A 57671-nucleotide genomic window follows, 5' to 3' on the forward strand; every position below is an offset into this window, starting at 1 on the left:
GCGCTGGGCAGCAGGCTGAAGGGCAGCACCTTCGCCAGCGCCGCCAGGAGCAGGATGCCGCCCGGCGCGGCGAAGATGGCCAGCGCGGGGATGGCCTTCGCCACGTCGATGAGCTGGGCGCGCATGCGCTGCCGCTCGTCGGCGGTGAGCGTCTGGCGCCGCGCCGCCTTGGTGAGCAGCACCGCCAGGTCGCCCGTCTCGCGCGCCTCCTGCATGAGCCGGTGGTAGTTCTTCTCCAGCGTCTCCTGCATGCCGCCCATGAGCTCCTCGCCCATGGCGCCCGCCGCGTCCGACACGGTGAAGACATCCACCAGCGAGCGGTGCCGCGCGTAGAACTCCGCCATCTCCAATTCCAGACGCCGCAGCTCCGCGTGCGGCACGTGCAGCGCGCCCGCCAGCGTGTCGATGAAGGCCCGCTCCCGCCGCGTGCGCCGGCCGTCCACGAGCGCCGCCAGCAGCGTCTGCTCCAGCAGCAGGTGGCGCATGTCCACGCTGCGCACGCGGCGCACCACGTCCCGCACGTCGCGCTTGCGCTCGAAGGACTGGCGCACCGCGGCCTTCACCTCACCCTCCAGCGCGTGCGGCAGCTTCAGTCCCTCCACCTGCCGGAGGATGGCGCGGCGCGCGGGCTGGCTGGGTTCGCGGTCCACGCACGCGAGCGCCGTGAGCACGTCCACCAGCAGCGCCTTCTGCCGCGCCGCGAAGTCCCGCCGCCGCTCCGCTCCCGCGCGCGACAGGCGCCCGCTGGCGAACAGGTCGATGGCCTGCCGGCAGAACAGCTGCGCGTCCGCGTACTGCGCGCCGTTGTGCAGCACCAGCCCGTACACGGGGTCCCCGGCCAGCGACGGCGCCCGCTTGTCGAGCGCGTCCTCCACCCGGCCCACCATCCGCCGGGGCACCGGCAGCCCCGCCGCGAGCCGCGCGTCCAGCGCCAGGGCCAGGTCCAGCTCGCCCGCCAGCACCGCGAAGAGCACCAGCAGCTGCTCCACCCGGGGGCCCTGCGGCGCGTCCATCACCCGCGCCAGGTCCAGCGCCATGCGCGCCAGCGTGCGCACCACGGCGTGGAACAGCTCGTCCTCCAGGGCGCGCGCCGGGACGTCCGCGGGCTCACCGCCATCCACCGGCGACGGCAGCGGCACGGGCGTGCCGTAGACGAGCCCCGAGGCCCGCAGCGTGCGGCGCAGGAAGGCACGCCCCCGGGCACGGCCCGAGGAAGCGTCCAGGAGCGGGGGCGACGGGACGGGCGTGGGAGCCTGGGCATGCGCCGCGACCACGTCCGCCAGGAGCGTGGCCAACCAGGTCCCCCTTCCGAAAACCAGCACCGACACCGGTACACCCCTCGAACGCGCGCGGCCGGACCCCGCCGGAAGCGCACGAGGCGGGGAATAACCCAGTCGCCTCCGGGATGCCACCCGGCCCCAGGCCAGCGCGGGCGTCGTGCAACGGATGCTGATGGCTGGTGGAAAAAACAGCGCGCCCGTCCACCAGGAGCGGACGGGCGCGCGTCAACGCGAGCGGTCAGGAAGGCCTACAGCGCGGTGGCCTTGCCGGGCTCCAGGGAGACCACCTTGGCGGTGCCCTTGGACTTCTTCAGCTCGGAGGTGAGCGCGTCCGGGGTGCCGGCGAGCGCGGGGAAGGTGCCGTAGTGCATGGGCACCACGGACTTCACCTTCAGCAGCCGGGCGGCGACGGCGGCCTGCGCCGGGTCCATGGTGAAGTGACCGCCGATGGGGAGCATGGCCACGGTGGGCTTGAACTGCTCCGCGATGAGGGCCATGGACTGGAAGGCCCCGGTGTCACCGCCGTGGTACAGCGTGGGGCCGTTGGCGATTTCAATGACGAAGCCCATGGGCGCGCCCGCGTACTGCGACGGGGACTTGGGGTCCGCCTGGTAGCTGCTGGAGTGCACCGCCTCCACGAAGTGGATGGTGGCGTCCTTCACGGTGAACGTCCCGCCCACGTTGCCGCCCATGCCCTGCGCCTCCGGCAGGCCGAGCAGCGACACCAGCTCGAAGGAGCCGTACACCTTGGCGCTGGTCTTCTGGGCCAGGGCCTTCGTCTCACCCACGTGGTCGAAGTGGCCGTGGGACACGAGGATGGCGTCCACCGCCTCCGGCCAGGTCGCGCCCTGCGGCGCCTTGGGGTTGGTGAGCCACGGGTCGATGGCGAGGGTCGCGCCGCCCGGCGTCTTCACCACGAAGGCGGCGTGGCCCCACCACGTCACCTCCGTCTTGCCCGTCGTGGCCGCCGGCTTGCCCGCTGCCGGGGCCTTGGCCGCCGCCTTGGCGTCGGCCTTGGGGGAAGCCGGCGTGGCCTGCGCGAAGGCCGCGCCCGCGACGCCCAGCACCGCGCCCACCACCACTGCCTTCAGGTTGTTGCCCATCGTTGTCCGCTCCAGGAAGAGGGAAAGAGACGACATGCCACCGTGCCGCCTTCGAGGCGCCGCACGGCCGGGGCGCGACATACCACCCCGCCAGGGAGGCGGAAGGGGGCTGGCGTGTCCGGTTGCCATGGGAAGGACACATGCCTTCATCCACCCACGGCGGGGGATTGTGGCCCCGGGGAGGAAGCAGCGCGCTACGCTCGATGGCCGCGTGGACCATCGATTCCAAGTCAGCCTCCGTGGGGTCATCGACCTCCTGTCCCACCACCTGTACAGCTCGCCCGGGGTCTACGTGCGGGAGCTGCTCCAGAACGCCACGGACGCCCTCCGCGCCCGCCAGCAGTTGGAGCCCCAGGCAACGGGCGCCGTCGGGCTGGAGCTGCGGGAGAAGCAGGACGGCGGGCCGCCCACGCTGCTCTTCACGGACGAGGGCGTGGGGCTGACGGAGGAGGAGATCCACCGCTTCCTGGCCACCATTGGCGAGTCCTCCAAGCGCGAGCAGCTGGAGGCGCGCCGCAACGACTTCATCGGGCAGTTCGGCATCGGCCTCTTGTCGTGCTTCATGGTGTGCGACGAGCTGCTGGTGGTGACGCGCTCAGCGAAAGGGGACGGGCGGACGCTGGAGTGGCGGGGCCGGCACGACGGCACCTACGACGTGCGCGTCTCCGAGCACCCGCTGGACGCCCCCGGCACGCACGTCTACCTGGTGGCCCGCGCGGACATGACGGAGTGGTTCACCCCGGAGCGCGTGCGCCAGCTGGCGAAGCACTATGGCGGTCTGCTGCCCTTCCCCGTGCGGCTCACGGTGGACGGGAAGACGGAGACGCTCAACCCGGACGGCCCGCCCTGGCGCCGCTTCTACGAGACGCCCGGGGACCGGCGGCAGGCGCTGCTCGCGTACGGGCGCGAGGTGTTCGGCACGGACTTCCTGGATGTGATTCCGCTGCGCTCGGAGGCGGGGGACGTGGACGGCGTGGCGTATGTGTTGCCGGCGTCGCCGCACTTCAATGCCAGACAGAAGCACCGCGTGTACCTGAAGCAGATGCTCCTGTCGGAGAGCGCGGAGAACCTGCTGCCGGAGTGGGCGTTCTTCGTGAAGTGCGTGGTGAACGCGAACGGGCTGAGGCCCACCGCGAGCCGCGAGTCCTTCTACGAGGACGCGGTGCTGGCGAAGGCGCGCGAGGCGCTGGGGCAGTCCCTGCGCCAGTACCTGATGGACCTGGCGCGCGAGGAGCCCAAGGCGCTGCAGCGGCTGATTGCGCTGCATGGGCTGTCGGTGAAGGGGCTGGCGCTGGACGACGATGACTTCTACCGGCTGGTCATCCACTGGCTGCCTTTCGAAACCTCGCTCGGGGTGATGACGCTGGCGGACTACCGGCGGTCGTGGCCGGTGGTGCGCTACACGCCGACGCTGGACGCGTTCCGGCAGGTGGCGCGGGTGGCGGGGGCGCAGGGGTTGTGCGTGCTGAACGCGGCGTACACGCACGACACGGCGCTGCTGGAGAAGCTGCCGCACGTGGTGCCGGAGGCGCAGGTGGCGCCGTTCTCGTCGGCGGACCTGCCGCAGAGCTTCGAGGAGCTGACGCTGGACGAGCGCGAAGCCGTCTATCCGCTGCTGCGTCTGGCGGAAGGCGTGCTGGCGCCGTTCCGCTGCGCCGTGGAGGTGAAGAAATTCTTCCCGGCGGAGGTGCCCACGCTCTACAGCTCGGACGCGGAAGGGGCGTTCCGGCGGGACGCGGAGCGGGCGCGGGAGGAGTCGGACGACCTGTACGCGGGCGTGCTGGACGGGGTGATGGCGGGCACGGGCGGCCAGGAGCGGGCGCTGCTCTGCCTCAACCTGCACAACCCGGTGGTGCGGAGGCTGGCGGCGGTGGAGGGGCGGGAACTGCTGAAGCTGTCGCTGGAGATGCTCTACGTGCAGGCGCTGCTCTTGGGACAGCACCCGTTGAACGCGCAGGAGATGGCGCTGCTGAACCACGGGCTCCTGGGGCTCATCTCGGCGAGGCTGGACGAGGGTGGCGGGGGCGGTTCGTCGGGCCCGGGCTCGCGGGGGATGCACTGATGGCGGACTGGCGCCAGCAGGTGGAGGCGTTGCGCGCGCAGGCGGGCGAGCTGCCCGAGGGCGACGCGAAGGTGCGCGCGCTGGAGGAGGCGGTGCGGCTGGTGGACGTGCACGGCGACGTGCCGCTGGGGTACGAGCTGCGGGACGCGCTCATCGACGCGGCGACGTTCGGGGGTTATCCGGACAAGGCGCTGGTGGCGTTCGCGTGGTGCCGGGGGCAGCAGAAGAAGGACCCGCAGCGGTTCGACCCGGAGGACATGCTCTGGAAGCAGAAGTGGGTGGTGGGGCGGCTGGACGAGTTCCCGCACATCAGCCGCAAGCAGATCGCCGACGCGCTGGATGACGTGGACCAGAGCTTCGCGAAGCTGGACGCGGGCAGGCGCGCTGCGCTGAAGCTGCGCTACCAGATGGCCCGGGACATGGGGGACACGGCGGAGGCGGAGCGCCTGTGGGAGGCGTGGCTGGTGGCGCCCAGGGACCACCTGACGGACTGCCGCGTCTGCGAGCTGGACGACGAGCTGGACCACCACGTGGACAAGGGCGAGTGGGAGCAGGCCATCCAGAAGGCGAAGCCCATCCTGGACGGGCGTCAGTCCTGCGCGGAGATCCCGCACCTGACGTTGGGCACGCTGCTGTATCCGTTCTTCAAGCTGGAGCGGATGGACGAAGCCAGGGCCTGCCACGTGCGCGGCTACGCGATGGTGGCGAAGAACCGCGAGTTCCTCTCCACGGTGGGAGAGCACCTGGAGTTCCTGGCGCTGACCGGCAATCTGTCGCGAGGCCTGACGCTGCTGGAGAAGCACCTGGGCTGGGCGCTGGAGCACGCCAGCCACCGGGACCGATTCACCTTCTACACGGCGTCCTCCTTCCTGCTGGGCCAGGTGGTGAAGGACGGCCGCGACGAAGTGAGCCTGCGATTGCCGCGCGCGTTCCCGCTGCACGCGGTGGACGGAGGCTACGGGACAGGAGCCCTGAAGGACTGGCTGGACTCCCAGGCACGGGACATCGCGGCACGGTTCGACGCGCGGAATGGGACGAAGCGCTTCACGGGACTGCTGGCGCGCAATGAAATCCTGGCGAAGGAAGCGCGGCTGTTCCCGTTGGATTGAGCTGGACCGATGACGGTCTCTCCAAAATACAAAGTGCTCATCGCCCTGGCGGCAGGCATTGCGCTGGGCAGGTTTCTCCTGCCAATCCTGGAGGGCCGTGTCTACCACGGCATCCAGATCCGCCAGGACAAGTCCAGCGGATGCGCCCTGTTCATCTCCGACAACAAGGAGATATTGGGGCATCACGTTCAACAGGGTGAAGGGGCGGATTTCGTAGACTGCGGGAAGGCCAAGGAAGTAGCGCCTGGAACCTGGATCGTGTGTGACTGCTCCAGGTTTCCTGCCAACTGAATATCCAACCTCAACCACCCACTCAAGCGCGCCGACCTGGCGCACCAGAGGGCATGGTCAAGTCCCTAGCAGCCGCTGAAGGGCCACCCGGAGAATCGGCAGGTAATGCGCTGAAACCTCCACATGGAATCCACCGTCGACTCCAAGCGCACTCGATGCCTGCTCATCGAGCGAGACTTCGATTGAGTTTTCACCGGCCATCCATCTTGTCACGCCGCCATGGTGACAAGCCCCACTCTCTGTACACAGGCAGTAGGTATCCATCCCGCTTGCTCGATCTTGGTCGTCGAACGAGAGGGCTTTCTGGATCTCAAGGCGAATGCCAGTCCCGTCGTGCCGCTCTGAGAGAACAACTGCATACGTGTTGATGTCTTGCATCTCTTCGACACTCACTGCAGCCGCATGGAATCGCCGCATATCCCCCTCCTCCCGCGGCCCAACAATCGCAACATGTCACTCCTTCGGCGCTCTTGGGCGCGCCTCATAGAGTGCGATGTAATGCTCAACAGGATAGGCCGAGCCAGTTACATGGATATCACCGGTCACCCTGTCTACAATCAAGGGCGCATTCCCTCCTACCGCGAAAGCCGGGTCTCCCGTTTCCACGTACCGCTTCGAGGAATAGAAGAAAACCCATCCAAACTCACGCTCGATCGTGCGTTCCTCGAGCACGACCAACTCCACCCCAGCTCGAACGCTCGCCCTACTCACATAGGCGTCCACCAGGACACGCGCCTCATTGCGATTCATTTTCTCAGTACCCGCTGAGTGGGAATCCAAGATCCTTGAGGGCCTTGAAGTAAGGCATGGAGCGCATCTCAGGGCATTTGAGGACCGCCTCCTGGAACTCCCTGGGCGGCACGTATTCGTGCGCATCGATGTAGTGGACGATCATCGCCGGAGCGACGAAGACCTTCGTCTCCCCGGGGATGAAGACGTTCTCCGTCCCGATGGCCCCCGACGCACCGCCGTAGGAGCTGCCCGCGAGCCTCCCCGCGAACTGGCAAAGCGAGCACAGGTGGACGCCCGCGGACACCACCGGAGGCTGCCAGGGCTTCGCACACAGGCGGAGCAGCGCCCTGAAGAATTTCTCGTCCACGGCGCCCCGGGGATACGCGTTCCCCTTTTCGAGCCAGCCCACCGCTAGCGACGACTGCTCCCACAGGCGCATGTAGCTGCAAGGAGCCAGGTCTTGAAAGTGAGCCATGGGGCTCAGCGCTTCAGCTTCGAGAACGGATTGTTGAACGGCTCCGGCTTCTTCGGCTGTGCCGGAGCCTGATTCACCGGCTTCTGCGCGGGCCGCTGCTGTTGCGGCGGCGGGGCACTCGGACGCGCTGCTTGCGCGGGCTTCCCCGACGGCTGCGGCGCCCCGCCTTCCAGCACCGCCCTCACCGACAACGCCAGACGCTTGCGCGCCAGGTCGACGGAGAGGACCTTCACCGTCAGCCGGTCGCCCACCTTCGCGACCTCCGACGGATCCTTGATGAAGCGCGCGGCGAGCTGCGACACGTGCACCAGGCCGTCCTGATGCACGCCCACGTCCACGAACGCTCCAAACGCTGTCACGTTCGTCACCACGCCCTGCAACACCATCCCCTCCTTCACGTCCTCCAGCGAGCGCAGGTCATCGCGCGTCGCGTGCGCCGTGAAGTCACCTCGCGGGTCGCGGCTCGGCTTCTCCAGCTCCGCCAGGATGTCCTTCAGCGTCAGCTCTCCCAGCTCCGGCCCCAGGTAGCGCTTTGCTTCAATCTGACGCACCAGCGCCGCGTTCCCCACCAGCGACGCGACATCCACGCCCAGGTCCTTCGCCATCCGCTCCACCACCGTGTAGCGCTCCGGGTGCACCGCGCTCGAATCCAGCGGCTCCGGCCCTCGCACGCGCAGGAAGCCCGCGGCCTGCTCGAACGTCTTCGGCCCCAGGCCGCTGACTTTCAGCAGCTCCCGCCGCGTGGTGAAGCGCCCCTTCGCCGCCCGGTGCGCCACCAGCTTCTTCGCCAGCGATGGCCCCACTCCGGACACGTGCTCCAACAACTGCGGCGACGCCGTGTTCACGTCCACGCCCACCGCGTTCACGCACGAGTCCACGACCTCGCCCAGCTTCTTCTTGAGCAGGCCCTGGTCCACGTCGTGCTGGTACTGCCCCACCCCGATGCTCTTCGGGTCGATCTTCACCAGCTCCGCCAGCGGGTCCTGCAAGCGCCGGCCAATCGACACCGCCCCGCGCAGCGACACGTCCAGCTCCGGGAACTCCTCCCGCGCCACCTCCGACGCCGAGTAAATGGACGCGCCCTGCTCGCTCACCGACACCACGGGCACCTGCACGCCCATCGCCTTCAGCGTGTCCCGCGTGAAGAGCTCCGCCTCGCGGCTGCCCGTGCCATTGCCCACGGCGATGAGCTCCGGCTTGTGCTTGCGCACCACCGCCTCCAGCAGCTTCGCCGCGCGCGCCCGCTCGTCCGCGCTCCGCTCCGAGTAGAGCGTCGTCGTCTCCACCACCGTCCCCGTCGCGTCCAGCATCACCAGCTTGATGCCCGTGCGCAGCCCCGGATCCAACGCCAGCACCGCCCGAGCCCCGGCAGGCGCCGCCAGCAGCAGGTGCCGCAGGTTCTCTCCAAACACCCCGATGGCGCCCTTGTCCGCGCGCTCCTTCAGCTCCGCGCGCAGCTCCGACTCCAGCGACGGCCCCATCAGCCGGTCCCACCCGTCCTCCACCGCCGCGCGCAACTCCCCCGCGAACAGCGACTGCGGCCGCGTCACCACGCGCGCGCTGAAGAGCCCCTTCACCTCGTCATCCGGCAGCCCCAGCTTCACCTTCAGCACGCCCTCCTCCTCGCCGCGCAACAGCGCCAGCACGCGGTGGGACGGGGCCTGCGACAGCGGCTCCTCGTGGCCGTAGTAGTTCTCGAACTTGGTCGTCTCACCCTTCTTCGCGGGCACCACGTCCGAGCGCAGCGTGCCCCGCTTCGTGCACAGGTCGCGGGCCTCGCGGCGCAGCTTCGCGTCCTCCGCCACCCGCTCCGCGCAGATGTCGCGCGCGCCCGCCAGCGCCTGCGCCACGTCCGCCACGCCCTTGTCCGCGTTCACGTAGGGCTTCACGCGCGCGTCCAGGTTCTCCCCGCGCTGGCCCTCCTGCTTCCACACCAGGTCCGCCAGCGGCTCCAGCCCCTTCTCCCGGGCGATGGCCGCGCGCGTGCGGCGCTTGGGCTTGTACGGCAGGTACAGGTCCTCCAGCTCCGCGCGCGTGCGTGCCGCGTCGAGCGCCTTCTTCAGCTCCGGCGTCAGCTTCCCCTGCTCCTCGATGCTGCGCAGGATGGTGTCGCGCCGCCCGTCCAGCTCCGCCCGCTCCGTGGCCCGGTCCAGGATGGCCTGGATTTGGACCTCGTCCAGGCCTCCCGTGGCCTCCTTGCGGTAGCGCGCGATGAAGGGGACCGTGCCTCCCTCTTCGTGCAGTGCGAGGGTCCGGTCCACCTGCTCCGGCTTGATGCCCAGCTCCTGGGCCAACGCGGCGGCATAGACGTGCATGGCGCCCGTCTATACCCCGGTCCGCCCGCGCCTCCCAGAGACGCGCTGCTTGCCTACTGGCGCACCAGCCGGATGGCGTCCAACGCCACGTTGTAGCCCGTGCTCGCCGCGTTCTTCCCAACAGTCGTGAACGTGAACACCTGGGGCTCCAGGTCCGTGAACGTCACCGTCCCCAGCTCTGCTTCCGCGAACTGCGTGGTGGCGGAGTACTCGTCCCGCGTCCCGCCCACCGCCACCCCGTTCACGTCCAGGCGGTACTGCCCCCGCCCGCTGTTGCGCTTGGTCCGCACCCGCACCGCGAACGTGCCCACCGTGCGAGGATAGAGCGTGTACGTCACCTTCGCGCCCACCGCGTTCGTGTTGTGGTAGCGGATGCCGCCCAGCTCCGGACCGGACTCCACGCCGGTGGACGACGCGTCCGGGGTGCTCGTCGGCTTCAGGTTCTCCGCCTGGTACACCAGCGCCCTCGCGTCGTGCTCCACCGCGCGCCCCAGCCGCTTCTGCGTCTGGTCCACGTACAGCGACTGCGGCACCAGCTCGTTCCCGGACTGCGTCACCTCCGCGAAGTCCGCCGGAGCCGTCTTCGTCGTCACGGACACGTCCACGCCCGTCGCGCTGCCGCGCATCCCAATCACATACCCCTGCCCGTACTGCTGCGAGCGCACCACGCTGGAGCCTCCGTACGCCGGCGCCTTTGCCCCGTTCGTGTTCCAGAACACGCTCTCCGTCGTCGTCACGCCGTGGCTCGTCGTGCCGTAGGGCGAGCGGTCCGCCGCCTCGAAGCGCTCCTGGTACAGCGTCGTGTTGTCCACCAGGTTCGCCGCGCTCAGGTGCATGTGGAAGTCAGACACCTTCTCGCCGTTGGACACGCGGTTGTTGAACAGCACGTTGCCGGTGGTGTGCATGGAGCGGAAGTCGAAGTTGTGCCGCCCGCCGTACGCCACGCTGTCCTTGAACAGGCTGTCGCTGCCACGAATGGAGAACAGGTACCCGTTTCCGCCCCCGCCCTTGTACTGGGGCTTGTTGATTTCACACGCCTCCACCGTGATGTTGCGCGCGTAGTTCAGGTCGATGCCGTTGGACGTCACGTGCACGTCCTGCGTGTTGGACGCAGGCCGGTAGGAACTGACGCCGCGCACCCAGCCGTCCACCACGTGGTTCATCAGGAGCGCCGTGGACTCGTGCACCTGGTACCCGCCCGTGCCCTGCACCGAGTAGTCCTCCTCCGCCATGCCCGGCGTGGGGTTCTCCCGCATGCCGATGGCCAGGTGCTCCACGCCCACCTCCGACAGGTGCGCGGGCACGCGGTACACCCGCGCGTTGTCGCGCATCAGCAGCCCCTGGCGCAGCGGGATGTCCAGCGTCAGCGTCCGCGTGGCCGCGTCCACCGCCACCACCTGCCGGTAGAACGCGGGCCCGGGCAGCGACGTCCACGTCGTGCCCATGTTGAGCTCGCCGCTGCGCGCCGCCGTCAGGTCCGCGCGCACCACCAGCCAGGTGCCCACGGTGTAGCCCGTCACGCTCGCCACCTGGATGCGCGTCGCCTGGTTGGGCGCGTCCTGCGTGAGCGCCGTCGCCGCGGTCGAAGCGGACGTCCAGGACACCGTCGTGTCGCGCGGGCCCACCTGCACCACGCGCTTGCTGCGCATGTCCGTCGCGGAGTTGTAGAGGAACGTCGCCGTCGCACCCTGCCCTCGCAGCACCACGTTGCTGTGATGGATGAGCAGCGCGTACGGCTTGCCCGAGGGCGGCGCCACCCGGTACGTGCCCCGGGGCAGGTACACCACCCCGCCGCCCGCCACCGCCCCGGCGTCGTCAATCGCCTGCTGCAGCACCGCCGTCACGTCCGCCCCGCCCGTGTTGTCCGCGAAGTACGGCGCCTGCGTCACGTCCAGCACCCGGTCCATCCGCACCGGCGGCTCCGCCTGCCGCATCCGGTAGCCCGCGTAGGAGAAGTCATGCAGGAACCGCGACGGCGTGCCCGGCTGCGAGTACCCCGGCGTCCACGTCGACGGATACAGCACGCTGCGCCAGGGCGCCGCGTCGGCCACCCCCACGGCGGCAATCAGCCCCGCCCCCAGCAGTCCCTGCCATCCCTTGCGCGCGCCCACGGTGTGCTCCTTCCCGGTGTCGGGTCCGGCCTCCCTGCAATGGAAGACCCATCCAAGGAAATCAGCACAAACGAGTAAAAACCAGAAGCCCCTCTGTATACAAAAAGGCCGCGAGGGGAGTGCCCCACGCGGCCCTTCGCTTCACTTCATGGCCGTCCGGCTCAGGCCGGCTGGATGTCGCTGTTCTTCACGCGGAAGGTGTGCGTGGTGAACTTCGCCTCCAGCTCGCTGTCCGCGCGCTTGGAGTAGTCCTTGGCCACCTCGGCGGCGGGGATGAGGTGGAAGGTGGCCAGCGTCTCATCCGCCTTCACCTCCACCATCACGAAGCCGTGCGAGTCCGCGTCCGCGAAGCGCATGCCCGGGTTGGACCGGGTGAGCGTCTGCTCCATCTCCGTGACGGCGTGCTGGTACACCGGCGCCCCCGTCGCGTAGCCCGCGCCAATCAGCGCCAGGCTGGCCAGGCTCTTGATGGAGCCGGAGGTGATGCCCGGCGCGGTCAGCATGGGCACGCCCTCCTCCACCGACGCGAACGACGCGTGGATGTCCCCGGAGATGAACAGCGTGTTCTGCACGCCCTGCGCCTTGAGCGTGTTGAGCATCACCTTCTTCTTCGTGGGGAAGCCGTCCCACTGGTCCACGCTGAAGTAGAAGCGCTGGCGCAGCGTCGGGTCGCTGATGTCCGCCTGCTGCCGGAAGTCCCAGATGAGCGCCGACAGCGACGTGGAGCTCACCACCATCTTCCAGGTGTTCTGCGCCGTGGCGAGCGTCTCCTGGAACCACTTCTCCTGCGCGGGGCCGAACACGTCCTCGCTCTTGCCCCCGGTCTGCTGGTACTTCACCGCCGCGAACAGGTCGAAGGTGTCCTTCACCACCACGTAGCGCGAGCCCTGGATGTTGAAGAGCGCCGCCTTGCCCATGTGCGCGTACGCCAGGCCCCGGGGCATGTCCGCCGTGGGCGTGATCTGCAGCGCCTTGTTCACCGCTGCCAGCACCTGGTTCACGTAGTAGAGCGCCAGCGGGCCCGCCACCCACTTCGCCGCCTTCACCGCGGCCTCCGCGTCCGTCAGGCCCGCGGCCTTCGCCTGGCTCACGTACACGCCCTGGAGCACCTTCTTCTGGGCCGCGTACGCCGCGTCGTCGATGTTCACGTACGCGAACGTGTCCGTCCGGAACGTGGCCTTCACCGCTTCCGGCTGGTCCTGGAGCGCCGCGCTCAGCAGCGGGTGCTCCAGCGCCACGGTGCCCGGATACCCGTCCTCCGGGATGAGGTGGTCCGGCCGGTAGCTGCGGTAGTCCGTCACCAGCAGCTTCAGGTGCCGGCCGTACTCGAAGTCACGGTAGATGCGCGAGTTGGGGAAGCGCGGCTCCTGGGCCACGTCGATGGCGCCTTCGGGCGACTGCACCGTGTCCAGCGGGATGTACTCCAGGAAGGCCTGCTCCGCGTTGAGCTTGCGGTTCTCCTGCGTCTCGTCCCGCTTGCCGTCCTCGTACGTGGCCACGTCCTGCCAGCAGTCGTCGGAGAACTCGTGGTCGTCCCAGACGATGATGAACGGGTAGCGCTCGTGCACCGCCTGCAGCTGCTTGTCCGTGCGGACGTTCTTGTAAAGGTCGCGGTAGTTGGACAGCGAGTTCGCCGCGAGGAACGCGGTGACGCCCGAGCCCTGCGGCAGGGCCTCTTCCGGCGCGCTGAAGCGCACGGCCCGGCCGCCGTCGCCGGACTGGAAGGACGTGTCGCCCGTCGTCTCGTAGACGTAGTCGCCCAGGAACACGACGAAGTCCAGGTCCGCGTCCAGCTGCAGCAGCCGCTGCCAGGCGTTGTAGTAGCGGCCAATGAAGTCCTGGCAGCTGGCGAAGACGAACTTCACCGGCACGTCATCCCCCGCCGCCGGCGCGGTGCGCGTGCGCCCCACGCGCGTGGTGTGCCGCTGGCCGTCCTTCTCGTAGCTGAAGCGGTAGTAGTACGTCGTGCGCGGGGACAGCCCCGTGACCTTCACCTTCACCGCGTGGTCGTGCTCCGCGAGCGCCCGCAGGTCCGTCTTCTCCACCACCAGCGTCTTGAAGTCCTCCGCCGGGGAGACCTCCAGCCGCAGGGGCAGGTCCTCACCGGCGCGGGCCGTGTCCTCCACGCGCACCCACAACACCACGCTGTCCGGGCGCGGGTCCCCCGACGCCAGCGACTGCGGGAAGTAGGGCGAGCCAGCCGAGCCCTCCGGCGTCTCGGCGTCGTCGTCGGAGCAGCCAAAGGTCGTCGTCGCCGCGACAGCAACCACGGCTTGCAGGAACGTGCGGCGTTTGAAGGGGTTGAACAAGGCGATGGACTCCAGCGGGAAGCGGGGGTGAAGGCGCTTCCAGAGCGCGCAGTCTAGAGGCGCTCCTCCCTCCACACGAAACATCCCGGCGACAGCCCGGTGATGACGGTGCGCGTCACGCGCCCAATCCCTCTCACGGTGAAGAAAAAGGGGCCGGCCCCATCGCTGGGAACCGGCCCCCTTCCGCTTCACCCGCCGCGCCGCTCCCCCCGGAGGTACGCGGCGGGCCCATGCTCACGAGCCGTGCGGGACTACTTCACGGCCTTCACGCGCGGGCGCTTCTCGCCTTCCGCGGGCTCGCTGGCTTCCGCCGCCGGAGCCGCCGCGGCCGCGGGCTTGCCGATGCCGTACTTCTCCAGCACCAGGCCCTCGACCTCCTTGTAGGTCTCCGGGTGCTCGCGCAGGTACTCCTTCGCGTTCTCCCGGCCCTGGCCGATGCGCTCTCCCTTGAAGGAGAACCAGCTGCCGCTCTTCTCGATGATGTTCTCGTTGGAGGCGAGGTCGATGAGGTCGCCCTCCTTCGAGATGCCCGCGCCGTACATGATGTCGAACTCGACTTCCTTGAACGGCGGCGCCACCTTGTTCTTCACGACCTTCACGCGGGTGCGGCTGCCCACCACGTTCTCGCCGTTCTTGATGGCGCCCACGCGGCGGATGTCCATGCGCTGCGACGCGTAGAACTTCAGCGCGTTGCCGCCCGTCGTGGTCTCCGGGTTGCCGAACATCACGCCAATCTTCATGCGGATCTGGTTGATGAAGATGACGCAGGTCTGGCTCTTGGAGATGGTGCCCGTGAGCTTGCGCAGGGCCTGGCTCATGAGGCGCGCCTGCACGCCCATGTGCGCGTCACCCATCTCACCCTCGAGTTCCGCCTTCGGCACGAGCGCGGCCACCGAGTCCACCACCAGCACGTCGATGGCGCCGGAGCGCACGAGCATCTCCGCGATTTCGAGGCCCTGCTCACCGGTGTCCGGCTGGGACAGGAGCAGGTCGTCGGTGCGCACGCCCAGCTTGCGCGCGTAGCCCACGTCCATCGCGTGCTCGGCGTCGATGTAGCCGCACACGCCGCCCTTCTTCTGGGCCTCGGCGACGATGTGGAGGCACAGCGTCGTCTTGCCGGAGGACTCCGGCCCGAAGATTTCGATGATGCGTCCGCGCGGCACGCCGCCCACGCCCAGGGCGATGTCGAGCGAAGTGGACCCCGTCGAAATGGCCTGGACGTCCTTCATCATGGGCTCGTCGTTGCCGAGCCGCATGATGGACCCCTTGCCGAACTGGCGCTCCACCGCGGCCAGCGCCAACTCGATCGCCTTTTCCTTCTCCTGATTCACGGCCATTTCTCGTCGCTCCTTGGAAGAGTGGACCACCCCGGTCCACCTGAACGCGCTTTTAGTACGCGATGGGTAGACCCTAGTCCACCCCTCTGACATCCGTTTCGGGTCCTGGCGGTCAGCTCTTGCGCAGGGCAGCCAGGAAGGCGGCCACCAGCCCGCCCAATCCAGCGGCCCAACCCGCCGGAACGTCCGGCACCAGCACCATCCCCAACCCGACCCCGGACACCACGGTCAGCAGCGCCAGGGCTCCGCGATACAGGGGAGAGCCCACGGCGGCAACCGTCAGCAGGGTCAGGGACAGCAGGGTCAAAAGCCCCTGCAGGATGAGCAGCCCGCCAGGCACGACGGCGCCCGTGAGCCCCAGCACCACCTGGAGGGCCAGCGCGCCCAGCCCCACCGCCAGCGCCGGGAAGGGGCCCCCCGGAGGAGGCGACAGCCGGGTGCCCGGGACGGGGGCGTTCTTCAGGTGCTCCAGGTCCTCCGGGCGCACCTCCAGCGCGTAGGGGAAGCCCAGCGCCAGCAGCGACTCCACCGCCGTGGCGCGGCAGGAGCGCCCGTCCGCGTCCACCAGCCCGTCCAGGTTGCCCCCCTCCAGCAGCCGGTGGAAGGCGTCCGCCTCCGGCCGTCCCCCGCCCTGCGCCGCCATCTCCTCCAGGAGCTGGTTGAGGTTCCAGGCCAGCCGCTGCCGCTCCTCGCCCTCCGCGCGCCGGGCCTGCTGCGCCAGCAGGTACATGGGCAGCGGCGAGTCCGTGGGCGGGGTGGGCGTGCCGCCCTGCGCCGGAGGCTCCCAGGCCGCCAGGTCCGACGGAGCCTCCACCTCCCCTCCAGGGTGGGGGGCGGGTGTGCGCGAACGTGGGCGGAAAGCATCGGACACGGTGGCGAAACTGTAACCGGGGCGCGGCGTGGGGTTCAAAGTGGGTGCGGCCCGCAACTTCCAAAGGGCAACGGGCCCCGCGCCGGGGGTGGCGGAAAAGAAGAAGCCCGGGCCCCCGTGAAGGGAGTCCGGGCTCTTTCAGAGCTTCAGGCGCGAAGGCCGTGAAGCGCTACTCGACGGTCACGCTCTTGGCCAGGTTGCGGGGCTGGTCCACGTCGTTCCCGCGCATCTCCGCCACGTGGTACGCGAGCAACTGGAGCGGGATGGTGGCCACCACCGGCGCGAGCAGCGCGCAGGCGGCGGGGATGCGGATGACGTGGTCGGCCAGGCTGTCCGCCTGGTTGTCGTCCTCGTCGAGGATGGCGATGACCTTGCCGCCGCGCGCGCGGACCTCCTCGATGTTGCCGATGATCTTCTCGTAGGCGATGTGCGGCTGCTTCGGCGCGATGACCACGACGGGCATCTTCTCGTCGATGAGCGCGATGGGGCCGTGCTTCATCTCACCGCCCGCGTAGCCCTCCGCGTGGATGTAGGAAATCTCCTTCAGCTTGAGCGCGCCCTCCAGCGCCACCGGGTGCATGGGGCCGCGGCCGAGGAAGAGGAAGTCCTGCGCGTTCATGAACTCGCGCGCGACGCGCTTCACCTGCGGCTCGCACTTGAGGACGTCCTCGATCATCTTCGGCACCTGGGTCAGGTGCGTCAGGTGCTCCTGCGCACCCTCCACGGACAGCGTGCCGCGCATGCGGCCCAGCTTCACCGCCAGCAGGTACAGCGTCACGAGCTGCGTGGTGAACGCCTTCGTGGACGCGACGCCAATCTCCGGGCCCGCGTTCGTGAGGACGTGCAGGTTCGCCTCGCGCGTCATCGCGCTGCCGATGACGTTGCAGATGGCCATGGTGTGCGCGCCCAGCCGCTTCGCTTCCTTGAAGGCCGCGAGCGTGTCCGCCGTCTCACCGGACTGGCTGATGGCGATGACCAGGTGGCTCTTCTCCACGATGGGGTCGCGGTAGCGGAACTCGCTGGCGAGCTCCACTTCCACCGGCAGGCGCGCCAGCGATTCAATCATGTGCTTGCCGGCCACGCCCGAGTGCCAGGACGTGCCGCAGGCCAGGATGGTGACCTTGGTGAAGGACTGGACCTGCTCCTGCGTGAGGTTCCAGGTCTCGAAGTGGACGTCGCCCTCGGTGAGGAGCATCCGGCCGCGCAGCGTGTCCGCGATGGCGCGGGGCTGCTCGTGGATCTCCTTGTGCATGAAGTGCTTGTAGCCGCCCTTCTCCGCCATCATCGGCGTCCAGTCGATGCGGCGCGTGGGGCGGTTCACCAGCTTCCCGTCGCGGTTGAAGATGTCGACCTTGGCGGCGGTGACGACGGCGAGGTCACCCTCCTCCATGTAGACGAAGTCACGCGTGTGCTCGAGCAGCGCCGGCACGTCGCTGGCGATGAAGTTCTGGCCCTGGCCCAGACCCAGCACCATGGGCGACGCGTCCTTCGTGCACACGATGCGGCCCGGGTCGTTGGAGCAGACCACCACGAGGCCGTAGGTGCCCTTCACCTGCTTGATGGCCGCGCGCACGGCGTCCGGCAGGTCCACGCCGCGCTCCACCTCCGCGGAGATGAGGTGCGCGAACACTTCCGAGTCCGTCTCCGACGAGAAGACGTGGCCGCGCGCGCGCAGCTCCGCCTTGAGCGCCAGGTGGTTCTCGATGATGCCGTTGTGCACCACCGCCACGTTCTTGTACGTGTGCGGGTGGGCGTTCTCGTCGGAGGGACGGCCGTGCGTCGCCCAGCGCGTGTGGCCGATGCCGGTGGTGCCCTTCGGCAGGTCCTGCACCACGCGGTTCTCCAGGTTGCGCAGCTTGCCCGTGGCGCGCACCACGTTGAGCTGGTTGCCACCCACCACCGCGACACCCGCGGAGTCATAGCCCCGGTACTCGAGCTTCTTCAGACCCGACACCAGGATGGGAGCAGATTCCTTGTCACCGACGTAGCCAACAATCCCGCACATGTTCTTCCTGCCTCTTTCTCGTCCCGCGGCCGCCGGAGCAAACCACGGGAATCCCGTTCACGCCCAACACGCCCAACCCCGCCCCGCCGACCGAACAGCAGGCGAGCACTCTTGCTAACCAGCCTTCACCTTCGTCTGCCGTGCCTTCTTGGCCGCCACCCAACCCTCCTTCACCACCTGTGGCGCACGGGACACAGCGAGGCTCCCAGGAGGCACATTTTTCGTCACCGTGGTGCCCGCGCCGACATACCCGCCGTCCCCCACCTTCACCGGCGCCACCAGCTGGCTGTCCGAGCCGATGAACACGCCATCGCCCAGTTCAGTCAGGTGCTTGTTCACCCCGTCATAGTTACAGGTGATGGTGCCCGCGCCGATGTTGCAGCCCGCGCCGATGTTCGCGTCGCCCAGGTAAGTCAGGTGGTTGGCCTTGCTGCCCTTGCCGATGCGGGCCTTCTTCGTCTCCACGAAGTTCCCCAGATGCACTTCCTCTGCCAACTCCGTGGCGGGGCGCAGCCGGGAGAACGGGCCGATGATGCACCGCTCACCCACACGCGCCTCCTCCAGCACGGAGTAGGGCTTGATGTGGGTGCCATCCGCCACGTGGGAGGCCGTGAGCACGCTGCCCTGGCCGATGATGACGCCCTTCCCGATGACGGTGCCGGCCATCAGCGACACGCTGGGGCCTACTTCCGTATCGGTGCCGATGGTGATGCCCTCTTCGATGTACGCGGTGGCCGGATCCTGGATGGACACGCCCGCGCGCATGTGGACTTCGTTGATGCGCTGCTGGAGGACGCGGGCGCGCGCCGCCAGCTCCACCTTGTCGTTCACGCCCGCGGTCTCCGTGGCGTCCGCGTCCACCGCGCCCACGGGGCCCACCTTGGCGGCCATCTCCACCAGGTCGGTGAGGTAGTACTCGCCCTGCGCGTTGACGGGTTTGATCTCCGCCAGCGCCTTCCAGAGGAAGGCCGCGTCCACGGAGTAGATGCCCGCGTTGCACTCCTTCACCGCGCGCTGCTCCGGGGTGCAGTCCTTGTGCTCCACGATACGGGAGACCTTGCCACCCTCGCGGATGACGCGGCCGTAGCCGGTGGGGTCCTCCAGCGTGGTGGACACCAGCGCCAGCACCCCGCCCGCCGCGTCGTGCGCGGACAGGAGCGCCTGGAGCGTCTCCTTGCGCAGGAGCGGCACGTCTCCGTAGAGGATGAGCACGCGGCCGTCATGGCCCTTGAGCGCGTCCTCTGCCGCCTTCACCGCGTCCGCCGTGCCGCGCTGCTCCTTCTGGAGCGCGAAGCGCAGGGGCGCGTCCGGGAAGTGGGCGCGGATGGACTTCTCCACCTCCGCGGCCTGATGTCCCACCACCGGCACCACGTGCGTGGCGCCCAGTTCCAGGGCCCGCTTCAAGGGATACGCGCAGAGGGGACGGCCGAGGATGGGGTGAAGGACCTTGGCCTTCTCCGACTTCATCCGCGTGCCCTTGCCCGCGCACAGCACAACCGCCGCCAGAGCTGTCATATGCGGCGGAGAATTAGGGAGCGCCGATCAACTCGTCAACCGCGTCCGGGCGTCAAACCTGATCGCGGAGCTTCCGGAGGGGGCCGGGCGCTGACTGCTACACACAACGTGTTGCATTGGACCGTGATGCCGAAGCGCGGCTTGTAGAACGTCGTCAGCCGCGCCGGAGTGGAGGCCGCGGTCGGAACGGACGCCGGGCTTTCCACGGGGTTCGGAGGACTCATAAGCACCGCCCGTTGCTGCACATGGCTCAAGAGTGCCCCGGCTCCGCTCACAATCCAAGGAAAAAAATGTTGTCTTGTTGAAACCCTGGTCCGGGCGCGGTGCATGGTGCATTAGGGAACGGCTGGAAATCACAAGGAAAGGCGTCCACAGGTGGTGAAAGCACACATGGGAGCCGTGGAACGACAGACGTTCCGCGCGCTGGGACTCGCGGTGTTGCTGGTGGCGACTCAGGCGGGTGCGGCACGTCCCTACCGGGGAGGTGCGGTGGCCACGGCGTATCCGCCCGCGAGCGAGGCCGCGCTCCAGATGCTGGAGAAGGGCGGCAACGCGGTGGACGCGGCGGTGGCGGCGGCCTTCGTGGCGGCGGTGGTGGGTCCGTATCACTCCGGTGTGGGCGGCGGCGGGTTCGCGCTGGTGCACGACGCGAAGTCGGGCGGCACACAGGTGCTGGACTTCCGGGAGGTGGCTCCGAAGGGCGCCTCGCGCGACATGTATGTGCGGGACGGCGCGCTGGTGCCGGGGCTGTCCACGGACGGCGCGCTGAGCGTGGCGGTGCCGGGCGCGGTGGCGGGCTACCTGGAGCTCTTGTCGAAGCACGGCAAGCTCAAGCCCGCGGTGGTGCTGGCCCCCGCCATCCGGCTGGCGAAGCAGGGCTTCTGGGTGACGCCCAAGTACCAGCAGATGGCCACGGGCCGGGCGGAGTGCCTGCGCCAGGACCCGGAGGCCGCGCGCATCTTCCTCACGCCCAACGCCCAGGGCACGCCGGACGTGCCGCCGCTGGGGCATCTCATCAAGCAGCCGGACCTGGCGCGCACGCTGGAGCGCGTGGCGAAGGGCGGCGCGAAGGCCTTCTATTCGGGCCCGGTGGCGCAGGCGCTGGTGAAGACGGTGAAGGACGCGGGCGGGCTGCTCACGCAGGAGGACCTGACGGCGTACACGACGCGCAGCCCCGCGCCGCTGGAGACCACCTACCGGGGCCACCGCATCCTCACCATGCCCCCGCCCAGCGCGGGCGGGCTGGCGGTGGTGCAGGTGCTGGGCATGCTCCAGCAGTTGCGGCCGCAGGGCGTGCCCTACCGCGATCCGGAGTCGCTGCACCTCTACGTGGAGGCCGTGCGGCGCGCGTACGTGGACCGCGCGAAGTACCTGGGCGACCCGGCCTTCGTGCAGGTGCCGCTGGAGCGGCTGACGTCCCCCGGCCACATCGCGGACCTGGCGGGCGGCATCGACGCGAAGAAGGCCACGCCCAGCGCGTCGCTGCTGGCGCCGGTGACGGGCGGGCCGGCCTCCACGCTGCGCAAGGACGCGGGGCCGCTCACGCCGGAGCCGGAGAAGAAGAACACCACGCACATCTCCGTCATCGACAAGGACGGCAACGCAGTGGCCATGACGACCACGGTCAACTACAGCTTCGGCTCGTGCCTCGTGGCGAAGGGCACCGGCGTGCTGCTCAATGATCAGATGGACGACTTCGCCGCGCAGCCGGGCGTGCCCAACGCGTACGGGCTCGTCACCGGGGAGCCCAACGCCATCCAGGCCGGCAAGGTGCCCCTGTCCTCCATGTCGCCCACGCTGGTGTTCGCGAAGGAGGATCCGAAGCGGGTGATGCTGGCGGTGGGCAGCCCCGGCGGCTCCACCATCCCCACCACCGTCATCCAGGCCATCAGCAACGTGGTGGACCACGGCATGGACGTGGCGCGCGCGGTGGGCACGGGCCGGCTGCACCACCAGTACCTCCCGGACGAGCTGTGGGTGGACAAGTGGGGCCTGGAGCCGGCGACGCTGTCCACGCTGGAGGCGAAGGGCCACAAGATTCGCCGGGTGGACGGCTGGGGCGACGCGGAGGCCGTCTACAGCGACCCGCGCACGAACCTGCGCTATTCCTCCAGTGACCCGCGCAACGAGGGCGCCGCGACGGGCCAGGACTGAAAGCCGAAGGAGAACGACTGCCCGTGGCCGAGCCGATCCCGCTGTTCGATGCGCACCTCCACCCGGAGGCCCTGACCGACCAGGACCTGGAGTCCATGCGCTTCTTCGGCGTGGAGCGGGCCCTGGTGGTGGCGCATCACTTCCCGGAGCCCACGGCCAAGGGGCTGCGCCAGCACTTCGACCAACTGGTGGAGAAGCAGCTGCCCCGGCTGGAGCGGCTGGGCATCCGCGCCTGGGCCGCCCTGGGCGTGCACCCGCGCTGCATCCCGCGCCGGGGGCTGTCGGAGGTGTTGAGCCACCTGCCGGACTACTTCGAGGGCGGCCGGGTGGTGGCCCTGGGGGAGACGGGCCTGCACGGGGGCGGCGAGGAGGAGGAAGAGGCCTTCCTGGAGCAGCTCGCCCTGGCCCGCCAGCTCAAGCTGCGCGTGGTGGTGCACACGCCGCTCAAGGACAAGGAGCGCCACACGCGGCGCATCCTCACGCTCCTGCGCCAGTCCGGCCTGGCGCCGTCGCGCGCGCTGGTGGACCACGCCAACGCGCGCACCGTGCGGACCATCCTGGAGGTGGGCCACTGGGCAGGGCTCACCCTGCACCCGGAGGCCCTCCAGGCGGACCGGGCGGTGGCCCTGGTGCGGAGGCTGGGCAGCGAGCGCCTGGTGCTGGACTCGGACGCGGGCGACGGCGCCGGCGACATCCTGGGGCTCGCGCGCACGGCGAACCTCCTGGGCAAGGCGAAGCTGTCCGAGCGCATCGTCCGGCGGGTCACCCGGGACAACGCCGCCCGCTTCTTCCAGATCCACGACTGAGCGCGGCATCCACCCGCCGTGCGGGTGGAGCGCGGTGCGTTGAAAAGTGGACGCCCCGCGGGCCCTGTCAGCGCTGTAAATGCGACGGGCCCCACGCAGTGAAGCGCGGAGCCCGTGGCTTTACAGCTTTCGTCCCCGGAAAGGGGGCCTAGTTCACCGACACGGAGACCTGGGTCTCCGGGTGCAGGGTGAGGCCCTGCGCGTCCGGCGCCAGCCGCACCTGCACGGGCACGCCCTGGGAGCGGTACTCCGCGAGGGAATCCGCCGCCTCGTCGAGCAGCTGCTGGTAGCGCTCCTCGAGCTCCACCGCGATCAGGAGCATGGTCTCACCGGCGTCCGTCACGCCCGGCCGGTACACCTGGCACCGCTGGAACCGCGCCCAGCGACCGTTCTGCATCTTCACAAGCTCGCCGTCGTAAGCCATGCGCAGCACCTCTTGAGTGAAATCCGACGGACGCAATGTAGAGGCGAACGCCCCGGCTGTCATCCCCCCGTTTGAAAATTCGTAAACCCTTCGGAATTCCAGGCAGTTGCCAGGACTCCAGGGCATGCCCAGGGGCGCTCCGGCGGCCGGACCGGCGCAAAATGTAAACTGGCGCACTGTCAACGCGGTTAACCTGTACCGGGGTCCGATGCCGCGTCGCGCTGTCAACACTCCGTGAACCGGGCGGGCGGGGAGGGGCAGCCAGGGGACGGGGGCGGGACTGACGCGTGGCAGCCGGGTGGGGCATCCCTTAGATTCCAGCGGATGAAGTTGCCCCTGCCGTTCCGTCGCGACCGTCCCATCATTCCGTCCGCCAACGCGCAGGATCACGCGGAGCGGTTGATCGCCGAGTCCCTGCGCATGCTCGGCCAGGTGTGTTCCAAGGTCGCGGACGCCATCGAGGCGCAGCGGCTGGAGCGCCACGGTTACGCGCACAACAGCTACCTGCGGCGCCTGGACGACGAGGAGGACGCGAAGAAGCCCTCCGGGCCGGGCAGCACCGGCGGATGACGGCTCCCCGGGAGCCGCACGGGCACGACGACGCGCCCGTGCCGTGCCTGGCGTCCTCGCCGTCACCCACCTGGCGGGAGCTGGGCATCCAGATGCCCATGCCCGCGCTGGCGGACGAGGAAGGGCCCCGCGTGGACCCCGGCCTGCCGCCCGTCGTGGACGCGCACGTGCACCTGTTCCCCGACCGCGTCTTCGAGGCGGTGTGGCGCTGGTTCGACCGCCACGGCTGGCCCATCCGCTACAAGCTGCACACACCCCAGGTGGTGTCCTTCCTGCTGTCCCGGGGCGTCGAGCGCGTGGTCGCCCTGCACTACGCCCACAAGCCGGGCATGGCGCGCGCCCTCAACGCCTACGTGGCGGAGGTGGCGAAGGCCGAGCCCCGCGTCATCGGGCTTGGCACCGTGTACCCGGGCGAGCCCGACGCCGTCGCCATCCTGGAGGAGGCCTTCGCCCTGGGCCTGAAGGGCGTGAAGCTGCACTGTCACGTGCAGGCCTTCTCCCCGGACGCGCCCCAGCTGCACGAGCTCTACGCGGCGTGCGCGCGGGCGGGGAAGCCGCTCGTGATGCACTCGGGGCGGGAGCCGTCCAGTCCCCAGTACCCGGTGGATCCGCACCAGCTCTGTAGCGCCGAGCGCGTGGAGCGCGTGCTGAAGGATCATCCCACGCTGAAGCTGTGCGTGCCGCACCTGGGAGCGGACGAGTTCGACGCGTACGCGCACCTGCTGGAGCGGTACGACACGCTCTGGCTGGACACCACCATGGCGGTGGGCGGCTACTTCCCCGTGCCCCTGCCCCGCCAGGCGCTGGAGGCGCGGCCCGGGCGCATCCTCTACGGGACGGACTTCCCCAACATCCCCTATGCGTGGGACCGGGAGCTGCGGGCGCTGGCGGGGCTGGGGCTGGACGAGGCCGCGCTCGCGGGCGTGCTGGGCGGCAACACGCTGTCCCTCTACGGCGAGTGTTGAAAAGAAACGAAGGCCCTTCCGCAATGGAAGGGGCATTCCCATCTTCGACCCCATAGAATCGCGGTCCCCAAGCAGACGCCGCCACTCCAGAGGCTCAAGCCCATGTCGAACTTCATCCTGGTCGTCGACGACGACGCGAGTCACCGCACGCTCATCTGCGATGCCCTCCAGGAGATGGGCTATGCCACCATCGAGGCCAAGAACGGCCGCGAGGCGCTGGATCTTCTGGAGGACGACATCCCGGGCGCCGTGCTGCTGGACCTGCGCATGCCCGTCATGAGCGGCTGGGGCCTGCTGGACGCGCTCAAGAAGATGCCGCGGGCGCGCAACCTGCCCATCATCATCATCTCCGGCTACGGCTTCGAGTGGGAGGCGGAGCTGGTGGGCGCCGCCGGCTACATCTCCAAGCCGGTGGACCTGGACAAGGTGCGCACCACCGTGCAGCAGATCGTCGGGCCGCCGGAGGTGGCCATGGTGCACTGAGTCGGGAAGCGCCTGTCAGGCCGCACCATCCGTCAACCCGAGGATTGTGGGCGGCCCCCGGGGGCATGGTGTGATGGCGTCCTTCATGACGCCCCCCTCCTCCGCAGAACCGGCCGAGCTGGCCATCGACGCTCGCGGCCTCGTCAAGCGCTTCGGCACCTTCACCGCGCTGGACGGCCTGGAGCTTCAGATTCCCCGGGGCGCCTTCTACGCGTTCCTCGGCCCCAACGGCGCCGGCAAGTCCACCTCCATCGCGCTGCTCACCGGCGTGTACGGGCCGGACCAGGGCAGCATCCGCATGCTCGGCGTGGACGCCGTGGCGAAGCCGCTGGAGGTGAAGCAGCGTGTGGGCGTGGTGCCGGAGGAGCTGAGCCTCTTCGAGCGCCTCACCGGCCGGCAGTACCTCACCTTCTGCGCGCGCATGTACGGGCTGGATGGCGCGGAGGCCGCGTCGCGCGCGGTGGAGCTCCTGGAGCTGACGGAGCTCACGTACAAGGCCGGCGCGCTGGTGGCGGAGTACTCCAAGGGCATGCGGCGCAGGCTCGCGATCGCCGCGGCGCTCATCCACGCGCCGGAGCTGGTGCTGCTGGATGAGCCCTTCGAGGGCATCGACGTGCTCGCCGCGGGCGTCATCCGGGAGCTGTTGCGCGAGCTGTCCCGCCGGGGCGTGACGCTGCTGCTCACCACGCACGTGCTGGAGATCGCCGAGCGGCTGGCCACGCACGCGGGCGTCATCCGGGGCGGGCGCATGTTGGATCAGGGCCCGGTGGACCAGCTCCGCCAGCGCCACGGCGTCTCCACGCTGGAGGCGGTGTTCGAAAAGCTGATCGCCGTGCCGGCCGCGCGCAACGCGAAGCTGTCGTTCTACGGCGAGCCCGCCGCGAGCGTGGTGCCGCTGCGCCGGGAGTCCGCGTGAGCGCCGCGCGTCCGAAGGTCCCCGGCTTCTTCCAGCACCTCCTGCTGCTCTGGGGTCTGCGCCTGCACCTGGGCCTCAACCAGGGCCCGGGGAAGAGCCGCCTGCTCGCGGTGGCGGCGTTCCTGGGCTCCAGCGCGCCGGGCGTGCTGCTGGGCCTGAGCTTCTTCAAGCTGATGCGGCTGCCGCTCATCGTCCACAGCAACGTGTGGCCGTACTTCATCCTCAACCTGCTGTGCTTCGTCACCGCCGCCACCTGGGTGACGTGGCCGCTGTTGTCCGCGGGCGTGGATGACCACTCGGAGCTGTCGCGCTACGCCGCGTTCCCCATCTCGCCGTTCCGGCTGCTGATGGGCTCCACGGTGGCCAGCCTCTTCGAGCCGCGCGCGCTGGTGTTCTACGCGCCGCTCACCGGCGCGGCGGTGGGCTATGCGTCGCGCCACCGGCTGGCGTCGCCGTGGCTGGCGGCGGTGCTCTACGTGCTGTTCGCGCTCTTCTGCGCGGCGTGGAGCCGGGTGGGCCTCTACACGGTCATCAACGTGCTGCGGGAGAAGCACAGCGCGCGCATCATGGGCGGCGGCATGGTGGCCTTCCTCGTGGCCGCGTCGTTCATCCCGCCCATCGACACGTCGTGGCTCACCAGCGTGGGCGAGGCGGGCGTGGGCGCGCTGGACATGAGCCTCATCATCAACGCGGCGGTGGCGCTCAGCCAGGTGCCCCCGGGCTTCTTCGGGGACGGCCTGGGGCAGCTCGCGCACGGGCGCGTGGGCATCGCGATGCTGGAGGCGTTCGGGCTGCTGTTCTTCACCGCCATGGGCATGGGCGTGGCGTACGCGCTCCTGATGCGCTTCCACCGGCAGGCGGGAGGCCGCTCCGGCGGTGACCGGGGCGACGGCAAGGACAGCGACCCGTTCGCCACCACGAAGTCGCGCTTCGACACCCTCCTGCGGCGCGAGGTGCTGGACCTGTGGCGCAACCCGCGCGCGCGGCTGCTGGCGGCGGTGCCCTTCATCCTGGCCATCCTGCTGAAGCTGCTCTCCGGCCGGGACCTGTTCGTGTACCTGCTGGGCAACAGCGCGGATGCGTGGGTGATGGGCGGCATGAGCATCTACGGCGCGGTGGTCATCGCGTCCACGTTCTCCCAGAACACGTTCGCGTATGACGGGCACGGCTTCGCGGTGTTCCTGGCGGCGCCCATGAGTCTGGCGGACGTGCTGCGCGCGAAGAACCGCGTGCAGGGCGTGGCGGCGCTGGGGATGGCGGTGCTGGTGGGCGCGTTCTACCGGGTGTACTTCGGCTCGGGCACGCTCGTGGACTTCCTGTGCGCCATGGCCGCGGTGGCGGCGGTGCTGCCCATGCTGCTGGCCGCGGGCAACTTCCTGTCGCTGTACTTCCCGGTGAAGTTCCACGCGAGCCTCAAGCGCCGCGACCGCATCCCCCTCACCGCGTCCATGCTGGGCATCCTCGCGGCCAGCGTGGGCTGCATGCCGTTTGGCCATGCACTGCGGGCGGCGGGGAAGGACGGACCGGGCTGGCAGTCCGTGGCCTTCATCGCCGCCTTCGCGGTGCTCAACTTCGGCGTCTACCTGGCGACGCGCCCCCTGGCGATGCGCCTGCTGGAGCAGCGCCGGGAGATCGTCCTGCGGGCGGTGACGCGCGAGTAGGCTTCAGTACGCGACGCCGAACTTCGCGGCCTGGGCCTTCACGCTCTTCATCACGTTGGCGTCGAACGCGTCCTCCTTGGTGGACGCGTTCTTCGACAGCCACTGGTCGCGCTCGGTGGCCAGCTTCGCGACCTTCTCCTCCAGCACCTTGCGCTCGGCGGCGAGCTGCTTCACCTTCGCGGCCTGCTCCTCCTTCTTGAGGCCCTTGAGCTCCTGGGGCAGCTCCTCGTCCTTGAGGGTGTCGAGCGCGGCCGGCTTCTCCAAAAGGTCCACCGCGCCGCCGACGGCCACGGGCGCGCTGCTCACCGCCGCAGCGCTGGGAGCGCTCTTGCCCGCGCCCCGGCTCGACTTCATGTAGCTGATGCGGTCCGCGACGGCCTCCGCGGCCATGCCCTTGGTGGCCTCCGAGCGGGCGAGGTTCATTTCGCGCGCCTCCTTGCGGCCGCCGTAGAGCGTCTTCGACGCCAGCTCCGCGTTCACGCGCGACAGCTCCGCGTCATAGGGCGTGGCCACCGCCACCATGCCGCCCGACGCGTCGATGGAGTCGAACGTCCCGTCCGTCAGCTTCGCCACGTAGCGCCAGGACTCCTCGGTGCTCGTGTCCGCGCCGCAGCGCACGGTGTTCACCACGATGTGGCGCTCCTTCGCGCGCTTGGACCACAGCTTGAAGTCCCAGGCGGCCTCGCGCTCGGCGGGGGGCGCGTCGCCCACCAGGAAGATGACCTTCATCACCTCGCGGTTCTGGCTCCACTTGAGCAGCGACACGGCCTCCCCCAGGCCGCGCCCCACGTGCTCCGGGAAGTCCCCGCCTCCGTTCGCGTCCAGCTTGCGCAGCTCCGCGAACATGGAGTCCATGTCGTCGCTCAGCTCGAAGCGCTTCGTCACATAGGCGTCCCCGTTGTCACGGTAGGCCACCAGCGCGACCTTCAGGTGCGGCGTGGGCTTGCCCTTCGCGATGCGCGACGCGATGGAGAAGATCTTCTGCTTCGCGCCCTCCAGCAGGCCGCCCATGGACCCCGTCGTGTCCAGCACGAAGGCCACCTCGATCTCGGGCTGGGCTCCCTGCGGCTGCACCTGCGCGTCCTGGACCTGCGAACCCTGGGCCTGGGCCGGCGTGCCCTGCCCCGCGGGCGCGGGGGTGGGCTTCGCGGGCTCGGCCTTCGTGGCGGGAAACTCCCGGGGGGCGAGCGGCGGCTTCACGGGCGGACGGGAGGGATAGGGCGTGACGGGATAGGTGGGCGTGACGGCCCAGGCGGAGGTGGCGGACAGACCGGTGGCGAGCGCGGCCGTCAGGACGGCCCGCGAGAGGGGCTTCAGGTTCATGGGTGGGCTCCGGAACGGCGGTTCGCGCGGCGGGTTTCCCGCGCCGCCTGCTCCTGTAACGGACAGGCCCGCCGGAAGATCTACGCCCCCGGTTGCGGCCTCCGGAAACGGGCGTTACGCCCGGGTCCGTGCGCGTCTTCCACATCGACAGGTACTCCGTCCCCCTGCCCGACGGGCACCGCTTCCCCATGGAGAAGTACCGGCTGCTGCGCGAAATCCTGCTCGCGCGCGGCATCCTGCCCCCGGCCGCCTTCCACGAGGCCCCCCGCGCGGAGCGCCACGAACTGGAGCGCGTCCACACCCCGCGCTACCTGGACGCCTTCTTCGGTGGCGCCCTCACGGACGCGGAGCTGCGCCGGCTGGGCTTCCCCTGGTCCCCGCTGCTGGTGGACAACGCGCGCGCGTCCGTGGGCGGCACCCTGGCCGCGGCCCGCGCCGCCCTGGAGGACGGCTTCGGCGCGAACCTGGCCGGCGGCACGCACCACGCGTTCCCGGACCACGGGGAGGGCTTCTGTGTCTTCAACGACATCGCCGTGGCCATCCGCGTCCTCCAGGCGGAAGGGGCCATCCGCCGCGCGGTGGTGGTGGACCTGGACGTGCACCAGGGCAACGGCACCGCGGCCACCTTCGCGAACGACGCGTCCGTCTTCACCTTCTCCATGCACGGCGAGCACAACTTCCCCTTCCGCAAGCAGCCCTCGCACCTGGACCTGGGGCTGGAGGACGGCGTGGGGGACGCGGAGTACCTGGCCGTGCTCGACGCCCACCTGCCCCACGTCCTGGAGTCCGCGCACGCCGACCTGCTCTTCTTCCAGGCCGGCGTGGATCCGCTGGCCGAGGACACCCTGGGCCGGCTGTCGCTCACCCACGCGGGGCTGCGCGAGCGCGACCTGCGCGTCATGCGCGCGGCGAAGGAGCGCGGCCTCCCCGTGGTGCTCACCCTGGGCGGCGGCTACGCGAGGCCGCTGGCGCCGTCCCTGGAAGCCCACGTCGGGACTTATCTCGCCGCATGTTCGTTGTTCCGCTGACGCCCGCCTTCCCCCGGGCCGCTTGCGGGCGCTCGCGCCCCGGCCCCATGCTCAACCCCGCTTCGCCACCCCTGGAGCCCTCCCATGTCGCGTCCCCTTCGCCGTCTTGCCTTCCTTGCCTGCGCGCTGGCCCTGGGCTGCGGCGGCAACGGTCCCTACTACCGTCTGGACTGGGGAGGCGCGGACACCATCACCGCCGCGCCCGGCGAGTCCGTCCCCTATGACATCGCCATCCAGCGCATCGCGGACAACCTGGGGGAGGTGCGCGTCCGCGCGGCGAGCGCCCCCGCGGGTGTGACGTTCGGCCCGGAGTTCTCCCTCCCGGAGGGGGAGACCGTCGTCAACACCACCGCCACGCTCACGGTGGCCCCCACCGTCACGACCTACGGCGTGAACGCGCTGCAGCTCGTTGCCGAAGACCCCGCCAACAACGTCACCGCCACCAGCGGCATCGCCGTGGTCATCCTCCAGCCGCCCGAGCCCCAGCCGGACTTCTCCATCTCCGTGGAGCCCCGCCAGGTGAACATCACGCCGGGCCAGTCCGTCCTGACGACGGTGACGGTGACGCGCGCGGAGGGCTTCACCGGCCCGCTCACCATCACGCTCGAGACCCCTTCCAACACCTCCCGGCTCACCGCGGAGACGGTCACCCTGGCCCCGGACGAGACGACCGCGAAGGTGCGCGTCGGGGCGGACCGCTCGCTCTCCGCGCTGCCCTACGTGGTGAAGTTCGTGGCCACCGCCGAGGACCAGCGCGCCGCCAAGACGGGCTTCACGTTCAACCTGAACCTCACCTGAGGGTGACGCTCGCGCTCACGCGAGGTCGAACAGCAGCGCCTCCGTGGGCGTCCTCGCCTCCAGGGCCAGCGCCGTCTCCTCGGACACCGCCACGCCGTCACCGGCCTTGAGCGCCACGCCGTTGAGCGTGGCCTCGCCCCGGATGACCTGGAGCCAGGCGTGGCGGCCGGGCTGGAGCGCGTAATCCACCCGCTGGCCCGCGCCCAGCTCCGTGGCGGACAGCACCACGTCCTGGTGCACCGTCAGCGACCCGTCCCGTCCGTCGTGTGACGCCACCACGCGCAGGCGGCCCTGGCGCTCCTGGGGCGCGAAGCGCTTCTGCTCGTAGCCGGGGGGCAGGCCCTGGCGGTCCGGCGACAGCCATATCTGCAAGAGGTGCAGCGGCTCATCCAGCGGGTTCGTCTCGCTGTGCACCACGCCGGTGCCCGCGCTCATGCGCTGCACCTCGCCCGGGCGGATGAGGGCGCGCGTGCCCATGCTGTCCTCGTGCTCCACCGCGCCGCTCACCACGTAGGTGAGGATCTCCATGTCCCGGTGCGGGTGCTTGCCGAAGCCCCGGCGCGGCGCGACGGTGTCCTCGTTGATGACGCGCAGCGAGCGGAACCCCATGAAGTCCGGGTCGTAGTAGTCCGCGAACGAAAAGGTGTGATGGGTGTCGAGCCAGCCGTGCTCCGCGTGGCCCCGCGCTTCCGACGTCCGGACGTACATCATGGGGTGTCCCTCCTCCCGCCGGTTTCACCAGCGGGTGTCAGGAGAGCAGTACCGACGGCGTCCCCCCGGCGCTACCTTGAGGACCGACATGACGCCGACCCTGCCCATCGCTCCCCCAGCACGACGCCAGGCCGCCCGGGAGGCCCTCGCCCTGGATGACGAGGCCCTGCTCAAGGTCTGCGACGTGGAGTTCTTCATCGCCTCCGGGCCCGGCGGTCAGCACCGCAACACCACCGCCAGCGGCGTGCGCCTCACCCACCCGCCCACGGAGCTGTCCGTCACCGCCACCGAGCGCCGCAGCCAGTCCCAGAACAAGGACGCGGCCGTGCGCCGCCTGCGCGCGGGCCTGCAGGCCCTCACCTTCGTGCCCAAGGTCCGCAAGGCCACCCGCCCCACCCTGGGCTCCAAGCGCCGCCGCCTGGAGGACAAGAAGCGCACCTCGGAGAAGAAGGCCGGGCGCGGCGGCAGGCTGGGCGACTAGGCGTCCTCCGCTATGCAGGACGTGCGGACCTCGCAAGCTTTGCGTAGCCGCTGACGCCGGTTGCCCACAACGACACGGTTTCTTTCCAGGGCCTTCCCAGCAGGGGAGCCCTCCGCCGCCAGGGCACACCGTGTGCACACACCGAGGGTGGCCCCTGACCCCAGGGGGTCCGTTGGTCCCCCAACCCCCGGTGAACTCCTTGGCCCCCAACTCCCCCAGAGTTTCCGCGTCGCGGCGAATCCTGCTGGGCCTGGCACTGCTGACAGCGCTGCCGGCATCCGCCACGGACATCGTCACCTTCAGCCAGGGCGCGCTCATCATCCCGGAGCAGGCCACCTTCCAGCAGGGCTGTGGAAGCCTGTCGGCCTACGGCCTGGTGTGGCGCCTGCTGCAGTCCAACGAGGCGGGCGGCTTCAACGCCAACCACCCGGTGACGGTGTACCTGGCCATCGACGACACGAAGCGTTCGCCCAACCGCTGCGTGCCCACCAACAAGCACCTGCCGCCGGCGCCGAACAACGGCCAGTGGAACGACCCCAGCTGGAACGACGGCTGCGACTTCCACATCAGCAACTCGGCCGCGGCGCCCGTCGTGCCGGTGCCGCCCCTGCAGGGGCTGCCCTCCGGCGGCCTGTTCCCTGAAGGGGACGTGGACAACTTCGCCACCACCACGGCCGAGGCCCGGCCCAACTTCGCGCAGGCGACGCTCAACACCGCCAGCAACTTCCGCGACATCCAGTACATGGGCGGCGCGTTCATCATCGACGCGAAGGACGCGAAGAACGCGCTCGACTTCCTGAACTCCTCCGGCGGGGCGGACGCGCCGAAGAAGTTCCGCACGCCGTGCAACTGCGACACGTTCACCAACGGCAGCGGCTGCTTCTACGTGCGCATGCACCAGGCCACCATCGAGTTCAACGCGCCCATCGGCCGGCGCCTCAACCGCGTGCCCCCCAAAATCGCCCTGCTGGACCGGGACGACCACGACTCCGGCGACGAGTCCTACGTGAAGGGCGGCATGCTGGACGACTACCTGCGCAACGCGGGCCTGGACTTCCCGGGCGCGGGCGGCTGCCCCCAGGGCACCACGAAGACGTGCACGCGCAACGGCGGGCAGCCCGGCCTCATCTACGACGCGCTCCACGCCAACGCGGACCTCGTGTCCACGTCCGCGTTCCCCCACGGCCTGCTCAACGCCGTGGACCCCGTCACCCAGCGCCCCCGCTACCGCGTGTTCTGGGCGCCGCACTGGGAGCTGGGCAACAGCACGCGCCCCGAGTACCGCGACAACGGCGACGGCGCCGTCAACCAGGCGGAGAACGTCCTCAACAACATCGCGTACTTCACCAACCAGCGCGGCAACGGCCTGTTCGCGGAGTGCGCCAGCATCTGGTCCTACGAGCACACCGAACGGCCGGACGGCTCGATGGTGTCCACCTCGCGCTTCCAGAGCGACGGCCTCTTCGAGAGGAACGCGCTGCTCAACGGCTCGACGTGGAACGGCCGCAACTGCACGGACCCCGACTACCGCAACGAGTCCTCGCCCCGGCCCGCGTGCATCCTCTACCCCAACCCGGGCGACCCCTTCTCCCAACTGGGCGACTTCCGCTTCAACAACGTGCCGGGCCACACGGAGAACTACCGCACCCCGTTCAAGAACGGCGTGCGGCGGCTGGCGGTGAGCTGGAAGGACTACGCGCCCGGCAACCAGTACGACAACCCGGTGCACGTGGCGGCGAACGCCCAGCGCGGCCACGACTTCTTCTCCTTCAACCAGAAGGACAATGATCCGCAGAAGGCGACCATCGTCTACCTGGCGGGCCATGACTTCAAAGGCAGCGTCGCGGGCACGCGCATCGTGCTCAACACGCTGCTCAACCTGGGCAGTGAACCGCTGCAGAGCGAGCGCACCGTGTCCGCGCCGGTGACGCTGGACGACACCAACGGCAACGACACCAACGGCTCGCGCGCGCTCCTGTTCAAGACGTCCTACAACGCCGTGACGGGCTACCCGCCCGGCGCGGACACGTACACGCCCGCGCAGGGCTCGCACTGGGTGTTCCCCTACTACCCGGGCACGCTGCGCGCGCACTCGCTCATTGGCGGGGACGCGCTGGCCAACGGGGAGAACTCGCTGTCGGACGGCACGCTGTGGAACGCGGACGCGCGCATGCCCGCGCCCGGCGACCGCAACCTCTTCACCTACTTCGGCGGCGAGGTGACGGTGAACCCGCCGCTGGGCGCCAACCGCAGCGCGCCGCACGGGGTGCTGCAGGTGGGCTGGGAGCCGGAGGAGGTTTCCGGCACGCGCATCAACAAGAGCTACAGCGCGACCCCCAACCCCCGCTGCGTGGACGTGCTGAAGCTCAACCGCGCCCAGGCGCGCGACGGCACCTTCCACTACGACTTCGTGAAGGGCGCCGACGGCGTCTGTGACTTGCAGCAGGCGACGCAGTACTCGCCGCAGTTGGGCGGCTCCGACTTCGGCATCACCAACGAGCTCATCAACAAGGGCCAGCTGCTCAACGACTTCAACGCGGTGGCGATGATGCTCCAGCGCGTGCGCGGCTACTGCTACGCCACGGCGTCCGGCCGCGACGGCGCCAACGAGACGCCCATCCTCGAGCCCACCAACGCGCAGTGCAACAACGAGAGCGCGGACAACAAGGCGCACCTGGGCGGCTTCATCCACTCGTCGCCGGTGGTGGTGCCCGCCAGCACCTTCATCCCGGACCGCAACGCCGCGCGGCCCACGGTGGCGTACGCGGCGGGCCTGGACGGCCAGGTGCACGCCTTCTACGTCTCCGGCGGCTCGCGCTACGACGGCCCGGCGGAGGCGCTCCAGTTCCCCAACCCGGACGCCAGCGCGCGCTTCAAGACGGACTTCGCCCAGCGCTTCCGCAACGGAAATCTGCCCCTGCCCGGCACGGAGCTCTGGAGCTTCCTGCCCGCCACGCAGCTGTCGGGCCTGCGCAACAACACCGCGCGGGTGAACAGCGCGCCCGTCGTCTTCGACGTGTTCGCGGACTTCGTGGGCACCGGCCGCCGGGAGTGGCACACGGTGCTCGTCGCCAACGTGGGCCAGACGGGGCGCGACCTGTTCGCCCTGGACGTGACGAACCCGCTCAAGCCCGTGCTGCTGTGGCACCTGGTGGGCAGCCACTACGCCACCTCCAGCGCGCCGCACTCCGTGGTGTCGCTGGCGGACCGGAGCGTGGGCGGCACGGACTGGACGTACACCTGGGACGAGGACACCAGCCTCTTCCTGCTGCCGCCGCGCACGGACCCCGGCCGCACGGCCAGCGGCCTCTACGACTACAGTGGCCTGGGCGGCTCGCGCGGGCTGTCCGTGGGCATCAGCTGGGCGGGGCTCTCGCCCGTGTACACCGTCTTCGTCGCGTCCAGCAGCTCCGGCGCGCCGGCCGTCCCGGGCTCGCCGGCCTCTCCCGCCAAGGGCGTGCAGGTGTTCGCCATCGACGTGGCCACCGGCCAGAAGCTGTGGCAGTGGCAGCAGGCCTACGCCAGCAGCGTGGACAACAGCGCGCCCGCCGCGCCCACCGTGTCGCAGGACTCCAGCGGCGCCGCGCGCCTCTACGTGGGTGACATGGAGGGCCGGCTCTGGGAGCTGGACGCGTCCACCGGCATGAACGTCAACGTGGCGCGCATGGGCCCGGTGTGCAGCGACGCCTCGCCCTGCAAGTACACCGCGATGAACATTGGCGGGCTGCCCGTCACCAGCCAGCCCATCAGCACCAACGTGGGCCTGGCGCGCATCCCGCGCGACGCCTCGGACACCTCCGCCTTCGGGCAGTACAAGGGCAAGGTGGTGGCCCTGGTGGGCACCGCCGGCATGGACTGGGTGCCGGACACCGTGGGCGGCCGCTTCCACGCGCTGCTGCTGGACGCGGGCCTGCGGCTGCCCCTGGGCCAGGACGGCAAGCGGCTGGACGGCTCGCCCATCAGCGCGAACCTGGCCCACTCGGAGGCGACCACCTACGGCATCCTCCAGGAGCCCGCGCCCTTCCCCATCGTCTTCGCCGCGCCCGAGCACGTCTACGGCAACATCACCATCGCGGGGCGCACCGCGTACTTCAGCACCGCGGAGGAGTCCGTGAACGACCCCATGCTGCTGAGCGCCTCCGTGCGCGGCCACACGTACAGCATCGACCTGGGCGAAACGCCCACCACGCTGGGCGACATCAACCCGATGAGCGGCGCGACGCTGGCCAACTACGGCGGCGTGGCCGTCTACCACCGCGACAACGGCGGCACGTCCCAGGACTTCGTCGTGGGCGCGGAGGTGAGCGCCCTGCGCGTCACGCGCATCGACAACGGGACGCCCGAGGGGCCCTCCAGCCCCGACGCGAAGCACTCCGTGGCCGGCGAGAACGGCGTGCTCTACCAGCTCCTCAACTGGAGCCAGAGGTTCCTCGAATGAGCGCCCGTCTCCCTTCCTCCTCCCGCCGGGGCAGCGGCATCCTGGAGGTCCTCATCTCCATGAGCGTCCTGGCGCTGGCCGCCGTGGGCGCCGTCATGGGCATGGTGGCCGCCACCCGCGACGTGAAGGACGGCCAGGTGCTCCAGGGGCGGCGCATGCTGCTGGAGGCGCGCACGCAGCGCCTGTGGCTGGCGTCCAAGATGGAGCTGGCGAACGAGGCCGTCGCGCGGCCTTCCACCTATCCGCCGGAATTGGCCCTGGGCGCGACGCCCTGGAAGCTGGACCCCAGCACGCCGCAGGCGGGCGACGTGGGCACCGGCGCCTACTTCCGCGTGCTCCCCACGGGCCAGGTGGAGCCGGCGCTGGACGTGCCCAACGGCACGCCCTGCAGCGCCACCACTCCGGACGGGGTGCTGCCGCGCGACGTCTACTGCCGTGAAATCCTGGTGACGAAGGGGCTGCCCAAGGACCTGCCGGCCGCGGCCCAGGCCATGGTGCCCGCCGGCGCCCTGCCCTTCACCTTCTGGACGCGCGCGTACCGCAAGGGCGACAGCCTGGAGCGCGCCATCGTGCACAGCGAGGTGTTCGTCCAATGAGGCACAGGTCGACGACTCGCGGCATGACGCTGCTGGAGACGATGGTGGCCGCGGCGCTCGCCACCATCATCCTCGCGGCGGCCACGGCGCTGCTGCTGGCGGGCGGGCGCGTGGTGCACAACACGGAGCACGTGGCGGACAGCCACGACCACGCGCGGCTCGCGGGAGAGACGCTCCTGTCCGCGGTGCGCCAGGCCGGCGCGGGCATGTCCGAGGGCCTCTGGGTGGTGTCCGGTGGAACGCCCCAGCACATCAACCCCGTCTTCGGCGGGGATGGCGCGGGCTCCGGCGTGCTCGCCGCCACCACGTCCGGCAACCTGCCGGGCACGGACGGCAGCGACGACCTGTGGCTGGTGATTCCGGACCGCAACTACCTGGGCCGCGACTGCGCGCCGGGCGCGGCCATGTCCGTGGTGAAGAGCGGCACCGGCCCCATCGAGGTCAACTGCGTGGGCACGCCCAGCGGCGCCCCGCCCGCCAATCCCATGCTGGTGGCCAGCAACATGAAGAGCGGCGCGCTGCTCACCCAGGCGTCGGTGACGAGCACCCCGCCCACGGCCACGGTGAACTACCTGGAGTCCGGCGTGCCGGGCTTCTCCAACGCGCCCCACAAGGGCGGCTTCCAGCGCACCGACATGGTGTACCCCGTGCGGCTGCTGCACTTCTTCATCGGGACGAACCCGGTCAACGGCCGCAAGGCGCTGATGCGCGCGGAGGGCACGCCGGGCGGTGACGTGTCCGGGCGGCCCTTCCTGGACATGGGCGACCCAGTGGTGGTGCAGGACTTCGTGGAGGACCTCCAGGTGGCCTTCGGCGTGGACGCCACGAACACGGGCGACCCCGCCAAGTACGCGTTCCAGGACGGCTTCAAGCCCGAGTACACGCCGGGCCTGCGCTCCGTGCGCATCAGCGTGGTGGCCACCGGCCGCACGCCCCGCCGCGACACGCGGGACCAGGCCGTCCTCTCCGAGGACCTGCCGCTCGCGGTGGAGAACCACACGCCCGCCGTCGTCCCCGCGGACGGCTACTTCCGCAGCCTCTTCTCGCGCCGGGCGGAGCTGCCCAACCTGGCCTCGGCCAGCCTGTGAGTCCGTCTTCCGTGAGGTCCCCCGCCATGTCCCCGCGCCCCTCATCCCGAGCCTCCCGCTCCACCCGCGGCGCCACGCTGCTGCTCGTCGTGCTGCTCGTCACCGTGCTGCTGGGACTGGTGGCGGGCGTGATGGCCTACGCCAGCAGCGAGCGCACGCGCGCCGTGACCTCCAGCCGCTCCGGCCAGCGTCAGGGCTGCGCGGAGAGCGGCCTGCAACTGGCGCGCGCCTACTTCGGCCGCAACTTCGCGAAGTGGAACACCTTCCTGAGCGCGCCGTCCGTCTACGACCCCATCGCCTCGCCCACCAACCCGTCCCCCGCCAACCCGCGCACCGCCGCCGGCCGCGCGGCCATCAAGACGGTGAACCCGGCGCTGTTCGCGGACCTGGACGGAGACGGCAAGGACGACGTGTACCTCTACGTCCGCGACAACGAGGACGAGCTCAAGCCGCTGCCCCCCGAGTGGAACCGCGACAACGACCAGAACGTCATCGTGGGCGCGCTGTGCATCAGCGAGACGCTGATTCCGCGCCGGGGGGACACCAACCAGCTGGACCCCAACGCGCTCGCCGTGGAGGGGCTCTTGAAGTTCAGCGGCGGCGGTGAGGCCTACTCGGCGCAGGCGGGCGCCGGCACGGGCTCCGGCAACCTCAACCGTTGAGCCGTGCGGGCGCCGGGCGTGCGAAGCTTCACGCCATGCCCACGCTCGAAGACGCCATCGCCCTGGCGGTGGCCGCGCACCAGGGTCAGCGCGACAAGGCAGGACAGCCCTACATCCTCCACCCGCTGCGGGTGATGCTCCGTCTGTCATCCGACGCGGAGCGCACCGCGGCCATCCTCCACGACGTGGTGGAGGACACGCCGTACACGCTGGAGCGCCTGCGGGAGCTGGGCTACCCGGAGGACGTGCTGTCCGCGCTGGACTGCCTGACGAAGCGCGAGGGCGAAAGCTACGAGGCCTTCATCGAGCGGCTGCGTCCCCACCCCCTGGCCCGCCGCGTGAAGCTGGCGGACCTGGAGGACAACATGGACGTGCGCAGGCTGAAGGACGTCACGCCCAAGGACGCCGAGCGCCTGTCGCGCTACGTGGCCGCCTGGACGCGCCTGCGCGCGGAGTAGCTCCCGGGAAAGACGACGGCCCGGCGACCCTCCCGTGAAGCGAGGGCGGCCGGGCCGCGAACCACCGTGTCGTGCCGCCTGCTTACGCCTTGGCGAGCTGGCGGAGCACGTACTGGAGGATGCCGCCGTTGCGGTAGTAGTCGAGCTCGTTCGGCGTGTCGATGCGGCACAGCGCCGTGAACTCGATGGGGCCCTTCTCACCGGTGGCCTTCACGGTGAGCTTCTTCTGCGGCGCCAGCCCCTCCGCGATGCCGGTGATCTCGAACGTCTCGTGGCCGGTGAGGCCCAGCGACTGCGCGTCCTGGCCCGCCTCGAACTGCAGGGGCAGCACGCCCATGCCCACGAGGTTGGAGCGGTGGATGCGCTCGAAGCTCTTCGCGATGACGGCCTTCACGCCCAAGAGCTGCGTGCCCTTGGCCGCCCAGTCGCGGCTGGAGCCGGTGCCGTACTCGGCGCCCGCGAGCACCACGAGCGGGATGTTGTCCGCCTGGTACTTCATGGACGCGTCGTAGATGCTCATCCGCTCACGCGTGGGGATGTGCACCGTGACGCCGCCCTCCACGCCGGGAACCAGCAGGTTCTTCAGGCGGATGTTGGCGAAGGTGCCGCGCACCATCACCTCGTGGTTGCCGCGGCGCGCGCCGTAGGAGTTGAAGTCCTTGGGCTCCACGCCCTCCGCCATGAGGTACTTCGCGGCGGGGCTCGTCTTCGCGATGTTGCCCGCGGGGGAGATGTGGTCCGTCGTGACGGAGTCACCCAGGAGCGCCAGCACGCGCGCGCCCTTGATGTCCTGGACGGCCTTGGGCTCCTTCGGGAGGTTCTCGAAGAAGGGCGGCTTGCGCACGTAGGTGGACTTCTCATCCCACTGGAACGTGGAGCCCTTGCTCACCTGGAGCTGCTGCCAGAGCGTGTCGCCTTCCATGGCGTTCGCGTACTGGCTGCGGAACTGCTCCGGCTTCACGGCCGTGCGGATGGTCTCCTTGATCTCCTCGTTGGACGGCCAGATGTCCTTGAGGAACACCGGCTTGCCGTTGGGGTCCGTGCCCAGCGGCTCGTTGTCCAGGTCGCGGCCCACTTCACCGGCCAGCGCGTACGCCACCACGAGCGGGGGGCTCGCCAGGTAGTTCATGCGCACGTGCGGGTTGATGCGGCCCTCGAAGTTGCGGTTGCCGGACAGCACCGCCGCCACCACCAGGTCGCCCTCCACCACCGCGTTGGAGACGGGCTCCGGCAGCGGGCCGGAGTTGCCGATGCAGGTGGTGCAGCCGTAGCCCACGACGTGGAAGCCCACGGCCTCCAGGTAGGGCAGCAGGCCCGCGTCGCGCAGGTACTCCGTCACCACGCGGCTGCCCGGGGCCAGGGACGTCTTCACCCAGGGCTGCGGCTTGAGGCCCTTCTCCACGGCCTTCTTCGCCAGGATGCCCGCGGCCACCAGCACCGCCGGATTGGACGTGTTGGTGCAGGACGTGATGGACGCGATGACCACCGCGCCGTGGCCCACCTGGTAGCTCTGCTTGCCGGCCTTCACGGTGACGGCCTGCGCCAGCCGCTCCGGGGCCACCGGGGCCGCGGGGGCCTTCGCGCCGCCCTTGGGGCCCTCGTCGTCCTCGCCCTTGCTCTTGCCCGCGGCGAGCATCTCCACCAGGGACTTCTCGTACCCGGCCTTCATCTCCTTCAGGGGCACGCGGTCCTGCGGACGCTTGGGGCCCGCGAGGCTGGGCACCACGGCGGCCAGGTCCAGCTCCAGCGTGTCGCTGAAGAGCGGGTCCTGCGCGCCGGCGTTCAGCCACAGGCCCTGCGCCTTGGCGTACGCCTCCGTCAGCGCCACGACGTCATCCGGGCGGCCGGTGAAGCGCAGGTAGTTGCAGCTCTCCTCGTCCACCGGGAAGAAGCCGATGGTGGCGCCGTACTCCGGAGCCATGTTCGCGATGGTGGCGCGGTCCGGCAGCGACAGCCCCTTGAGGCCCTCGCCGTAGAACTCCACGAACTTGCCCACCACGCCCTTCTTGCGAAGCATCTGCGTGACGGTGAGCACCAGGTCCGTGGCCGTGGCGCCCGCGGGCAGCTTGCCGGTGAGCTTGAAGCCCACCACCTGCGGAATCAGCATCGTGATGGGCTGGCCCAAGAGCGCCGCCTCCGCCTCGATGCCGCCCACGCCCCAGCCCACCACGCCCAGGCCGTTGATCATCGTCGTGTGGCTGTCCGTGCCCACGAGCGTGTCCGGGTACACGGTGCTGCCCTGTCGGAACGTCACCTGCGCCAGGAACTCCAGGTTCACCTGGTGGCAGATGCCGATGTCCGGCGGCACCACGCCAAAGCCCTTGAACGCGCTCTGGCCCCAGCGCAGGAAGGCGTAGCGCTCGCGGTTGCGCTCGAACTCCAGCTCCGCGTTCTCCTTGAAGGCCGCGGTGGTGGCGAACGAGTCGATCTGCACCGAGTGGTCGATGACCAGGTCCGCCGGGTTGCGCGGATTGATTTTGGCCGGGTCACCGCCCATGGAGGCCAGGGCCTCGCGCATGGCGGCCATGTCCACGACGGCCGGCACGCCGGTGAAGTCCTGGAGCAGCACGCGCGCGGGGTGGAAGGAGATTTCGGTCTCCGGGGCCGCCTTGGGGTCCCAGGCGAGCATCTTCTCGATGTGCTCGCGCTTGACGACGCGGCCATCCTCGTTGCGCAGCAGGTTCTCCAGCAGGACCTTCAGCGAGAACGGGAGGCGGTTGACCGCCGGGTGGGCCTTCGCCAGCGTGGCCAGGCTGAAGTAGTCGTAGGTGGCCGAGCCGACCTTGAGCTGGGCCTTGGTGCCGAAACTGTCCGTCATGTGCGTTGCCGTCCTTCCGTGCCGGAATGACGCAACTTCTAGGCGTGTCCCCCCCGGCATGCAAAGGGTTCCTGCACCGCGTTGAAGACGGTGGACGGTTGGCTCGAACCCCGGGCTTACGGCCCCGCTCAGAGCACCTTGCGGAAGAAGTACAGCACGCGCTCCACGGCCTTCTGCCAGAGGGGCCGGCGGCGGAAGAGGGCCAGGTCCACCTCGCGGCAGTTGCCGCAATCCAGGCGGAACGAGTCCTCCAGGTCGCGCCCCAGCCGGGGGTCCGCGAAGACGGCGTTCACCTCGTGGTTGAAGGCCAGGGACAGCCGTTCCAGGTTGAACGACCCGATGGTGCCCCACACCCCGTCCACCACGGCCGTCTTGGCGTGCAGCACGCCCCGGCGCCACTCGAAGATGCGGATGCCGGCCTCCATCAGCGGCTCGTAGAAGGCGCGCGTCGCATGCTCGAGGAACGGGTGGTCGCTCTTGCCCCCGTTGAGCAGCAGGCTCACCTCCACGCCGCGCTTCGCCGCGTCCTTGAGCGCGGCCACCATGCGCCGGTCCGGCACGAAGTAGCCCGCGGCGATGAGCACGCTGGCCCGCGCGCGCTGGATGGCGTGCAGATACGCGCGGTGGATGCTGCGGCGGCTGGACAGCACCGCCAGTCCCACGTCCCCCTTGGCCAGCAGCGCCCTGGGCGCGTGCGCCCCGCCCTGGATGCGGCGGCGCAGCCGGCTCAGCCGGTCCCGGAACATCATCCGCCACGTGGCCAGGAACCTGCGCTCCAGCTCGTGCACCGCCGGGCCTTCGATGCGCAGCACGTCGTCGCGCCACGCCACGCCCTGCCCCTCCGGGGCCCAGTGCGCCGCGATGTTCACCCCGCCCGTGAAGGCCACCTGGCCGTCCACGACGAGAATCTTCCGGTGGTCCCGGCGCAGCAGGTGGCGCAGCCCGCGCTGGAGGCTGAAGGGCTTGAACGCCCGCACGTCCACGCCGCGCTGGCGCAGCCCCTCGAAGAAGCTCCTGCGGCTGGTCCAGGACCCCACCGCGTCGTACAGCACCTTCACGTGCACGCCGCGCTCGGCGGCCTCCGCCAGCGCCTGGCCGAAGAGTTCGCCCACCGCGTCGGTGACGAACATGTACGTCTCCAGGCGGATGGAGCGGCGCGCGCGGCGGATGGCCTCCAGCATCTCCGGGTAGGCCTCCACGCCGTCGCGCAGCAGGCGGCACGCGTTGCCCTGGAGCGTGGGGTGGTGCTGCGGCAGGTAGTAGCGGGCGAGCAGCCGCCGGGACACCCCGTCGCTCCACACCGGAGCGTGTTCGGGCACCGGCCCCACCGAGCGCGCCGGCCTGGGCGCCGCTGGAACCAACCCCTCCGTCTGACCCTCCCCCGCCAGCTCACGCATCACCCTATTGAGGGTGGGACCGGGGGGAGTGACCGGCAACCCGGACGGGCCCTGCCCGCCTCCCTGGCGGGGTTGCACCGTCCGCCAGGCAACGGCTGGGACTACAGGCCGTACTCGATGCGCTTGTTCTCCGCGCGGGTGGCGCACGGCTGGTCGTACTCGGGGAAGTACTCGCGCATGTGGTCCAGCGTGGAGGCGGCCTGCTTGAAGTGGCCCTGGTTGTAGTAGCCCTCCACCTCCAGCAGCAGCTTGGAGCAGGTGCGGTCCAGCTCCTGCTGGGCGCGGCGCATGGCCTCCTGGGCCTCGTCGTACAGGTCCGGCTTCGGATCCGGGTGGGCCTCCAGCATCAGCCACGCCTCGCGGAAGGACTTCCAGGCCTCGTAGCGGTTGCGCGCGCCGATGTCCGGCGTCTCGAAGTTCTTCTGGCCCTTCTTGAAGAGGTCCCGGGCGTTCGCGACCAGTTGCTGCGTGGAGAGCTGCTCGGGCAGGAGCGCGCGCTCCACCCAGACGTTCCACACGCGCCAGGTGTCCTCGCCGGGCGGGTTGCGGGTGTTGTCGAAGATGATGCGGTTGGGCTCACCCTTGCGCAGCTGCTGGGGCGGGATCATCAGCTCCAGCGAGCGCTCCTGGCTGGCCATCGTGTCCGGGGGCACCTTGCCCACGTCCACGCCGTTGACGCTCACCACCACCTCGTCCTTGGAGATGCCCTGGGCCTGGTAGTGGAGGATGACCACCGCGCGCGTCGCGGCGACGAACTCCCACTCGAAGACCTTCATGTCCGGCCGGTTCCAGGTGACGCCGTCACCCAGGCCGAACGAGTCGTTGATGGGCTGGTTGGACAGGCGCACGGGCTCCTCGCCCTTCTGCACCTTGTCGTCACCGCCCAGCACCAGCCAGTACATGAGGGCGAAGAGGCCCAGCACCACCACGCCGCCGCCGGCCATCACGCCCGCGCGCACCTTGGAGTTCGCCTCCGCCCAGAACAGGCGCAGGTTGGCCACCAGGCCCGGCGTCTCACGGCGGATGCGGGCGCGCTCGGCCGCGGACAGACCGCCGCCGCTGGAGCCACCGGCGCGGGGCGTGCGGGCCACCGCGCGGGACGACTGCGAGCCGGTGCGGCGCGCGGGCGGGGGCGCCGCGGGGGCCTTCTCGATGGTGGCGGGACCGTCCTCTTCCGGAGGAGGCTGCTCCTGCGGCACGGCGCGCTGGGCGTTGGAGGTGGGCCGGCGGATGGCGCGCATGTTCATGCGCGTGGACTCCGCGCGGATGCCCTGCAGGTCCTCCTCGTCCGCGCCTTCCGGCACGAGCGCGGCGCCCTTCTTGTTGCGCTGCTTGCGCACGGAGTCGATGGAGACGATGCGCGTGCTGTTGGCGCCGTCCTCCGCAGGCTTCTCGTCCTCGCCGGTGGGCGCGTCCTCCGCCGCGAGCGCGAACAGGAACGTCACCGGGCCCAGCGTCAGCGTGTCGCCGTCCGTCAGTGTCTGCTTCTGCACGGCCGCGCCGTTGACGAGCGTGCCGTTGGCGCTCTTCTGGTCCTCCACCGCGTAGCCGTCACCGTCCTGGAAGATGCGGCAGTGACGGCGGGAGATGCCGGGGTCGTACAGCACCACGTCGCACTCGGAGGTGCGCCCGATGAGCACGGAGTCCTGGTCGAAGACGAACTCCTTGCCGGCGTCTTTTCCCTCGGAGATCGTCAGTTGGAAGGCCATGTCGTCCTAGGAGCCTATCGAGGCATGTACGGCTCGGGCAACGGCGGCGCGCGCGCTCGCCGGCTCCAGCACTTCCGCCTCTCCCCCGAAGGATAGCACCCACTGCGTGAGCCAGCGCTCACTGTCTCCGGCCACCCGCACCTCCACCCCACCGTCAGCGAGCGGGCGGGCGTCCTGACCGAAGCGCTCCTTCACGTAGGGTGCGGCCGTCGGAGTGAAGCGCACCCGGACGGAGGCCTCGCTGGCGCTGCGCGCCGGGTTGGGCACGTCCGCGCGGGCGTCCGGCGGCGGCTGGAAGGCCGTGGTCGTGACGGCCAGGTCCTCCATGCGATCCAACCGGAACAGGCGCGCGTCCTGGCGGGTGTGGCAGAAGCCCTGGAGGTACCACTGGCCGCGGTGGCTGAGCAGCTCGTAGGGGCGCACCCGGCGGGGCTCCGGGGCGCGGCCGGGGCTGGCGTAGCCGAACGTCACCTCCAGCCGCTCCAGGATGGCGCGCGTGAGCGGCCCCAGCGCCGGGGGCGCGTCCGCGGAGGCGTCGATCTTCCGGTACATGTCCCGGAAGCGCTCGCGGGCCGCGGGCGGGATGATGCCCTCCAGCTTCGTGAGGGCGCTCTGGAGCGCGTCGCCGGTGGCCGGGCGCAAGAGCTCCGCCGCGGCGGCCAGGGCCGCGGCCTCGCCCGCCGTCAGCCGGGGCGGCGCGAACAGGCGCTGGTCCAGGTCCACGTAGACGCGGTCGTTGTCCACGTAGATGTCGATGTAGTCGTCCGGGTTGAAGGGCGGCCGGCCCACGCAGGTGAGCAGGTCCAGCTCCTCCAGCAGGTCCTCGCGGCTGATGTTGAGGGCCTTGGCCAGGGCGTCCACCGTGACGCCCGGGTGCTTGGAGACGTAGGGGACGAGGAACAGCAGGCGGCGCAGCCGCTCGTGGACGTTGCTCATGCGCTCACCCGCTGACCTTCCACCGGCGCGTGCTTCGCCAGGATGTTCGCGGCCATCCGCTCCAGGCGCTCGCGCGCCTCCGGAGGCCCTTCCATGCGGCAGTCCGCGCCCAGGGACAGGACGAAGCGTGCCAGCCCGTCCAGGAACGTCACCGGGAAGCGCGCCCGCACGACGCCCTCCCCTACCGGCTCCAGCGCCGCGCCCGGGAACAGCGAGCCCGCGCGCGAGGCCTGCGGCCCGGTGAGCTGGAGTGTCACCTCCATGGGCTCATGGAAGCGGTACTGCCAGGGGAAGTAGGCCACGTGGGCGTCCAGCGAGAAGTCCGCCGGCACCTCGAAGTCCGGCGTGCGCGGCCGCGCGGTGTTCACCTTCAGCTCGCGGATGCGGTGGACGTGGAAGGTGCGCAGGCCCTGGCGCAGGTGGCAGTAGCCCACCAGCGTCCAGACGCCGCGCCGGAGCGCCAGGCCGTAGGGGTCCACGCGCCGTTCCGTGACGCCGTCCTTGCGCGGGCTGCCGTAGGTGATCTGCACCCACTTGTGCGCGGAGCACGCGTCCCAGAGCTGCTCCAGGCGGGCGGAGACCTCCTTCTCCTGGCCCTCCTGTCCGGTGCCCAGCTCCATGCGCACACGCGGCGTGGGCAGGGACTCCCCGGCGAAGAAGCCAATCTTGCGCAGCGCGTGCGCCAGGTCGTCGCGGCCGGGGAAGGCGCCGGACGCCAGCGCGGCGGACCCGGCGGCGTAGAGGACGGCCAGCTCCTCCTTCGTGAGGTCCGCCTCCGGCAGGTAGTAGACGTTGCGGTCGACGAGGTAGCCGTCGCGCCGCTCGTCGTCGCCCTGCACGTAGCTCAGCGGGAAGCCCAGCTCGACGAGCTCCGCCTTGTCGCGTTCGAACTTGCGTTCCGCGGCGTCGTCCGAACCGCCGTAGTCCGCGGGGAAGTGCTCACGCAGCTCGGCCCACGAGATGGGTTCCCGCGCGTCGAGCAGCAGTGCCACGAGATCAAGGATGCGTTCCGTGCGGTCCATTCAGGAGATCGGTGACGATGGCGGACAGGACCCGGGAGATCAAGAGACCGGGGACTTCCGGGGTGGGAGAAGGGAGCAGGCCAGGAAAGGGACAGGGAGGGAACACCGGAGGGGGCTGGCTCCGTCCAAGGGGGAGATAGTCGCCCCAACCTGAACAGGCAAGCAGGTATCACCATGTACCCCTCGTTTCGTCCGCCAGGCAGCAGACAACCCCGGGCGTGGGGCTCGCACTCGGGGCGCGTCTGGGTTATTCCTTGGGCCCTGTCGAATTGGGTGAGAAGCGACAGCGTGCCTCCTCCAGAGCCTCTGGTGGAAGCTCCGCTGGCTGCCGTGGGGGCGACGCGGCGGACGGAAGGCTTTGACGAGGGCTCGACCATGGACCGCACCTCCCTGCTGAAGAAGTGGCTTCCCGGGCTGGCGCTGGTGCTGCTGGCCTTCGCCTCCGCGCCCGCGCACGCCCGCTCCGAGCCGCTCTACTTCGCGCTGGAGGTCCGGCGCGACGGCCGGCTGATCGCCCAGCCCAAGCTGCTGGGAGAGGCGGGCCGCACGCTGCGCGCCGAGCGCCGCCGTCCGGGCGCGACGGTGCCGGACTACCGGCTGGTGCTCACGCCCAAGGGCGAGGGCGACTCCTTCCAGCTCCAGGTGGACCTGTCCCTGCCGGAGGGCGAGGGCCACTCGCAGCTCGCGCTGCTGCACGGCCAGGAGCGCAAGCTCCAGCTGGGCCGGGTGCCGGGCGAGCTGGAGGTGTCGCTGCTCCTGATGAAGGTGGACTCCCCGGAGTTCCGCGCGCTGATGCAGCTGACGGAGAACACGCCCGGCACGGTGAAGTCCGTCTCCTCCTCCATCTAGTCAGGCGGCTTGCGCGCACGGCCCCTACAGCACCGCCAGGTCGTCGCGGTGCACCGCTTCATCCAGGTAGCGGTAGCCCAGCACCGCCTCGATGTCCGCGCTCCGCCGCCCGGCGATGCGCTTGAGCTCGTTGGCGTCGTAGGTGGACAGGCCCCGGGCGAACACCGTCCCGGCCGCGTCCGTCAGGTCCACCGGGTCTCCCCGGCCGAACTCCCCCTCCACGCCCGTCACGCCGCTGGGCAGCAGGCTGCGCTTGCCGGTGACGATGGCCTCCTTCGCGCCCGCGTCCACCACCAGCCGGCCCCGGGGCCTCAGGGCGTGGGCGATCCAGGCGGTGCGCGCGCTGCGGCGTCCGGCGGGCTCGAAGAGCGTGCCCACCGCCTCCCCCTGCAGCACGCCGCGCAGGCGGCCGGGCACCGCGCCGGAGGTGATGACGCACGGGATGCCCAGCTCCGCGGCGCGAGCGGCGGCGCGCACCTTGGACGCCATGCCGCCCGTGCCCACCGCGCTGGTGGCGTCCCCGGCCAGGGCCAGCACGTCCGAGGTGACGCGCGGCACGGAGGGCATGAGGCGGGCGTCGGCGTCCCTGCGCGGGTCGGCGGTGTAGAGCCCCTCCACGTCGGAGAGGAGGACCAGCGCGTCGGCCTCCACCACGCCGGCCACCAAGCTGGCCAGCGTGTCGTTGTCGCCGAACTTCAGCTCGTCCACCGACACGGTGTCGTTCTCGTTGATGACCGGCACCACGCTCGCGGCCAACAGCCGGTCCAGGGTGTGCTTCACGTTGAGGTAGCGCCGGCGCTCCTGCACGTCCTCGTGGGTGAGCAGCACCTGGGCCACGGTGCGCGCCGCGTGGCTGAAGGCCTCTTCGTACGCCTGCATCAGGCGGCTCTGCCCCACCGCCGCGCACGCCTGCTTGCCCGGGATGTCCCGGGGACGCGCGGGCAGCCCCAGCCGCTCCATGCCCAGCGCGATGGCGCCGCTGGACACCACCACCAGCTCCCGGCCCCCGGCGGCCCACAGCAGGTCCTGTCCCAGCGCGTCGAAGTGGGCGCGGTTGAAGCGGCCGGTGGCGCTCGTCAGCGCGTTGGTCCCAATCTTCACCACCACGCGGCGGGCCTCGCGCAGGGCATTGCGTGCGGAATCAGTCACGGAAGGCAGCGTAGGCTGGAACGGGAAAGGACGCGCGCGGCCGGCTGTTCACCAGGCTTCGTGGCAGGCGGAAAACAGGGGCCATTGTCATGAAACGCGGACGGTCCCTGTCCATCCAATGTCTTGAACGGGGCGCGGGCCCTTCGATGTCCGCGCCAGGAGAAACGGTTTGAAGGAAATCTACGGCAACACCCTGGGCCTGAAGTCGAGCGAGCAGCAGCGGCTGCGCAACACCTTCCGCCGCCGCGTGGATCCGCGCGAAATCGTGTCCGCGGAGCTTGCCCGCCACCTCACCGAGCTGTCGCACGAGCTCAACCGTCAGGTGGGCGTCCTCATCAACCGCAAGGGCGACATCGAGCACGTCGTCGTGGGCAACGCGCACAAGCTGGAGCTGCCGGACATCGGCCGTGCGCGCGCCGGGCAGATCCGTCTGCGCGGCCTGCGGCTGGTGCACACGCACCTCAAGAGCGAACCCCTGACGAAGGACGACCTCACGGACCTGGCGCTGCTGCGCCTGGACTGCGTGGCGGCCGTGGGCGTGGGCAACGACGGCCTGCCCGGCGTGATGCACTGGGCCTACCTGGTGCCGGAGAACGGCTCGGGTGAGTTCTGGCACGTGTCCACCCTGCCCTCCGTGCACGGTGAACAGCCGGACCTGCTGGCCACGCTGGACGCGCTGGAGGAGGAGCTCAACCGCAAGGCGGCCGCGCGCACGGTGTCCGGGAAGGAGCGCGCCATCCTGGTGGCGGTGTGCCTGGACGGCAACCGCGCCCGGGCGGAGTCCTCGCTGGCGGAGCTGAAGGAGCTGGCGCGCACCGCGGGCGTGGAGGTGGTGGACAGCGTGCTCCAGATGAAGCGCGAGGCGGATCCTCGCTACCTCATCGGCCGGGGCAAGCTGGAGGACCTGAACCTGCGCTCCATGCAGTCCATGGTGGACCTGCTCATCTTCGACAAGGACCTCACCCCGTCGCAGGGGCGGCACATCGGCGACGCGACGAGCCTGAAGATCCTCGACCGCACGCAGCTCATCCTCGACATCTTCGCCCAGCGGGCGCAGACGGCGGAGGGCAAGCTGCAGGTGGAGCTGGCGCAGCTGAAGTACCGGCTGCCCCGGCTGGTGCAGGGGGATGACTCGCTCAGCCGCCTCATGGGCGGTGGCGTGGGCGGCCGCGGTCCCGGTGAGACGAAGCTCGAAATCGACCGTCGCCGCGTGCGCGAGCGCATCACGAACCTGGAGCGTCGCATCGACGTCATCAGCCGCGAGCGCAGCGTCCGCCGGGCGCAGCGCAACCGGCGCGAGGTGCCGGTCATCTCCATCGTGGGCTACACCAACGCGGGCAAGTCCACGCTGCTCAACGCCATCACCAACGCGGAGGTGCTGGCGGAGGACAAGCTGTTCGCCACGCTGGACCCCACCAGCCGCCGCCTGCGCTTCCCGCAGGAGCGCGAGGTCATCATCACCGACACGGTGGGCTTCATCCGGGACCTGCCCAAGGACCTGGTGGCGGCCTTCCGCGCCACGCTGGAGGAGCTGTACGACGCAAGCCTCCTCCTGCACGTGGTGGACGCGAGCGACCCCGCGCGCGACGACCAGGTGGAGGCCGTGGAGAAGATCCTCCAGTCGCTGGGCCTGACGGAGAAGCCGCGCCTGATGGTCTGGAACAAGGCGGACCAGCTCACCGCGGACGAGGTGGAGACGCTGCTTCGCTCCCAGGGCGGCGTGGCCATCAGCGCGGTGAAGCGCGAGGGGCTGGCGACCCTGCTGGCCAAGGCGGACACCACCCTGTTCGCCGAGGGTGCGTCCGAGTCCATCGGCGTCGTGTGACGGCGGGCGGGTTGTCGGCGCGGGGGCCCTCCCCGTAGAGTCGGGGGGCCTTGGCTCCCGCGCTGAAACTGCTCCTCCCGCTGTTGACGGCCCAAATCGAAGGTCTGCCCGGACAGGACTCCGGGCCGGACTACGACAGGCCCGTCTCGTCCATCACCACCGGCTACATCGAGCTGCTCGAGAAGAACAGCCACATCGTCTACCCGGTCATCGCCGTGGTGACGCTGCTGCTCATCGGCTGGGGCATCCTGTCCGCGTGGCGGACGCAGGACATCGACGGCCTGCAGAAGAACGAGTTCAAGCGCGCCATCATCAACGAGCTGCGCGCCAACATCAGCGGCATGCCCGGCGACATGCTGGGCCGCACCATCGGGCTGGACCGCCTCAAGACGAACCGTCTGCTGGAGGAGATGCAGACGGAGGGGCTGGTGCTCAGCCACACCAACTCCGAGCGGCTCACCGTGTGGCGCGTGCGCGGCGCGGGCCCGGAAGCCCGGCCGCGCCGCTACTAGCGCCCTGCCTCAGACGCCGGACAGCTCCGACTTCGGCTGGCGCGTCATCAGGTCCACCACCGCCATCTTGGCGTTCTTGCCCTCATAGGCGATGAGGTAGACCTGCTCGCAGATGGGCAGCTCCACGCCCGTCTTGAGGGACAGGTCGCGCGCGCTCTTCGCGGTCTTCACGCCCTCGGCGACCTCCTTCATCTCCGCGAGGATGTCCGGCAGCTTGCGGCCCCTGCCCAGCTCCATGCCCACGTGGCGGTTGCGGCTGAGCTCGCCCGTGCACGTGAGCACCAGGTCGCCCATGCCGGACAGGCCGGAGAGCGTCAGCGGGTTGGCGCCCTTCCTCACCGCGAGCCGGGTGATTTCCGCCAGGCCGCGCGTGATGATGGCGGCTCTCGCGTTGTGGCCCATGCCCAGGCCGTCCGCCATGCCCGCGGCGATGGCGATGACGTTCTTCAGCGCGCCGCCGTACTGCACGCCCACCACGTCCGTGGACGTGTACGAGCGGAAGGTGTCCGTCTGCAGCGCCTTCTGGCAGCGCTGGGCCACCTTGTCCCAGTGCGACGCGATGGTCACCACCGTGGGCATGCGCCGCGCCAGCTCCTTGGCGAAGCTGGGGCCGGAGAGCACCGCGACGTACGGGTGGAACTCCTCCGGCAGACAGTCCTCCAGCAGCTCCGTCATGGTGAGGAGCGTGCCGTTCTCGATGCCCTTGGACACCGTGACGAGGGGCACGCTCTTGGGCAGGAACGTCTTCGCGCGCGCGAGCACCTCGCGCGTGGCGTGGCTGGGCGTGGCGAGCACCACCATCTCCGAGCCCGCCAGCGCCTCCTCCAGGTCCGTGGTCGCGCGCACGCGCTCGGAGAGGGGGATGCCCTTCAGGTAGGTGGCGTTCTCGTGGCGGGTGTTGATGGCCTCCACGGCGGAGGGTTCGCGGCCCCACAGGCGGACTTCGTCGCAATTCACCGCGAGCACGTTGGCGAGCGCCGTTCCGAAGGAGCCTGCACCGATGACACTGCCGCGCATGAGATGACCTCGGGTCGAGAGGGGTGGGGGGTTTTCAGAACAGCGCGGACACCACGCCCACGGACAGCGTGGGCATGAACTCCGCGTCCGTGGAGCGGCTGCGGAAGTCCCCGCCGAAGGAGACAGCGTAGGACGTCTTCTCTCCGACGGGAAACTCCGCGCCCAGCCGGACGAGGACGGCGGCGTCCAGCTTCCACGCGGGCGGCACGCCGGACAGCGGGTCGCGCTGGATGGGGTCCAGGTCGAAGGCGAAGAGGGCCCGGACATCCAGGTACGGCCGCCACGCGCGCGGGCCGTCGCCCTGGAAGGACGCCACCAGCCCCGGGGCCACGTTCCAGTCGCGCCGGCCGCTCAGGTAGCGCGCGCCCCGGTCCTCCGTGTCCGGGGGACGCAGGAAGAACGCGCGCCCTCCGTCCACCACGAAGGCCAGGCTCACGTTGGGGCTGTCCATGAGCGTGAGGCGGGCGCTGGCGCGCAGCTCGGTCATCAGGCCGTAGACGCTGTCCACGCCCAGCCCCAGGTCCAGTCGGTCCAGGACGCCGTACACGCCGCGCGCGGACACGAAGGGGTAGCCCAGCTCCATGCCCACGCCCACGTGCCCGGCGCCCAGCGACCGTCCGCCGTAGAGCCCGTAGCGGTTGGGGGCCTGCGGAGGGCTTGGGGGCCGGGGCGGCCTGGCGCGGCGGCGCGTGGGCTGCGGCTCCGCGGGCAGCGGCGGTGCATCCCGGGGAGGCGGAGGCGGTGGCGCGGGGACGGGGGCGGAGGCGCCGGGAAAGGACTCCCAGCCCTCGGCTTCGCCCTGGGCGTCGGGCGGAGCCGGGACGCGGGTGGGCTCCTCCTCTTCGGAGGGGCCGGGTTGCGCGGGAGTGGCCTGGGACGCGGGCTTGCCGGGTTCGCTCCAGGACTCGTCGGGGGTCGCGCTCCGGGAGGGCGGGAGGGGCGTCTGGGCGCGCGCGGGAACGGCGGGCGCCAGGGCCAGGAGCGACAGGGTGAGGAGACCGGGGAGGCGCATGAGGGAAGAAGACAGGCAGCCTAGCCCACGCTCTGGCACTGAACGAGGCCGGCCTGCCCGGCCACCCTCCCGCCATCCGGCCGCGTCCGGAAAGCGGCAGCCTGGCCACAATGCTGATGACGGGGGCCGGGCCCGGTCTACCATCCGCGCCCGCGCGAATGGCGTCGGTGAGGAGAGCCAACGGGATGAGGGTCGGACGGGGTGCATTGCTGATGGCGCTCGCCCTGGGCGCGTGCAGCAAACCCGGTGCGGGCACGGACACGGCGTCGGATGCGGGAACGCTCCTCCTCGGGTTGCCGGGACGGCCGTCCACGCTGACCGTGCCCTCGTGCGAGGAATTGCTGCCCGCGGACCTGCGCGACCTCACGCTGAACGGCTTCACGATGAAGGAGGACCGCGCGTGTCCCTCGTGCGGGCCGCTGTGCACGCTGCGTTCGGCGGCGTTGCCGGACGTGGCCGTGTCGGTGGCGTATGACTGCCAGCCGCACTACGCGAACGCGGATGTGCGCGCGCTGCTCGCGCCCACGTTGAACGCGGGCGGCGAGGAGATTCCGGCGCTGGGCAAGGCCGCCGCGCGCCGCAATCCCGTGCAGGGCATGACGCAGGTGGTGACGTGGGATGACGACACGCCGTGCGTCGTCGTCGTGACCTGGCTGGGGGATGACCCCGACCGCGCGCTGGACGTGGCCCGCCTCGCGGTGACGTCGCACCACGGCGTGGTGGATCCAACGGCGGACGCGGGCACGGAGCTTCCGGCGGACGCGGGGGACAGCCTCCTCCTGGATGCGCCGCTGGAGCCGCTGGACAGCCTCACCACGCCGCGCGCCGGGACGACGGATCTGCTCTCCGCGCCGCCGGGCTCGGGCTCCCGCTCAAGCCCGGTGACATCGCCGCCCGTCCCTGCCCCGCGTCCCGCGGTGAAGGCGCCGGTGGTTCCGAAGCCGGCCACGCCCGGTGTCCCTGACGCGGGCCCGTAGGCAGCCATCGCCTGACGGCCCTTCTCAGTAAGGCCACTTCGCGATGGCATCGGCGTGAGTGACCTTGTGATTGAGCCAGACAAGCACCAGCGCCACGCTCCAGCGCAACGCTCCAGGGCGCGTGGCCAGCCAGTCACCCGCGACGAACCTCACCGGAAAGAGGACCGCGCCGAAGCGGAAGGCATTTCCCAGGTCGCCTTGCGGCAGCATCACCAGCAGCGACAGCAGGGCATAGAGGCCCAGGGCCCGGTCGCGGCGCCATGACACCCCCGCGAACACCAGCCACACCGCGCCAAAGACATTCCGCAGCACCAGCCAGCCATTGAAGCCCCGGTGCCAGGGATTGCCAAACCACAGTCCCCGGATGGCGCCCCAAAGCGAGTCCACGTGGTTCCACTCCCGCTGCGCCTTCAGGAACATGAAGGGGTCACCGGAACGGCTCCACTCGAAGACAAGCAGCCCGGCGAATGCCAGCAGCGCGAAGCCCCCCATGAAGATGAACCGCACGAAGCGCTCGCGCCACGACGGCTCGCGCATGGCCGCCAGGAGCGCGGCGGCAATCGCCACGAAGCAGCCCTGATTGCGCGTGAAGATGCAGAGCGAGACCAGCACGGCGGAAGGCAGCAGTTGCCCACGCGAGGCACACGCCAGCGCCCCGAACGACAGGAGCAGGAAGAGCCCCTCCGTGTGGTGCGAGTGCAGCGCGAAGCTGGCGGGACCGTAGAGGAAGACGAACCATCCCCAAGGTGTCCGGGCCATCAGTCCTTCGCGCCACGGCCCCCGCCTCGCCTGGTGGGCGTTCCACGCGACGAAGCCCAGCAGGCATAACGTGGACAGGACCGCGCCGACGACCTGGGAGGCAGGGTGCCCCCCAGTGCCAGCCGCGCCAGCCAGACCAGGCCCGGGTACAGCGGCAGGAAGGCCCAGAGCGGCCACGTGTACCCCTCCAGAACGAGCGTGCTGTAGTAGTGGGAGTCCCAGCGCTCCAACACCAGGAGCGGAGGGATGCCCCGGTGCCAGGACGTCCAGGCCCAGAGCCCGAAATGGTGGACCAGCACCACGAGCCCCCAGGGCGCATACCCGCCCCTGGGAGGTGATTCATCCGCGGCGTGTGAGGCGAGCCCCATGAGCGCCGGGGACCATGCCCCCCGGCGTCATCGTTCAGGCAACTACAGCGTCTCCAGGTACGCCACCAGGTCGTCCACGTCCGCGTCGGACAGCCCCGCGGTCATGCCGTGCTGGTTCGTCTCGCGGCCGTTCAGCAGACGCGCCTTGAGCGAAGGCGCGCTGCCGTCGTGCAGGTACGGCGCGGTGCGGCCCACGCCCAGCAGCGACGGCGTGTTGAGCCCCGCCTTGATGACCGCCGCCGCGTCCTGCAGCACGCCGGAGCGCACGAACGTGCCCACGTCCGCGTTGGTGTTGTTTGTGAGCGCAGCGCCCGTGTGGCAGGTGTCGCACTTCGCCTGCTTGAAGAGGACAGCACCGCGCGCCTGCGGTGCCGTCAGCGGCTCGCCCTGGAACGCGTTGTCCGGCGTGGGGATGGCGTCGATGAACGCGCCCAGCTTCGCGACCGTGTCCGCGTCCAGGTCCTGGCCGCCCATGCGGTCCTTCACCGTGGCGCTCATGAAGTCCCCCAGCGCGGAGAACTCGCCGCTCCAGTGGAAGGGCGCCGTGGCCGTCGTCATGCGGCCCGCGAGGCTGGGCGTCTGGCGCGGCCCGTCCGGGAAGCCCCACACGTGGCCGTCCTCGCGGCCCTCCAGGTGGCACGACGCGCAGGACACCGCCACGGACGGGCTGGTCATCCGCCGGTCCACCGCGCTGAAGAACAGCCGACGGCCCTCCGCCGCCAGCGGCGACAGCGTGTCGCCCGCGATGACCAGGCGCGAGCCCTCCTCGCGGATGTCATTCGCCCCGCCCACCAGCGTGCTGACCGTGTGGTCGAACGCGTTGTAGACGTACGCCCTGCGCCCGTCCCGCGTGAGCGCGATGCCGTTGGGCCCCGCGCCCACGTCCACCAACTGCCGCACCGGGCTCGACTCGTTCGGCAGGTCGGAGCCGGTCCGCCGGAACGAAGGCAGGATGGCCACGTTGTTCGAGTCCTGGTTCACCAGGAACAGCCACGCGCCCGTCGGATCCACCACCGCCGCCGAGGGCCCCTGCAGGGGCGTCGTGAACGATGGGCTCGCGATGAGCGACGTGGGGTAGTCCGGCTTCTCCTCCGGCGGCGGCTTGCACTCGTCCAGGTCGTCCACCACCGGCCGGGGCGCCTCGTCCTCCGTGTCGAAGGTGATGACGCCCGCCGCCACCACGCCGCCGCCACTGGAGGCACCGCACGGCGTCCCGCCGCCGTACATGGAATCGCCCAGGTCCGGGTCGCGGCCGTCCACGGGGCCGCCCAGCGGATCCTCGCGCGACCACAGCACCGGCGCGAAGAGGCGCCGCCCATCCGGCGCGCCCAGCAGGTCCACCATGCCGCGCGCCCGGAAGGCGCGCGGGAGCTGCTGGACGCCGGGGGGCAGCGGGGTATCGAAGACGTCGTCCGCCGCGGAGCCCCCGTTGGACACGGAGGCCGAAGGGCGGTTGGCCTTCGCGTTCAGGTCCGTGCCGTCGCGCATCACGCGGGGGTTGTTCGCGTCCGACAGGTCCACCGTCACCACGTCGCCCTGCCGGAAGAGCGACACCGCCGCCTTGCGGCCCTCCTCCAGGAGCGCGATGCCGCGCGGCTCCTCGCCCAGCGGCAGCTCCCAGCGCACCGTGAGCGTGGCCGTGTCGATGGCGGTGAGGCTGCCCCGCGCGGCGGACTTCCGCGTGGCGCTGTTCACCACGTACAGCGTGCTGCCTTCCGGAGACACCGCGAGCCCCGTGGGCTCCACGCCGACCTGGATGCGCGCGGCCTCCACCGCGTCGCCCTTGCGGATGACGGACACGCTCCGGTCGCCCCGGTTCGTCACGTACACGGTGTCGTCCACGCCCACCGTCACGCGCTCCGGGCGCGAGCCCACGCGCACCTCGGAGACCTTCTCCCGGCGGGCGGTGTCCACCACGGCGAGGATGCCGTTGTCCGCGTCCACCACGTAGAGCAGCGAGTCATCCCGGCTGAGCGCCAGGGACCCGGAGGCGTTGCTCCAGGTGCCCGCGACCTCGCGCTCCTTGCAGCCCGAAAGCACCAGCGTCGTCACCGCGCACAGCGCGGCCCATCCCTGCCGTCGCATCGGAAATGCCATCCCCTCCCGCGAAGGCCCGCGCGTGCCTCCAGCCCCAGCCTCGCGCGGCCTCACGGCCTGTCGGGAGCGTGCCGGCCCAGCTCACACGCCTTCCCGAGGGCCGCATGCTCGCCCAGCCGCCCACCTGAAGTCGATGCCCTCCGCACC

47 protein-coding genes (1 of these 47 cut by a window edge) are annotated in these 57671 nt (G+C 70.4%); 22 read left to right on the top strand and 25 right to left on the bottom strand.

Annotated elements, in window-relative coordinates:
* Both JYK02_RS15515 and JYK02_RS15520 read right to left on the bottom strand, forming a co-directional pair.
* Nucleotides 1-1295, bottom strand: partial view of a TerB family tellurite resistance protein gene (locus tag JYK02_RS15515; protein WP_242588758.1) — the 5' portion only. Its footprint begins 64 nt before the window's first position; the window shows 1295 of its 1359 coding nt (coding positions 1-1295); its start codon is at nt 1293-1295; its stop codon lies beyond the left edge, outside the window.
* Between the two features lie 233 nt (nt 1296-1528).
* The gene (locus JYK02_RS15520; protein WP_207055140.1) at nt 1529-2383 is read right to left on the bottom strand and encodes a metal-dependent hydrolase; all 855 of its coding nucleotides are present in this window, start codon (nt 2381-2383) and stop codon (nt 1529-1531) included.
* A 211-nt stretch (nt 2384-2594) separates the two neighbouring features.
* Here JYK02_RS15520 and JYK02_RS15525 point away from each other — a divergent pair, with 211 nt between their 5' ends.
* Genes JYK02_RS15525 through JYK02_RS15535 form a run of 3 tightly spaced genes read left to right on the top strand, consistent with a single transcriptional unit; the run spans nt 2595 to nt 5845 of the window.
* The gene (locus JYK02_RS15525) at nt 2595-4445 is read left to right on the top strand and encodes an HSP90 family protein (RefSeq protein ID WP_207051807.1); all 1851 of its coding nucleotides are present in this window, start codon (nt 2595-2597) and stop codon (nt 4443-4445) included.
* Nucleotides 4442-5554, top strand: coding sequence for a hypothetical protein (locus JYK02_RS15530; RefSeq protein WP_207055142.1), 1113 nt, complete (start codon nt 4442-4444; stop codon nt 5552-5554). The genes JYK02_RS15525 and JYK02_RS15530 overlap by 4 nt, the downstream gene beginning before the upstream one ends.
* Nucleotides 5555-5563: 9 nt before the next feature.
* Complete coding sequence (locus JYK02_RS15535; RefSeq protein ID WP_207051808.1) at nt 5564-5845, top strand: hypothetical protein; 282 nt, start codon at nt 5564-5566, stop codon at nt 5843-5845.
* A 57-nt stretch (nt 5846-5902) separates the two neighbouring features.
* Here JYK02_RS15535 and JYK02_RS15540 read toward each other — a convergent pair whose 3' ends face one another.
* The 10 genes from JYK02_RS15540 to glmU form a co-directional block, all read right to left on the bottom strand.
* The gene (locus JYK02_RS15540; protein WP_207051810.1) at nt 5903-6262 is read right to left on the bottom strand and encodes an Imm10 family immunity protein; all 360 of its coding nucleotides are present in this window, start codon (nt 6260-6262) and stop codon (nt 5903-5905) included.
* Nucleotides 6263-6298: 36 nt separating this feature from the next.
* Nucleotides 6299-6595: a YrhB domain-containing protein gene (locus JYK02_RS15545; RefSeq protein ID WP_242588760.1), complete on the bottom strand. Its 297-nt coding sequence runs from the start codon at nt 6593-6595 to the stop codon at nt 6299-6301.
* 4 nt (nt 6596-6599) lie between these two features.
* On the bottom strand, nt 6600-7052 hold the full coding sequence (locus tag JYK02_RS15550) for a hypothetical protein (protein WP_207051812.1): 453 nt from the start codon (nt 7050-7052) through the stop codon (nt 6600-6602).
* Between the two features lie 5 nt (nt 7053-7057).
* Nucleotides 7058-9367 carry a Tex family protein gene (locus tag JYK02_RS15555; protein WP_207051813.1) on the bottom strand — a complete coding sequence of 770 codons (2310 nt, stop codon included), beginning with the start codon at nt 9365-9367 and terminating at the stop codon, nt 7058-7060.
* Between the two features lie 53 nt (nt 9368-9420).
* Nucleotides 9421-11478, bottom strand: a complete 2058-nt coding sequence (locus tag JYK02_RS15560) for a glycosyl hydrolase family 28-related protein (RefSeq protein ID WP_207051814.1) — start codon at nt 11476-11478, stop codon at nt 9421-9423.
* A 161-nt stretch (nt 11479-11639) separates the two neighbouring features.
* Nucleotides 11640-13871: an alkaline phosphatase D family protein gene (locus JYK02_RS15565; protein WP_207051815.1), complete on the bottom strand. Its 2232-nt coding sequence runs from the start codon at nt 13869-13871 to the stop codon at nt 11640-11642.
* Nucleotides 13872-14038: 167 nt separating this feature from the next.
* On the bottom strand, nt 14039-15124 hold the full coding sequence (gene recA / locus JYK02_RS15570; protein WP_207051816.1) for a recombinase RecA: 1086 nt from the start codon (nt 15122-15124) through the stop codon (nt 14039-14041).
* 112 nt (nt 15125-15236) lie between these two features.
* Nucleotides 15237-15938 carry a hypothetical protein gene (locus JYK02_RS15575; RefSeq protein ID WP_207051817.1) on the bottom strand — a complete coding sequence of 234 codons (702 nt, stop codon included), beginning with the start codon at nt 15936-15938 and terminating at the stop codon, nt 15237-15239.
* 226 nt (nt 15939-16164) lie between these two features.
* Complete coding sequence (gene glmS / locus JYK02_RS15580) at nt 16165-18000, bottom strand: glutamine--fructose-6-phosphate transaminase (isomerizing) (RefSeq protein ID WP_207051819.1); 1836 nt, start codon at nt 17998-18000, stop codon at nt 16165-16167.
* 114 nt (nt 18001-18114) lie between these two features.
* Nucleotides 18115-19515, bottom strand: a complete 1401-nt coding sequence (glmU, locus tag JYK02_RS15585) for a bifunctional UDP-N-acetylglucosamine diphosphorylase/glucosamine-1-phosphate N-acetyltransferase GlmU (RefSeq protein ID WP_207051821.1) — start codon at nt 19513-19515, stop codon at nt 18115-18117.
* A 390-nt stretch (nt 19516-19905) separates the two neighbouring features.
* On the opposite strand from glmU, the gene ggt reads away from it, so the two are divergent.
* Entirely contained in the window at nt 19906-21669 is a 1764-nt protein-coding gene (gene ggt, locus JYK02_RS15590) for a gamma-glutamyltransferase (protein ID WP_207051823.1), read from the top strand.
* A 23-nt stretch (nt 21670-21692) separates the two neighbouring features.
* On the top strand, nt 21693-22475 hold the full coding sequence (locus JYK02_RS15595; protein WP_207051825.1) for a TatD family hydrolase: 783 nt from the start codon (nt 21693-21695) through the stop codon (nt 22473-22475).
* 148 nt (nt 22476-22623) lie between these two features.
* On the opposite strand, the gene JYK02_RS15600 is transcribed toward JYK02_RS15595, so the two are convergent.
* The gene (locus JYK02_RS15600) at nt 22624-22899 is read right to left on the bottom strand and encodes a hypothetical protein (RefSeq protein WP_207051826.1); all 276 of its coding nucleotides are present in this window, start codon (nt 22897-22899) and stop codon (nt 22624-22626) included.
* Nucleotides 22900-23223: 324 nt separating this feature from the next.
* On the opposite strand from JYK02_RS15600, the gene JYK02_RS15605 reads away from it, so the two are divergent.
* The 5 genes from JYK02_RS15605 to JYK02_RS15625 all read left to right on the top strand — a co-directional run bounded on the left by JYK02_RS15605 (nt 23224) and on the right by JYK02_RS15625 (nt 27494).
* The gene (locus JYK02_RS15605; protein ID WP_207051828.1) at nt 23224-23469 is read left to right on the top strand and encodes a hypothetical protein; all 246 of its coding nucleotides are present in this window, start codon (nt 23224-23226) and stop codon (nt 23467-23469) included.
* Nucleotides 23466-24434: an amidohydrolase family protein gene (locus tag JYK02_RS15610; RefSeq protein ID WP_207051830.1), complete on the top strand. Its 969-nt coding sequence runs from the start codon at nt 23466-23468 to the stop codon at nt 24432-24434. The genes JYK02_RS15605 and JYK02_RS15610 overlap by 4 nt, the downstream gene beginning before the upstream one ends.
* A 102-nt stretch (nt 24435-24536) precedes the next feature.
* Nucleotides 24537-24917, top strand: coding sequence for a response regulator (locus tag JYK02_RS15615; protein ID WP_014394116.1), 381 nt, complete (start codon nt 24537-24539; stop codon nt 24915-24917).
* An 85-nt stretch (nt 24918-25002) separates the two neighbouring features.
* Entirely contained in the window at nt 25003-25833 is an 831-nt protein-coding gene (locus JYK02_RS15620) for an ABC transporter ATP-binding protein (RefSeq protein ID WP_242588761.1), read from the top strand.
* Nucleotides 25830-27494: a hypothetical protein gene (locus JYK02_RS15625; RefSeq protein WP_207051835.1), complete on the top strand. Its 1665-nt coding sequence runs from the start codon at nt 25830-25832 to the stop codon at nt 27492-27494. The genes JYK02_RS15620 and JYK02_RS15625 overlap by 4 nt, the downstream gene beginning before the upstream one ends.
* A 3-nt stretch (nt 27495-27497) precedes the next feature.
* Here JYK02_RS15625 and JYK02_RS15630 read toward each other — a convergent pair whose 3' ends face one another.
* On the bottom strand, nt 27498-28817 hold the full coding sequence (locus JYK02_RS15630) for a vWA domain-containing protein (protein ID WP_207051837.1): 1320 nt from the start codon (nt 28815-28817) through the stop codon (nt 27498-27500).
* Nucleotides 28818-28945: 128 nt separating this feature from the next.
* Here JYK02_RS15630 and JYK02_RS15635 point away from each other — a divergent pair, with 128 nt between their 5' ends.
* Both JYK02_RS15635 and JYK02_RS15640 read left to right on the top strand, forming a co-directional pair.
* A complete protein-coding gene (locus JYK02_RS15635) occupies nt 28946-29845 on the top strand; it encodes a histone deacetylase (RefSeq protein ID WP_207051839.1) in 900 nt (299 codons plus the stop codon).
* Between the two features lie 84 nt (nt 29846-29929).
* Nucleotides 29930-30643 carry a hypothetical protein gene (locus tag JYK02_RS15640; protein WP_207051841.1) on the top strand — a complete coding sequence of 238 codons (714 nt, stop codon included), beginning with the start codon at nt 29930-29932 and terminating at the stop codon, nt 30641-30643.
* Between the two features lie 15 nt (nt 30644-30658).
* Here the strand turns inward: JYK02_RS15640 and JYK02_RS15645 are convergent, their stop codons facing one another.
* Nucleotides 30659-31354, bottom strand: a complete 696-nt coding sequence (locus JYK02_RS15645) for a pirin family protein (RefSeq protein ID WP_207051842.1) — start codon at nt 31352-31354, stop codon at nt 30659-30661.
* Between the two features lie 88 nt (nt 31355-31442).
* On the opposite strand from JYK02_RS15645, the gene JYK02_RS15650 reads away from it, so the two are divergent.
* From JYK02_RS15650 to JYK02_RS15675, 6 genes are all read left to right on the top strand, one after another.
* A complete protein-coding gene (locus tag JYK02_RS15650; RefSeq protein ID WP_207051844.1) occupies nt 31443-31835 on the top strand; it encodes a peptide chain release factor family protein in 393 nt (130 codons plus the stop codon).
* A 190-nt stretch (nt 31836-32025) separates the two neighbouring features.
* Nucleotides 32026-36273: a hypothetical protein gene (locus JYK02_RS15655; protein ID WP_347402502.1), complete on the top strand. Its 4248-nt coding sequence runs from the start codon at nt 32026-32028 to the stop codon at nt 36271-36273.
* Nucleotides 36270-36869 carry a type IV pilus modification PilV family protein gene (locus JYK02_RS15660; RefSeq protein ID WP_207051848.1) on the top strand — a complete coding sequence of 200 codons (600 nt, stop codon included), beginning with the start codon at nt 36270-36272 and terminating at the stop codon, nt 36867-36869. Before JYK02_RS15655 ends, JYK02_RS15660 begins: the two co-directional genes overlap by 4 nt.
* Nucleotides 36866-37957: a PilW family protein gene (locus JYK02_RS15665; protein ID WP_207051850.1), complete on the top strand. Its 1092-nt coding sequence runs from the start codon at nt 36866-36868 to the stop codon at nt 37955-37957. Before JYK02_RS15660 ends, JYK02_RS15665 begins: the two co-directional genes overlap by 4 nt.
* Before the next feature lie 26 nt (nt 37958-37983).
* Entirely contained in the window at nt 37984-38619 is a 636-nt protein-coding gene (locus JYK02_RS15670; RefSeq protein WP_207051852.1) for a hypothetical protein, read from the top strand.
* Nucleotides 38620-38654: 35 nt separating this feature from the next.
* Nucleotides 38655-39077, top strand: coding sequence for an HD domain-containing protein (locus tag JYK02_RS15675; RefSeq protein WP_207051854.1), 423 nt, complete (start codon nt 38655-38657; stop codon nt 39075-39077).
* An 82-nt stretch (nt 39078-39159) separates the two neighbouring features.
* Here JYK02_RS15675 and acnA read toward each other — a convergent pair whose 3' ends face one another.
* From acnA to JYK02_RS15700, 5 genes are all read right to left on the bottom strand, one after another.
* Nucleotides 39160-41895 carry an aconitate hydratase AcnA gene (gene acnA, locus JYK02_RS15680; RefSeq protein WP_207051856.1) on the bottom strand — a complete coding sequence of 912 codons (2736 nt, stop codon included), beginning with the start codon at nt 41893-41895 and terminating at the stop codon, nt 39160-39162.
* Between the two features lie 128 nt (nt 41896-42023).
* Nucleotides 42024-43292, bottom strand: a complete 1269-nt coding sequence (locus JYK02_RS15685; RefSeq protein WP_207051858.1) for a phospholipase D-like domain-containing protein — start codon at nt 43290-43292, stop codon at nt 42024-42026.
* A gap of 101 nt (nt 43293-43393) precedes the next feature.
* Nucleotides 43394-45001 (bottom strand): FHA domain-containing protein, encoded by a 1608-nt coding sequence (locus JYK02_RS15690; RefSeq protein WP_207051860.1) that lies wholly within the window; start codon nt 44999-45001, stop codon nt 43394-43396.
* Between the two features lie 6 nt (nt 45002-45007).
* Complete coding sequence (locus tag JYK02_RS15695; protein WP_207051862.1) at nt 45008-45937, bottom strand: helix-turn-helix transcriptional regulator; 930 nt, start codon at nt 45935-45937, stop codon at nt 45008-45010.
* Nucleotides 45934-46959 (bottom strand): helix-turn-helix transcriptional regulator, encoded by a 1026-nt coding sequence (locus JYK02_RS15700; RefSeq protein ID WP_207051864.1) that lies wholly within the window; start codon nt 46957-46959, stop codon nt 45934-45936. The genes JYK02_RS15695 and JYK02_RS15700 overlap by 4 nt, the downstream gene beginning before the upstream one ends.
* Before the next feature lie 375 nt (nt 46960-47334).
* On the opposite strand from JYK02_RS15700, the gene JYK02_RS15705 reads away from it, so the two are divergent.
* Nucleotides 47335-47808, top strand: coding sequence for a hypothetical protein (locus JYK02_RS15705; RefSeq protein ID WP_207051866.1), 474 nt, complete (start codon nt 47335-47337; stop codon nt 47806-47808).
* 24 nt (nt 47809-47832) lie between these two features.
* On the opposite strand, the gene proB is transcribed toward JYK02_RS15705, so the two are convergent.
* Nucleotides 47833-48957, bottom strand: a complete 1125-nt coding sequence (proB, locus tag JYK02_RS15710) for a glutamate 5-kinase (protein ID WP_207051868.1) — start codon at nt 48955-48957, stop codon at nt 47833-47835.
* 169 nt (nt 48958-49126) lie between these two features.
* Here proB and hflX point away from each other — a divergent pair, with 169 nt between their 5' ends.
* Nucleotides 49127-50782 (top strand): GTPase HflX, encoded by a 1656-nt coding sequence (gene hflX, locus JYK02_RS15715; protein WP_207051870.1) that lies wholly within the window; start codon nt 49127-49129, stop codon nt 50780-50782.
* Nucleotides 50783-50832: 50 nt separating this feature from the next.
* Complete coding sequence (locus JYK02_RS15720; protein ID WP_242588762.1) at nt 50833-51294, top strand: hypothetical protein; 462 nt, start codon at nt 50833-50835, stop codon at nt 51292-51294.
* 9 nt (nt 51295-51303) lie between these two features.
* On the opposite strand, the gene JYK02_RS15725 is transcribed toward JYK02_RS15720, so the two are convergent.
* Both JYK02_RS15725 and JYK02_RS15730 read right to left on the bottom strand, forming a co-directional pair.
* A complete protein-coding gene (locus JYK02_RS15725; RefSeq protein WP_207051872.1) occupies nt 51304-52311 on the bottom strand; it encodes an NAD(P)H-dependent glycerol-3-phosphate dehydrogenase in 1008 nt (335 codons plus the stop codon).
* Nucleotides 52312-52345: 34 nt separating this feature from the next.
* Nucleotides 52346-53323: a hypothetical protein gene (locus tag JYK02_RS15730; RefSeq protein ID WP_207051874.1), complete on the bottom strand. Its 978-nt coding sequence runs from the start codon at nt 53321-53323 to the stop codon at nt 52346-52348.
* A 185-nt stretch (nt 53324-53508) separates the two neighbouring features.
* On the opposite strand from JYK02_RS15730, the gene JYK02_RS15735 reads away from it, so the two are divergent.
* Entirely contained in the window at nt 53509-54300 is a 792-nt protein-coding gene (locus JYK02_RS15735) for a hypothetical protein (RefSeq protein WP_207051876.1), read from the top strand.
* 24 nt (nt 54301-54324) lie between these two features.
* Here JYK02_RS15735 and JYK02_RS15740 read toward each other — a convergent pair whose 3' ends face one another.
* Together JYK02_RS15740 and JYK02_RS15745 are read right to left on the bottom strand one after the other, a co-directional pair.
* The gene (locus JYK02_RS15740; protein ID WP_207051878.1) at nt 54325-55059 is read right to left on the bottom strand and encodes a hypothetical protein; all 735 of its coding nucleotides are present in this window, start codon (nt 55057-55059) and stop codon (nt 54325-54327) included.
* 410 nt (nt 55060-55469) lie between these two features.
* On the bottom strand, nt 55470-57512 hold the full coding sequence (locus tag JYK02_RS15745) for a c-type cytochrome (protein ID WP_207051880.1): 2043 nt from the start codon (nt 57510-57512) through the stop codon (nt 55470-55472).
* Nucleotides 57513-57671 lie beyond the last annotated feature (159 nt).

This window comes from Corallococcus macrosporus, assembly GCF_017302985.1.
In the GTDB taxonomy this organism is placed as follows: domain Bacteria; phylum Myxococcota; class Myxococcia; order Myxococcales; family Myxococcaceae; genus Corallococcus; species Corallococcus macrosporus_A.

What these genes read in the sequence shown, in the direction of transcription:
- JYK02_RS15620 (WP_242588761.1), top strand. Translation starts at nt 25,003, where the DNA reads ATGACGCCCCCCTCCTCCGCAGAACCGGCCGAGCTGGCCATCGACGCT.
- JYK02_RS15520 (WP_207055140.1), bottom strand. Translation starts at nt 2,383, where the DNA reads ATGGGCAACAACCTGAAGGCAGTGGTGGTGGGCGCGGTGCTGGGCGTC.
- JYK02_RS15600 (WP_207051826.1), bottom strand. Translation starts at nt 22,899, where the DNA reads ATGGCTTACGACGGCGAGCTTGTGAAGATGCAGAACGGTCGCTGGGCG.
- recA (WP_207051816.1), bottom strand. Translation starts at nt 15,124, where the DNA reads ATGGCCGTGAATCAGGAGAAGGAAAAGGCGATCGAGTTGGCGCTGGCC.
- JYK02_RS15725 (WP_207051872.1), bottom strand. Translation starts at nt 52,311, where the DNA reads ATGCGCGGCAGTGTCATCGGTGCAGGCTCCTTCGGAACGGCGCTCGCC.
- JYK02_RS15555 (WP_207051813.1), bottom strand. Translation starts at nt 9,367, where the DNA reads ATGCACGTCTATGCCGCCGCGTTGGCCCAGGAGCTGGGCATCAAGCCG.
- JYK02_RS15545 (WP_242588760.1), bottom strand. Translation starts at nt 6,595, where the DNA reads ATGAATCGCAATGAGGCGCGTGTCCTGGTGGACGCCTATGTGAGTAGG.
- JYK02_RS15730 (WP_207051874.1), bottom strand. Translation starts at nt 53,323, where the DNA reads ATGCGCCTCCCCGGTCTCCTCACCCTGTCGCTCCTGGCCCTGGCGCCC.
- JYK02_RS15685 (WP_207051858.1), bottom strand. Translation starts at nt 43,292, where the DNA reads ATGCGTGAGCTGGCGGGGGAGGGTCAGACGGAGGGGTTGGTTCCAGCG.
- JYK02_RS15735 (WP_207051876.1), top strand. Translation starts at nt 53,509, where the DNA reads ATGAGGGTCGGACGGGGTGCATTGCTGATGGCGCTCGCCCTGGGCGCG.
- glmS (WP_207051819.1), bottom strand. Translation starts at nt 18,000, where the DNA reads ATGTGCGGGATTGTTGGCTACGTCGGTGACAAGGAATCTGCTCCCATC.
- JYK02_RS15640 (WP_207051841.1), top strand. Translation starts at nt 29,930, where the DNA reads ATGTCGCGTCCCCTTCGCCGTCTTGCCTTCCTTGCCTGCGCGCTGGCC.
- JYK02_RS15690 (WP_207051860.1), bottom strand. Translation starts at nt 45,001, where the DNA reads ATGGCCTTCCAACTGACGATCTCCGAGGGAAAAGACGCCGGCAAGGAG.
- glmU (WP_207051821.1), bottom strand. Translation starts at nt 19,515, where the DNA reads ATGACAGCTCTGGCGGCGGTTGTGCTGTGCGCGGGCAAGGGCACGCGG.
- JYK02_RS15550 (WP_207051812.1), bottom strand. Translation starts at nt 7,052, where the DNA reads ATGGCTCACTTTCAAGACCTGGCTCCTTGCAGCTACATGCGCCTGTGG.
- JYK02_RS15670 (WP_207051852.1), top strand. Translation starts at nt 37,984, where the DNA reads ATGTCCCCGCGCCCCTCATCCCGAGCCTCCCGCTCCACCCGCGGCGCC.
- JYK02_RS15665 (WP_207051850.1), top strand. Translation starts at nt 36,866, where the DNA reads ATGAGGCACAGGTCGACGACTCGCGGCATGACGCTGCTGGAGACGATG.
- JYK02_RS15705 (WP_207051866.1), top strand. Translation starts at nt 47,335, where the DNA reads ATGGACCGCACCTCCCTGCTGAAGAAGTGGCTTCCCGGGCTGGCGCTG.
- JYK02_RS15630 (WP_207051837.1), bottom strand. Translation starts at nt 28,817, where the DNA reads ATGAACCTGAAGCCCCTCTCGCGGGCCGTCCTGACGGCCGCGCTCGCC.
- JYK02_RS15660 (WP_207051848.1), top strand. Translation starts at nt 36,270, where the DNA reads ATGAGCGCCCGTCTCCCTTCCTCCTCCCGCCGGGGCAGCGGCATCCTG.
- JYK02_RS15675 (WP_207051854.1), top strand. Translation starts at nt 38,655, where the DNA reads ATGCCCACGCTCGAAGACGCCATCGCCCTGGCGGTGGCCGCGCACCAG.
- JYK02_RS15565 (WP_207051815.1), bottom strand. Translation starts at nt 13,871, where the DNA reads ATGTTTCGTGTGGAGGGAGGAGCGCCTCTAGACTGCGCGCTCTGGAAG.
- JYK02_RS15540 (WP_207051810.1), bottom strand. Translation starts at nt 6,262, where the DNA reads ATGCGGCGATTCCATGCGGCTGCAGTGAGTGTCGAAGAGATGCAAGAC.
- JYK02_RS15650 (WP_207051844.1), top strand. Translation starts at nt 31,443, where the DNA reads ATGACGCCGACCCTGCCCATCGCTCCCCCAGCACGACGCCAGGCCGCC.
- JYK02_RS15645 (WP_207051842.1), bottom strand. Translation starts at nt 31,354, where the DNA reads ATGATGTACGTCCGGACGTCGGAAGCGCGGGGCCACGCGGAGCACGGC.
- JYK02_RS15615 (WP_014394116.1), top strand. Translation starts at nt 24,537, where the DNA reads ATGTCGAACTTCATCCTGGTCGTCGACGACGACGCGAGTCACCGCACG.
- JYK02_RS15610 (WP_207051830.1), top strand. Translation starts at nt 23,466, where the DNA reads ATGACGGCTCCCCGGGAGCCGCACGGGCACGACGACGCGCCCGTGCCG.
- JYK02_RS15695 (WP_207051862.1), bottom strand. Translation starts at nt 45,937, where the DNA reads ATGAGCAACGTCCACGAGCGGCTGCGCCGCCTGCTGTTCCTCGTCCCC.
- JYK02_RS15605 (WP_207051828.1), top strand. Translation starts at nt 23,224, where the DNA reads ATGAAGTTGCCCCTGCCGTTCCGTCGCGACCGTCCCATCATTCCGTCC.
- JYK02_RS15700 (WP_207051864.1), bottom strand. Translation starts at nt 46,959, where the DNA reads ATGGACCGCACGGAACGCATCCTTGATCTCGTGGCACTGCTGCTCGAC.
- JYK02_RS15745 (WP_207051880.1), bottom strand. Translation starts at nt 57,512, where the DNA reads ATGCGACGGCAGGGATGGGCCGCGCTGTGCGCGGTGACGACGCTGGTG.
- acnA (WP_207051856.1), bottom strand. Translation starts at nt 41,895, where the DNA reads ATGACGGACAGTTTCGGCACCAAGGCCCAGCTCAAGGTCGGCTCGGCC.
- ggt (WP_207051823.1), top strand. Translation starts at nt 19,906, where the DNA reads ATGGGAGCCGTGGAACGACAGACGTTCCGCGCGCTGGGACTCGCGGTG.
- JYK02_RS15740 (WP_207051878.1), bottom strand. Translation starts at nt 55,059, where the DNA reads ATGGCCCGGACACCTTGGGGATGGTTCGTCTTCCTCTACGGTCCCGCC.
- JYK02_RS15535 (WP_207051808.1), top strand. Translation starts at nt 5,564, where the DNA reads ATGACGGTCTCTCCAAAATACAAAGTGCTCATCGCCCTGGCGGCAGGC.